Here is a 55859-nt window from a genome sequence, read left to right as displayed (position 1 = left end):
AGACGCGCGCGATCTGCTGTGCCCACTTCCGGTGCTGCGCCTGCGCCGAGTCCTGAACGGCGCCCCGGAAGCGGCGGAGGTCGTGTTGCTGGCGACCGATGCCGCAGCCATCCTCGACGTGCCGCATTTCTGCGCTGAGGCCGGCCACAAGTTCCTGGGCAGCCGCGATCTGGGCGATGGCGCCCGCGAATACCGGGTGCGCCGCGGCCCTGGCGCCGGACGCACCGCGCAGGCGTGACCCCGGCCTATTCGACCAGCTTGGCCGTCACCTTCATCGGCTTACCGCCGACGCTGTAATCGGCCTCTAGCGTCGCGCCCGCCTTGGCCGGCGTCAGCGCCGAAAGCGAGCCGAGCGAGATCATCATCCCCGGCTTCAGGTCGAAGCGTCCGTCCTTGACTAGCCACAGGACCACGTCCAGCGGATGGCCCAGCAGCATCTCGCCCTTGCCCTGCGCAACGCTGGCGCCATCGGCCTTCAGATCCACCGTCAGGGCCGCCAGATCGGCCACAGGATCGGCCAGATCGGCCATCGGAACGCCCGGGCCGACCACGCCACGCCATGGCATCACCCCATAGGCCGTCATCAGCGCGCCGGTCGGTTTGACCCCTTCGGGCAAGGCCATGTCGGGGAGTTCGATGAATGGGCGCACGTCCTGCAGCGCCTTGGCAACGTCCTCGCGAGTCTTGGCCTGCATGATCGCGGGATCGGCCACCGTGACGATCAGATCGGCCTCGTAGAACGGCGCGCGGCTGCCCTTCATCGGCACCTCTGCACCGTCCTCGAGGATCATCGGCGCGTAAAGCGCGCCGGCCGCGGGCGCCGTCACGCCGAACTTTTCCTGCGCGGGTTTCGAAGTGAAGCCGACCTTCACCCCGACAGGCGCGCCCATCGCCGCGTCCAGTGCGGCGCGATAGGATTTGTAGGCGCAGTCGGCGTCCTCGATCGAGGTCAGTCCGGGGTCGGGAAGGCGCTGCCCCTCCATCCAGCCCTTGGCGGCGGCCTGCATCGCCTCGGGCGCCGGGCAGGTGGCAAAGGCGGGCGCGGCCAGCAGGGTTGCGGCAATCGTGATGCGGATCAGCATATCGGGTCCTCCCTGCAAGGCAGGCTGGGCGCGCTTGCAGATTCCCGCAACTGATTTTCTCGGCGACTCATCCTGCCGCGGTCAGGCCCTTCAGTTCATAAAGCAGGTCGAGCGCCTCGCGCGGGGTCAGGCCATCGGGCTGCACCCCCTCCAGCCGTGCCTCGACGGCCGAGGGGCGCGCGACGGGCGTCGGGGGCGCTGGCGGCGCGGCGCGGAACAGCGGCAGATCGTCGATCAGCGCAGCGGGCCGGGCACCGCCCTCGCGCCCCCCCTTTTCCAGTGCCGCCAGGATTTCGCGCGCGCGGTCCACCACGGCGGCAGGCAGGCCGGCCAGCCGCGCCACCTGCACGCCATAACTGCGGTCCGCCGCCCCTTTGCGGACCTCGTGCAGGAAGATCACGTCGCCCTTCCACTCGCGCACCGCCACAGTCGCGTTCTCGACCCCCGGCAGGCGGGCAGAGAGGCTGGTCATCTCGTGATAATGGGTTGCGAACAGCGCCCGGCAGCGGTTGCTGGCGTGCAGATGCTCCAGCACCGCCCAGGCAATTGACAGCCCGTCCCATGTCGCAGTGCCGCGGCCGATCTCGTCCAGGATGACCAGTGCCGCCGCATCGGCCTGATTGAGGATCGCCGCAGTCTCGACCATCTCGACCATGAAGGTCGAGCGGCCGCGCGCCAGATCGTCAGCCGCGCCGACGCGGCTGAAAAGCTGGCTGACCAGCCCCACATGCGCCCGCCGCGCCGGCACGTAGCCGCCCGCCTGCGCGAGAATGGCGATCAGCGCGTTCTGGCGCAGAAAGGTCGACTTGCCGGCCATGTTCGGGCCGGTCAGCAGCCAGATCGCCGGCGTCTCGCCCGTCGTCAGGGCGCAGTCATTGGCGACAAACGCCTCGGCCTTGCGCTTCAATGCGCGCTCGACAACCGGATGGCGGCCGCCCTCGATGACAAAGGCGCGGCTGTCGTCGACCTGCGGCCTGCTCCATCCCTCGCCCGAGGCGAGGTCGGCAAAGGCGGCGGCGACGTCGACCTCGGCCAGAGCACGCGCCGCCTGCCCGATCGGCCCTGAGGCGCCCAGAACGGCGGCGGTCAGACGGGCAAAGATGCCGCGCTCGATCTCCAGCGCGCGGTCGCGGGCGTTGAGGATGCGGGTCTCCAGCTCGGACAGCGCGACGGTGGTAAAGCGCACGGCATTGGCAGTGGTCTGGCGATGGATGAAGCGCGCCGACAGCGGCGGCGCCAGCATCCGCGCCGCATGGGTCGCGGTCGTCTCGATGAAATAGCCCAGCACGTTGTTGTGCTTGATCTTCAGAGCCGGGATGCCGGTCTCGTCCGCATATTCGGCCTGCATGCCGGCAATGACCCCCCGGCCCTCGTCGCGCAGCCGTCGGGTGTCGTCGAGGTCCGGATCATGACCCGACGCGACGAAGCCGCCATCGCGGGCGAGCAGGGGCGGCTCGGCCACCAGGGCGTCCAGCATGTCGATGAGCACCTCGTGCCCACTCAGCGCGGTGGCCGCATCGGCCAGCACGGTGACCGCGTCCTCGCCCAGCAGCGCGGCGACGGCAGTTGCCGCCTCCAGCCCCGCGCGGATGGCCCCCAAATCACGCGGCCCGCCCCGGTCCAACGCGAGTCGCGACAGCGCCCGGTCCATGTCCGGCGCACGCGCGAGGGCTGCGCGCAGGTCCGCCGCCAACCTCGGGTCAGCCAGCAGATGGGCCACTGCCTCCTGCCGGGCATGGATCACCGCCAGATCGCGCGAGGGCGCGCTGATGCGACGCTCGAGCAGGCGCGCGCCAGCGGCGGTCACGGTTCGGTCGATGGCGGCCAGCAGGCTGCCCTCGCGACCGCCAGACAGCGCCTGCGTCAACTCCAGATTGCGACGGGTTGCGGCATCGATCTGCATCGCGCCGCCCGCCGCCTCGCGCGCCGGCGGGGCGAGGCGCGGCATGCGGCCCTTCTGGGTCAGCAACAGGTAATCGGCGATCGCACCCATCGCCGCCAATTCCGGCCGCTCGAAGCTGCCAAAGCCGTCAAGCGTCTCGACCGCATAGATTGCCGCGAGCCGCCGCGCCCCGGCCGCCGAGTCAAAACTGCCGGGTGCGAGTTCGGTCAGCGCCGCGCCAGCTTCGGCCGCGACATCGTCAAGCCGCGCACCGGCGCACACCAGCAATTCGCGCGGGGCCAGCCGCGCAAGCTCGGGCGCGAGGCGCACGAGCGGACACGGCATCACGCGCAGCGCCCCGGTCGAGATATCGGCCCAAGCCAGCGCCCCCTCGCCCCGGACCTCGGCAAAGGCAGCGAGGAAATTGTGCCGCCGCGCCTCGAGCAGGCTTTCCTCGGTCAGGGTACCGGGCGTGACCAGCCGCACGACATCGCGCGCCACGACCGATCTGCTGCCGCGTTTTTTCGCCTCGGCCGGATCCTCGATCTGCTCGGCAATGGCGACGCGAAACCCCTTGCGGATCAAGGTCAGCAGATAACTTTCTGCGGCATGGACCGGCACGCCGCACATCGGGATCGGCGCGCCCGCATGGGTGCCGCGCTTGGTCAGGGCGATGTCCAGGGCGGCTGCGGCGGCGACCGCGTCCTCGAAGAACATCTCGTAGAAATCGCCCATGCGATAGAATAGCAGCGCGCCGGGATTGGCGGCGCGTATGCCCAGATACTGGACCATCATCGGGCTGGGGGTGTCGTCGGACATGCGGTCGGATGCTCACGCGCGGGGGCAGCGATTCTTGTAGGGCAGGCGCCGGCGCCGGTCCATCGCGTGTGCGCGGGCCAGATGCGGGCTGGCACTGCCCCGCGGCTTGCGCGCATAAGAAAGCGCGAAACCACGGGGCGGAACGCCATGAAGATCGCAGTCATCGGCCTCGGCTATGTCGGCCTTGCCAATGCGCTGATGCTGGCGCGCCATGCCAGCGTGACAGCACTGGACATCAACCCCGACCGGGTGGCGGTGCTGAACGCCGGGCGCGCGACGGTCGAGGACCCGGACGCCGGCCCCTGGCTGGCGCGCGGCGGCCTCGATCTGACGGCCACCACGGACCGCGACGCGGCCCTGCACGGGGCCGAGGTCGTGCTGATCGCGACCCCGACCGATTACGACCCGGCGTCGAACCGCTTTGACACCACTTCGGTCGAAAGCAGCATCGAGGCCGTGCGTGACGCGGCGCCGGGGGCCGCCATCGTCATCCGCTCGACCATCCCGGTCGGGTTCACCGAACGGATGCGGGCCCGCCATGGTACCGACCAGATCCTTTTCACCCCCGAGTTCCTGCGCGAGGGGCGCGCGCTGCACGACAGCCTGAACCCGTCGCGCATCATCGTCGGCGAGCGTGGGACGGCCGGCCAACGGATCGCCGACCTGCTGCTGCGGGGGGCGGATCGCACGGACGTGCCGGTGATGCTGACCGGGCCGACCGAGGCCGAGGCGATCAAGCTGTTCTCTAACACCTACCTCGCGATGCGGGTCGCGTTCTTCAACGAACTCGACAGCTATGCCGAGGCGCGGGGCATTGCCTCGGCCGAAGTGATCCGCGGCGTCGGCAGCGACCCGCGCATCGGCAATCACTACAACAATCCCAGCTTTGGCTATGGCGGTTACTGCCTGCCCAAAGATGCAAAGCAATTGCTGGCAAACTACGACCAGGTACCGCAAAACCTGATCGCCGCCATCGTCGAGAGCAACCGCACCCGCAAGGACTTCATCGCCGAGCAGATCATCGCCCGCAAACCGCGCGTGGTCGGCATCTACCGTCTGGTAATGAAGGCCGGCAGCGACAACTTCCGCCAGAGCTCCATCCAAGGGGTGATGAAACGGATCAAGGCCAAGGGCATTCAGTGCATCGTTTATGAGCCGGTGCTGGACACGCCCGATTTCTTTTACTCGCGCGTGGTCAACGATCTGGCGGCCTTCAAGGCCGAGGCGGATATTATCCTGGCCAACCGCATGACCCCCGATCTGTCGGACGTGGCAGGCAAGGTCTACACCCGTGATCTGTCGGGCGAGGACTGACGGCGCGTCCTAGTCGGCCTTCAGCTGGCGCGCCTCGGACACCAGCATGATCGGGATGCCGGCGCGGATCGGGAAGGCCAACCCGATGGCGTCGGACACCAACTCGGACTGGGCAACGTCATAGCGCAGCGTGGTGTGGCTGACCGGACAGACCAGCGCCTCGAGCATATGGCGGTCGAAGGTCGGCGCGCGCCGGGCTTCGGCGTCAGGGGTTTCGGGATGCGGAGCATCGGTCATTGCAGCGTCTCCTCGCGGGCGCCGCCGTGCAGCGCAAATTCGATCAGCCCGTCCAGCAATTCGCGCCGTTTGGCCAAGGTCGGCGCCTCCAGCAGGGCCTGCTTTTCCTCGACATCCAGCGGCAGCAGCATGGCGAGGGCGTTGACCAGCATCTCGTCGTTGGCCTCCTCGGTGACGTGCCAGTCGGTCGAAAGATCGCGAACCTTCATGTAGCGTTGCAGCCGCGACAGGAACGCCGCACGGTCGAAGCGGGCATCCTCCTCGCAGGTGCTGGACAGGTCCGGGGAAAAGCCGGTCCAGTCCACGCGCCCGCGCAGATAAGGAAGGAACCCCTCCTCAACCTCGCCCAGGCGAAAGCGCGACACCGCCTTGAGCGAGATCATCATCCGCCCGTCTTCCATCTCTGAAAAGGCGGCGACGCGGCCCGCGGTGCCGACGCGCGCCATGCCCTCGCCAATCGGCTGGATCATTCCGATCAGGCGGTTGCCGGACTTCAGCGTGTCCTCCAGCATCTGCAGATAGCGCGGCTCGAATATCTGCAGCGGCAGGCGGGCGCGCGGCATCAGCACCGCGCCCGGCAGCGGGAACAGCGGCAGCGTCGCCGGCAGATCCGCGAGCCGCGCCATCAGACGAAATAGAGCGAAGACAGCCGCCGGCGCCCCTTCAGGGCGATCGGGTCGCTGGGGCCAAGGGCGTCAAAGATGGTGACCAGTTGCGCCTTGGCGGCCCCGTCGTTCCACTCGCGATCCTGACGGAAGAGGTCTAGCAGCTGGTCGACCGCAGCCTCGGTCTGGCCCGCAGCATGTAGCGCCGTCGCATAGTCGAGGCGGGCCTGGTGGTCGGCCGGATCGGCCGCGACCCGCGCTTCGAGGTCGGACAACGGTCCAGCCTTCTGGGCCTGCTGCGCCAGGGCCAGCTGGGCGCGCGCGGCCTCGACCGGGGCCGCGGCAGTAATCTTTGCCGGCACCTTGGCCAGCGACAGCGCCGCCGCGTCGGGCTGGCCGGCGGCCAGTTGCGCGCGGACCAGACCACCCCAGGCGGGGGCATTTTCCGGCTCTTCGCCGATGACCGCCTGGAAAGTCTCGGCGGCATCGTCGAACGCGCCCTCGGCGAGCATCGCCTCGGCCGCCTCCAGCGCGGCGCCAAGGCCGCCATCGTCGCCGCCAAGCGCGATCAACTTGTCGACGAATGCCTTGATCTGGCTGGGCGGGATGGCGCCCTGAAAGGCGTCGACCGGCTGGCCTTGGAAGAAGGCGAACACAGCCGGGATGGACTGCACGCGCAACTGACCGGCGATCATCTGGTTTTCGTCGACATTGACCTTGGCCATACGCACGCGGCCCTTGTGGCGCGCGACCTCGGCCTCGAGTTGCGGGCCGAGAGTCTTGCACGGGCCGCACCAAGGTGCCCAGAAATCGACGATCACCGGAACCTGCATCGAGGCGTCGATCACCTCGGCCATGAAGGTCGCTTCGGACACGTCCTTGATGAAATCGGCGGCCTGCGGCCCTGCCGCCGCATCGGGTGCGTTTCCCGAACCTTGCAAAATCATCTTGCTGGTCTCGCTTCTGATGGTGTCTCGGCGCAAACGCCGGTCGGCTGGCAATATGGGACCTTGGGCGCGCGCATGAAAGGGGGCGCGATGCCGGGTTCGTGTTCGGTCGCGGCGCGATGCGTGTGCGGTTGCGGTTGCGGGACCGCAAGTCGGATCGTCCAGTTGCCCGCTCAGGGGGCGAGGTCGAATCGGGCGAAGACCGGAACATGATCGCTTGGCCCTTCCCAACCCCGCACATCGCGCAGGATACGGCTGGAGTGGCTGGCGCCGGAAATATCCTGCGTCGCCCAGATATGGTCCAGGCGCCGGCCCCGGTTGGCCGCGGCCCAATCGCGGGCACGATAGCTCCACCAGCTGAAGAGCGGACCAGTGGGAATGTCCTTGCGCGTGACATCGACCCAGCCGCCGGCGTCCTGCGCGGCGCCCAGATGCTCGACCTCTGTCGGCGTGTGGCTGACGATCTTCAGCATCTGGCGGTGATTCCAGACGTCATCCTCGCGCGGGGCAATGTTCAGATCGCCGACCAGGATCGAGCGTCCCGGCCGGTCGGCATGGAATGCGTCCCGCATGTCGGTCAGGAAATCCAGTTTTTGCCCGAACTTGACGTTGACCGTGCGGTCCGGCTCGTCCCCGCCGGCCGGGACATAGACGTTGTGTATCACGACCCCGCCGGGGAGCCGTGCTGCGACATGCCGGGCATGGCCAAGGCGCGCATAATCGCGGTCGCCCGCATCCTCGATGGGGATGCGCGAGATGATGGCAACGCCGTTATAGCCCTTTTGCCCGCGCGCCACGATCCAATGATAGCCGAGGGCGTGAAACACCTCGGCCGGGATTTTGTCGACCGGGGATTTGCATTCCTGCAGGCACAGGATGTCGGGCGCCTCGTCCGCCAGCAGGCGGCAGACCAGTTGCGCGCGCAACCGGACCGAATTGATATTCCAGGTGGCGAGGGTGAACATGGGTCAGGCTGGTATCCAGCGGGGCAGCACTTGTCCACCTCGGGTGTCCTACCTAGGCGAGGGCCGGGGCGCGAACCCCGGCCCGGCAAGCGTCAGGCGACCAAACGATAGCCGCCGCTTTCGGTAACCAGCAGCCGAGCATTGCTGGGGTCCGGCTCGATCTTCTGGCGCAGGCGATAGATATGCGTCTCCAGCGTGTGGGTCGTGACGCCGGCGTTGTAGCCCCAGACCTCGTGCAGCAGTACGTCCCGCTGCACGACACCATCCTGCGCGCGATAGAGGAACTTGAGGATGTTGGTTTCCTTCTCGGTCAGGCGGATCTTGCGCTCTTTCTGATCGATCAACATCTTCATCGCCGGCTTGAACGTATACGGGCCCAACTGGAAAACGGCGTCCTCGGACTGTTCATGCGTGCGCAGTTGCGCGCGCAACCGGGCCAGCAGAACCGGGAACTTGAACGGCTTGGTGATGTAGTCGTTGGCGCCGGAGTCGAGGCCGAGGATCGTATCGGCGTCGGTATCGTGCCCGGTCAGCATGACCACTGGGCATTTCACGCCCTGCTTGCGCAGGCGCTTGCACAGCTCCCGCCCGTCCGTGTCGGGCAGGCCGACATCGAGGACGACCAGATCGAACAGCGCGCCCTTGGATTTTTCGACCGCCTCGGCGCCGCTGCCGGCCTCGAAGACATCAAAGTCCTCGGTCGCGACCAGTTGCTCGGCCAGCGCCTCGCGCAGGTCTTCCTCGTCGTCCACCAGCAGGATCTTTTTCAGACCAGCCATCTTGCTTGCCTCCATCGCGTGATTGGGGGAAAGCTGCTTGCGCCCCGCGCGCGCCGCAAGCGACCTGCAATCAATCTCACGCCATGGTGTTGCCAGGGGGCGTTATGTTTCAGAATGTTACAGGAAAATCGCCCCCGATGACCGCCGCCCCCCTGCTGCCGACCTTGGCCGAGACGCTGGCCCGCGCCCGCGCCGACCTGCGGATCGGGCTGCCGGTGGCGGTCGATGGCACGCTCGGCGCGGCGGTCGAGACGCTGACCCCGGCCCGTCTCGCGGCGCTGCGCGCACTCGGCCCTCTTGTTCTGGCACTCACCGCGCGGCGGGCCGAGACGCTGAAGATCGGCCCTTATGACGGCGATCTGGTGCGGCTGGCGGTCCCGCCAGCGGCCGATCTGGATTGGTTGCGCGCCATGGCCGACCCGGCGCGCGACCTGGACCGGCCGATGAAAGGGCCCTTCAGCGCGGTCCGCTCCGGCGATGCGACGCCTGCGCGCGGCCTTTTGGGGCTGGCGAAGTCGGCGCAACTGCTGCCGGCGGTGCTGACGGTCGCGAGTCCCTCGCCCGCAGGCATCAACCAGCTGCCGGCCGGCCTGCTGATCGAGCAACTCTCGCGCGAGGCGCTGCTGGTTCCCGTCGCGGCCGCCGGCCTGCCCCTTGCCGCGGCGCCGGTCGCGCGCCTGCATGTGCTGCGTCCCGACGACGGTGGGGCCGAGCATTACGCGGTCGAGATCGGCACGCCCGACCGCGACGCGCCGGTGCTGGCCCGGCTGCACTCGGCCTGTTTCACCGGCGATGTTCTGGGCAGTCTGAAATGCGATTGCGGCCCGCAACTGTACGCCGCCCTCGCCGCCATGGGCGAGGCGGGCGCCGGGGTGCTGCTCTACCTCAATCAGGAGGGGCGGGGCATCGGGCTGGCCAACAAGATGCGCGCCTATGCCCTGCAAGCGCAGGGATTCGACACGGTCGAGGCCAACCATCGCCTCGGGTTCGAGGATGACGAGCGCGACTTTCGCCTCGGCGCCGCCATGCTGCGGCAACTGGGAATCGGGCAGGTCCGGCTGATGACCAACAACCCGGCCAAGGTCGAGATGCTGCAGCGCCACGGCATTGCCGTGACCGAGCGGGTGCCGCTGATCACGCCCCGGAACCGCCACAACACCGGCTATCTGGACGTCAAGGCGGCCAAGTCGGGACATCTGTTATGAGGCTGACCCCGGCCGGGCTGCTGGCCTTCGGGCGGCTGATTCCCGTCAGCCTCGGCCGCGGCGGGATTGCCCGCGCGAAGTCCGAGGGCGACGGGGCAACACCCGCCGCCCTGCTGCATGTCACGGCCACGCTGTTCCGTCCTGACCGGCTGGCGGCCCCTGCCCCATGGGCGCGGCCCATCCTGCCCGGCGATCTGTGGTGCGACGATCCCGCGCATCCCGCTTACAACCGTCCGGCGCGCGCGCCGATGGCCGCCTCGCACGAGGTCATGCGCCGCAGCGACTCGCTATATGACGTGGTACTGGTGACCGACTGGAACGCCGCCGGCCACCCAGGCGCAGGCTCAGCGATCTTTTTGCACCAGTGGCGGCGGCCGGGCTGGCCCACCGCCGGATGCATCGCCATGGCGCGGTCCGACCTGTTGTGGCTGGCGGCGCGGGCGGCGCCCGGCACACCGCTAGCGGTGCCGAATCTTGCCTCGGCCCGGGCGCGGCGGATGGCGCCCTCTCAGGTATAGGCGCGGGCGCCGAAGAGGGCGCTGCCGACCCGGACATGGGTCGCGCCCTCGGCAATCGCCGCCTCGAAATCGCTGCTCATGCCCATCGAGAGGCCCTCAAGGCTCAGATCCGCGGCCAGCTGGCGCAGTTCGCGGAAATGCGGGATCGGGTCCGCGCCCTCGGGCGGGATGCACATCAGGCCCTCGGGGGCAGGTCGAGCGAGCGCATCTGCCGAACGAAACTTGCGGTGTCCTGCGGTGCGACGCCGGCTTTTTGCGGCTCGGCCCCGGTGTTCACCTGAACGAACAGCGATGGCGCGCGGCCGGCGGCCTGGACGGCGCGGGAAAGCTTTTCCGCCAGCGAGGTGCGATCGACCGTGTGAATGGCGTCGAACAGATCGACCGCGACGCGTGCCTTGTTGCTTTGCAACGGGCCAATCATGTGCAGTTGCACGTCCGGATAGGCGGCGCGCCATGCCGGCCATTTTCCCTGCGCCTCCTGGACGTAATTCTCCCCAAAGATGCGCTGGCCATCGCGCAGCACCGCCTCGACCCGTTCGGGGGGCTGGACCTTGCTGACGGCGATCAGGGTAACGCTGCCGGGCGCGCGGCCGGCGGCAGCCTCGGCCTTGGCGATGCGGGCGCGGATTTCTGTGAGGGCGGACATAAGCCTAATGTCCAAAAGAAAAGAGCGGGCGCAAGGCCCGCTCTTTCCCAATCGACTGATCCGGGAGGATCAGAACTTCAGCTGCAGACCGAAGTCGGCGATGGTGCGGTCGATGTCGCGGCCGCCGCCCAGGAAGGCGCTGGTGCCTTCGATGTGGGCGATACCGCCTTTGACAACCGCGCCGCCGCCCAGGTCGTAGCCAGCGCCGATGCCGTAGATGTTGGCATCGTTGTCGCTACGCAGGCCGTTGGCCAGCAGGACCGAGTCGCCGTCCAGCTTGCGCCAGTAGCCAGCCAGCTGCACGCCGTTGGCCATCTTGTACTCGGCGCCGATGCCGTACTGACGGAAGTCGTAGTCGTCGCTCGAGATCGAACCGATCGAGTTCGAGCCGTCAACTTTGGTCGACAGGTAGATCGCCTTGAAGGTGATGCCGGCGACCGAGGTGCCGCCCGAGATACCCCAGGTGCGGTTGTCGTTGTCGAACACGTTGACACCGACGGTGGCGTCATCGCTCAGGCTTTCGTTCAGGTAGGTGTAGCTGACCGGGTCAACGAAGATGCCGGCTTTCTCGTAGCCGATACCGAAGGTGTAGTTGCCCAGGTTGTAGCCAGCGCCCAGCGACCAGCTGTTGCCGGTCAGACGCTTTTCGCCCGAGTAGCCAACGTACTGGTCCATGAACGACGCGTAGATCGAGGCGTCGCCGAACTTGTACTCGTACAGCAGGCCGGCTTCGTCATAGACTTCGGTGTCGAGGTCCGAACCGGTGTACTGCATCTCGTTGTAGTAGTTCAGGCTGGACACGCCGATTTCCGGCAGGTCGCCAACGGCGCTTTCCAGACCGGAGTCGATGTCACCGGCCGACAGCTTGCCGTAGGTGCCCGAAATCCAGACGGTGCCGCGGGTACCCGACGACGAGCCGCCGTTGCCGCCGACAGCGCGGCTGGCCTGGTCGGCGCGGAAGTTGGCGCCGAACGACAGACCCGAGTCGGTTTCGCCGGTCATGGTGAAGATGGCGCGAGCGCGGCTCACGGTGTTCCAGCCCGAACGGGTGCCGTCGGCGCAGGTGGAGCAGGCCAGGCCGTCGTCGTAGCGCAGACCAATGCGGGCGTCGCCCGTGACGGTGACTTCAGCGGCGGCAGCGCCGGCGAAGGCGACCAGCGCGCTGGTGGCGAGCAGAAGCTGTTTCATGTCGATCCCTCTTGTCTCTTGCGTGCCCCAACCGGGGATGCCGGCTTGGGTATGACCGATATCTCGACCCTTCACCCTTTCATTGCAACACAAGCGGGCCTTCATCGGGGCCGAAAGCCACGGCATGATGCAGATGGGTCACACAACCGGCATCGACCCAAACCACGCCGCCCGGTCAAAGCGGCGCACCCTCGTCCGGCGCCGCTTTGCCCGCCACCCGCGAAGCTGTGTCGCGACGCTTGTCGCGCGTGCGTGATCCGGGCTAAGGCTTGCGCGCGACACGAACCGAAGGCGCAGCGGGAGACCGGGAGACGATGATCAAAGCTTGGACCCTTGCCGCCCGACCAGTTGCCCACCGCCGCGCGGGAACGATTGCAGTTGCCGCCGTGCTGGTGGCCGGTCTCGCCGCGTGCGGCGGTGGCGGCGGCGGCGGCGGCTTGAATATCTTTGGTCCGTCGAAATCGCAGCAGGCCCGACAGCGCGCCGACCAGCCGCAGGAATCGACCGTCTGGGACCTGTTCGGCAACCGCCAGGACCCCAACAGCACCGTCGCGGTGAACAAGTACCTGTGGAACGCCTCGCTCGAAGTGCTCAATTTTCTGCCGATCCAGTCGATCGACCCGTTCACCGGCGTGATCGTGACCGGCTATGGCACCCCGCCCGGCGGTGGGCGCAGCTACCGCGCGACGATCAAGATCGCCGATCCGGCTCTGGACGCGCGCTCGCTGAAGCTGGCGCTCGAAGGTGCGGGCGGCGGATCGGTCGCACCGGACACCGTGCGCGCGGTCGAGGACGCCATCCTGACTCGCGCCCGGCAGCTGCGCATCAGCGACGGGCAATATTAACCCTAGCCGAACGCTGGCACCCGCCGGGTTATCACGCCAAGACGCGCGCGCGTGCGGCGGCCCGCCCTCGCATGACCCAAGGCTGGATTCGCCCCGCCGCGGCCTGTAAGTCGGCGGGGTTGTCCCGCCTCGCGCCCAAGGAACCCCCATATGCCGTATGATCCCGCCACAAGCGAAGCCCGCTGGCAGGCCGCCTGGGATCAGGCCGGCACGTTCCGCGCCACCCGCGACGCGCGTCCGAAATACTACGTCCTCGAGATGTTCCCCTACCCCTCCGGGCGAATCCACATGGGCCACGTGCGCAACTACGCCATGGGCGATGTTGTTGCGCGGTTCAAACGCGCGCAGGGATTTTCGGTGCTGCACCCGATGGGCTGGGACGCCTTCGGCATGCCTGCCGAAAACGCGGCGATGGAATCGGGCGGGCATCCGCGGGATTGGACCTATGCCAATATCGCGACGATGCGGGACCAGTTGAAGCCGCTGGGCCTGTCGATCGACTGGTCGCGCGAATTCGCCACCTGCGACGACGATTACGTCGCCCAGCAGCAGGCGCTGTTCCTCGACATGCTCGCGGCAGGCCTTGTTACGCGCAAATCGGCGATGGTGAACTGGGACCCGGTCGACATGACCGTGCTCGCCAACGAGCAGGTCATCGATGGCAAGGGCTGGCGCTCGAACGCGCCGGTCGAGCGGCGCGAGCTGACGCAATGGTTCTTTCGCATCAGCGATTTCGCGGATGACTTGCTTGAGGCGCTGGACGGGCTGAAGGGCTGGCCGGATAAGGTGCGCCTCATGCAGCAGAACTGGATCGGGCGCTCGCGCGGGCTTCAACTCCGGTTCGAGACGGTCGGCGCCCCCGAGGGGTTCGAGGGCATTGACGTCTATACCACGCGGCCCGACACGCTGATGGAGGCGCCGTTCGTCGCCCTCGCGCCCGATCACCCGCTGGCCGCTCGGTTGGCCAAGGACGATCCCAAGCTCGCGGCATTTGCCAATGAGGCGCGGCGGCTCGGCACCAGCGAGGAGGCGATCGAGACTGCCGAAAAGCTCGGCTACGATACTGGCCTGACCGTGCGCCACCCGCTGGACCGGGAACGGCTGATCCCGGTCTGGGTCGCGAACTTTGTGCTGATGGACTACGGGACCGGCGCGATCTTTGGCTCGCCGGGGCACGATCAGCGCGACCATGACTTCGCGCGCAAATACGACCTTCCCATCGGCGCCGCCTTCGGCCCCTTGGGTGCGACCGTGGCCGAGGCAGACGCCTTGGTCGCCGATGCCGCCTTCGTGCCGCCCAAGACCGATCGGGTGACCTATGTCCGCGGTTTCGCCGGCCCTGCTGACCAGACCGGCGCCGATGCGGTCGATCATGCGATCGCTCTCGCCGAAAAGCAGGGCTGGGGCGAGGGCGTGACGAAATACCGGCTGCGCGACTGGGGCATCTCGCGCCAGCGCTACTGGGGGTGTCCGATCCCCGTGCTCCATTGCGCCGCCTGCGGCACTGTTCCCGAGGCCAAGAAAAACCTGCCCGTCCTGCTGCCGCGCGATGTCAGCTTTGACCAGCCCGGCAACCCGCTGGACCGCCACCCTACCTGGCGCGAGGCCACCTGCCCGCGCTGCGGCGGCCCGGCCCGGCGCGAGACCGACACGATGGACACCTTCGTCGATTCGTCCTGGTATTACGCCCGCTTCACCGCCCCACACGCGGCGACGCCCACCGACCTGGCGGACGCGGACTACTGGATGAATGTCGACCAGTATATCGGCGGGGTCGAGCACGCGATCCTGCACCTGCTCTACTCGCGCTTCTTCGCGCGGGCGATGGTCCAGACCGGCCATCTGCCTGAAAAGGCGATCGAACCTTTCGATGCGCTATTCACGCAAGGCATGGTCACGCACGAGATCTACGTGACCCATGACGAGCGGGGCCGTCCCATCTATCACCTGCCGGAGGCGGTGACCGAGGGGCGGCTGGCCGATGGCACGGCGGTCGACATCATCCCATCGGCCAAGATGTCGAAATCCAAGAAGAACGTGGTCGATCCGGTCGACATCGTCACCCGCTTCGGGGCCGACACAGCGCGCTGGTTCATGCTGTCGGACAGCCCGCCGGAGCGTGACGTGGAATGGACCGCCGCCGGGGCCGAGGCGGCGCACCGTTTCCTCGCCCGCGTCTGGCGGCTGGCGGACGAGGCGCCGGCCGAGGGTGGCGACGATCCCGCCCTGACCCGCGCCGCGCACAAGGCGACGTCCGAAATCACCGCCGCGATCGAGGGCTTTGCCTTCAACAAGGCGGTCGCGAAAATCTATGAGCTGGCGAATGCCATCGCCAAATCCCGCGCTGGAGGCGAGGCGAGGCACGAAGCGCTGCGGATCATGGCGCGGCTGATGGCACCGATGGTCCCCCACCTGGCAGAGGAAGTCTGGGCCAAGGCGGGCGGCGAGGGCCTCGTCGTCGACGCGCCCTGGCCGGTCGCGGACCCGGCGATGCTGGTCGCGGACAGCGTCACCCTGCCGATCCAGATCAACGGCAAGCGCCGCGGCGAGGTGACCGTTGCCCGAAGCATGCCGCCGTCCGAGATCGAGGCGATGGTGCTGGCCGACGATCAGGTCCTGCGCTTTCTGGAGGGCGCAAAACCAAAGAAAATCATCGTCGTGCCCGGGCGGATCGTCAATGTCGTCGCCTGAGCGCGCGCCCGGGCGCGGACATCCAGGCCCCTTCACAAAGGGAATCTCGCGGCGCGCGGTCATTGCCGGCTTTGGCGCCGTCCTGGCACTGGCCGCCTGCGGCTTTACCCCCGCCTACGGGCCGGCTGGCAGCGGCGGCAAGCTACGCGGCCGGGTGCGGCTGCAGGACCCAAAGACGCCCGATGATTTCGCCTTCAATGCCCGGATGGCCGAGCGGTTGGGCGGCGAAGGTTCCGGCTATACCCTCAGCTACGGCCTGACCCTGGCCGCCACTCCACAGATTCGCAGCCTCGACGACATGACCAGCCGGTTCGCGCTGAACGGACAGGCCAGCTTCCGCCTGACCGACGCCGCCGGCAAGATCGTGACCGAGGGCGAGGTCAGCAGCTTCTCCAGTTATGCGGCGAGCGGCACCACCGTCGCCACCGTCGCGGCAGAGGCCGATGCGCGGGCGCGACTGGCCACCATGCTGGCCGATCAGGTGATGACCCGCCTGCTGGCAGCGCCGATCCTGTGAACCTCAGGGGCGCCGAGATCGCGCGCTATCTGGCACGGCCCGATCCCACCCGGCCCGCGCTGCTGATCTGGGGCCAGGACGCGATGCGCGTCGCACTGAAGCGGCAACAGGCGGTGGCGGCGCTGACCGGCCCCGATGCCGAGACCGAGATGCGCCTGACGCGCATCCCCGGCGCCGACCTGCGGCGCGACCCGGCGGCACTGATGGATGCGGTCAAGGCGGTCGGCTTTTTCCCCGGCCAGCGGGTCGTGCTGGTGGACGAGGCGACGGACGCCCTCGCCGGCGCGGTTTCTGCCGCGCTGGATGATTGGGCCAGCGGCGACGCAGTCATCGTGCTCGCCGCCGGCGCCCTGACCAAGGCCAGCGCCCTGCGCAAGCTGTTCGAGGGCCACCGCAGCGCGGTCTGCGCCCCGATCTATGACGATCCACCCGGCGAGGACGAGATCGAGGGCTGGCTGCGCGATGCCGGCCTGCACGAAGTGCCGCGCGATGCCATGCGCGATCTGACCGCCCTCGCGCGGGCGCTCGATCCCGGGGATTTCCGCCAGACAGTGGAAAAGATCGGCCTCTACAAACATGGCGATCCCACACCGCTGACCCCGGAGGAAATCGCCGCCCTCGCGCCCGCGACAATCGAGGCCGAGGTGGACGCCCTGATCGACCTGGTGGCCGAGGGGCGCGCGGCCGAGTTCGGCGTCCTGATGCGCCGGATCGAGGCGCAGGGCACGACGCCGGTGACGCTCGCCATCGCCGCGCTGCGCCATTTCCGGGGCCTGCACGCCGCCGCCAGCGATCCCGGTGGGGCGCAGGCCGGCCTGTCGCGGATGCGTCCGCCGGTGTTCGGCCCGCGCCGCGACCGCATGGCCCGGCAGGCGCAGGACTGGGGCATGACCCGGCTTGAGGAGGCCCTGCATCTGCTGATCGACACCGACCTGCAACTGCGCTCGTCCTCGCGCGCGCCGGCCATGGCGCTGGTCGAGCGGGCCCTGATTCGCCTGTCCATGCTGCCGCGCGGCAACCGCCGATGAGCGCTCCCCGGTGAGCGCGCCCGATGCGGTCCCGGCCCTGGTGATTGGCGCGGGGCCCGCAGGGCTGATGGCCGCCGAGACGCTGGCTGGCGCAGGCCATCCGGTGGTGATCGCCGACGCCATGCCGTCGCCGGCACGCAAGTTCCTGATGGCGGGCAAGTCCGGTCTGAACCTGACCAAGGCCGAGGACCCGGCCGCCTTTGCCGCCCGCATCACCGGCAGCGCCGCCCCGCACGTGCAGGCCGCCCTGATGGATTTCGGTCCCGATCAAGTCGCCGAGTGGGCGGAAGGGTTGGGGATAACGCTGTTCCGCGGCTCGACCGGGCGGGTATTTCCGGTCGGCATGAAGGCCTCGCCGCTGCTGCGGGCATGGTTGGCGCGGCTGGAATCGCGAGGCGCGGTGCTGCGTCGGCGTTGGCGCTGGACAGGCTGGCTGGACGGAGGTGCGCGATTCGAGACGCCGGAGGGTCCGCGTGTCATTTCGGCCGGCGTCACCGTTCTGGCGCTGGGCGGCGCCAGCTGGCCGCGCCTCGGCTCGGACGGCGCCTGGATCAATGTCTTGGCCGGGGCGGCCGTGCCGATCACGCCGCTGGCCCCTGCCAACATGGGGTTTCGCGTGGACTGGCACCCGGCGATGGCGCGCCAGTTCGGCCAACCGGTCAAGGGCACCGCGCTGCGCGCCGGCACCCTGGCCAGCCGCGGCGAGTGGGTCATTACCCCCGCCGGGATCGAGGGCGGGGCGATCTACGAAATTGCGGCCGCCTTGCGCGCCGGGGCTGGCGGGACGGTGGATCTGGCGCCCGACGTCGACACAGGCGCGCTGGCAGCGCGATTCGGCAAGTCGCGCGGCAGCCTGAGCCTTGGCAACTGGCTGCGGCGCTGCCTCGGCGACCCGGTAAAGGTGGCGCTGCTGCTCGAGTGGGGCGGGCCAGCGCCAACCGCGAGTCCCGCGGATTGGGCGGCGCGGGCAAAAGCCCTGCCGCTGCGCCATGCCGGACCCTTGGGGTTGGCGCGTGCGATTTCCTCCGCCGGCGGAATTGCCGGGCACGGGCTGGGCCCGGGCTTTGCCCTGACCGCCCTGCGGGGCACCTATGCCGCCGGCGAGATGCTCGACTGGGAAGCGCCGACCGGTGGCTATCTGCTCAGCGCCTGCCTCGCCACTGGCCGCGCCGCCGGGCTGGCCGCTGCGGCCGAATTGGCCCGCGCCTAGCCCTTCCCCGTACGACATATGCACGCCGCGCATATGCCCACAGCGCCGCGGGCAATTGACGCGTTGCAGGCCATCGTCACAGTGACCGGCGGGACATGGGGGAAATCACGATGAACAACACGCGGCCGCTGTTCACCCCGATCCTGATCGGCGGATGCGCGATTCTGCTGGTCAGCTTTGCCATTCGGGCCAGCTACGGCGTATTCCAGATCCCCATCGCGACCGAGTTTTCCTGGCCGCGCAACGAGTTCAGCTTGGCGATCGCCATCCAGAACCTCGCCTGGGGAATTGGTCAGCCGCTGTTTGGGGCCATGGCCGAGCGTTGGGGCGACCGCTGGGCCATCATCCTCGGCGCATTCCTCTATGCGCTGGGCCTCGTCATGACGGCAGTCTCGACGACCCCCGGCGCGATGCAGTTCTGGGAGATCGCGGTCGGCTTTGGCATCGCCGGGACCGGCTTTGGCGTCATCCTCGCCATCGTCGGGCGCGCTGCCAGCGACAAGAACCGCAGCCTTGCACTGGGGATCGCGACCGCGGCGGGCAGCGCCGGCCAGGTCTTTGGCGCGCCGCTGGCTGAGGCGCTTCTGGCACGGATGCCGTGGCAGGGCGTTTTCGTGGTCTTTGCCGTGATCGTGCTGGCCAGCCTGATCTTCCTGCCGCTGCTGCGCGGCACCCGCCCAGCGACGCGCACCGAGTTGGAGGAGAGCCTCGGCGAAGTCCTGGGCCGGGCCTTTCGCGACCCGTCCTACCTGATGATCTTCGCCGGCTTTTTCAGCTGCGGCTATCAGTTGGCCTTCATCACCGCCCATTTTCCCGCGATGATTACCGAGATGTGCGGCCCTATCGCGTCGGGCGGCTTGCTTGCCGGCATGGGCATCACCACGACCTCGGCCCTCGGGGCGCTCGCGATTGCGCTGATCGGGGTGGCCAATATAGGCGGGACCGTCCTGGCTGGCTGGCTGGGCAACCGCTTTCCGCGCAAATACCTGCTGGCGCTGATCTATACGGCGCGGACAATTGCCGCGGCGGCATTCATCCTGACGCCGATCACGCCCACCACGGTCATCGTGTTCTCGCTGGTGATGGGATCGCTCTGGCTCGCGACGGTCCCGCTGACCTCGGGGCTAGTCGCCCATCTATGGGGGCTGCGCTACATGGGCACCCTCTACGGGTTCGTCTTTCTCAGCCACCAGTTGGGATCGTTCCTGGGGGTGTGGCTGGGCGGCTGGCTCTATGACCTTTATGGCGATTACACCATCGTATGGTGGGTCGGCGTGGGCGTCGGCGCGTTCTCGGCCCTGATCCACCTGCCGATTCGCGAGGATCGGGAGCTCCCCGGCCGCTTGGTCCCGGCGTAACGCGCTAGCGGCGGCAGTTCGCAAGCTGGGCGGAATAAACCTGCGCCCGCGATCCGACCCGGCCGGCGACCGCGATCAGCCACGGCTTGCTCTGGTACGAGGCGTTGGCAAAGCCGCTGCGCCCCTCGTGATAGGCCAGGTACTGCGCGGCGGCGTCGGACTTGGAGACGCCCAGCCGCTGGTTGGTGCCATGCATGTACCAGCCCATGAAATCGGTCGCGTCGCGAATGTCGTCGCGGCGGGCACGGCGGTTGCCGGACTCCTTGACGTATTCCTCCCACGTGCCATCGAGGGCCTGGGAATAGCCGAAGGCACTCGATTGGCGGCCTATGGGAATGATTCCCAAGGCAAATTGGTGCGGCGTGCGGGCGTTGCCAATGAACTTCGATTCCTGATGGATGGTCGCCATCATCACCGGCACGGGCACGCCCCAGCGCCGTTCGGCCTGCTGCATTGCGCGCAGATAGGCGGGGCGCTCGGCCACGATCGCGCAGGCGTTTTCAAGATCGCGCGGCGCGCTGTAATCGCGACTGCCACCACAAGACGCGACCAGCAAGATCACCGCCAGCTTCAGATACCTGTTCATCCTGCCCCCACGCCGTTCGGCGTCTTTTGCGGGGCAGTCTAGGGAATCGGTCCGGCGGGGGAAATCACAAAGCCGCGGGACCGGCGGGGTCCCGCACGCTGGGGCGCGTGCAAGGCGCTTTCCTGTCCCGAATGTCGGGTCTAATGTCCAAGCGAAGGTTTATTGGGGAGTCCTTGGCGATGGCTGATACGGGAATCGTGATTCTGGGCGGCGCGCGCACCGCCATTGGCGGCTTTGGCGGCAGCCTTTCGACCGTGCCGCCGATCGACCTGGCGTCGACCGTGACGCGCGCCGCGCTGGAACGCTCGGGCGTCAGCGCCGATCAGATCGGCACCGTGGTGTTCGGCCATGTCATCAACACCGAGCCGCGCGACCAGTATCTGGCGCGCGTTGCGATGCTGGATGCCGGTATTCCCGACACGACCCCCGCCATGAACGTCAACCGGCTGTGCGGCTCGGGCGCGCAGGCGATCGTGTCGGCGGCCCAGGCCCTGATGCTGGGCGATGCCGATTTCGCCGTCGCCGGCGGCTCCGAAAGCATGAGCCGTGGCGGCTATATCGTGCCCTCGCTGCGCGCGGGCGCGAAGATGGGCGATCAGACCATGCTCGACATGATGGTGGGCGCGCTGACCTGCCCGATGGGCACCGGCCACATGGGCATCACCGCCGAGAACGTGGCGGCCGAGAACGACGTGACCCGCGAGGACCAGGACGCCTTTGCGCTGGAAAGCCAGCGACGTGCCGCCAACGCCATCGAGCAGGGGTATTTCAAGGACCAGATCGTCCCGGTCGAGATCAAGACGCGCAAGGGCACGGTCACCTTTGACAAGGACGAGCATCCCAAGGCGACCTCGGCCGAGGCTCTGGCCGGACTGCGCACCGCCTTCAAGAAAGACGGCACGGTGACCGCGGGCAACGCCTCGGGGATCAACGATGGCGCCGCGGCACTGGTGCTGGCGCGCGAGGACGCGGCGACCGCCGCCGGCCTCAAACCCGAGTTCCGCATCCTCGGCTACGCCCAGGCCGGCGTGCGCCCCGAGGTAATGGGCATCGGCCCGATTCCCGCAGTGCAGAAGCTGATGGAAAACACCGGGCTGACGGTCGACGATTTCGACGTGATCGAAAGCAACGAGGCCTTTGCCGCCCAAGCCATCGCGGTCAACAAGGGCCTCGGGCTGGACCCCGCCAAGGTCAATCCGAACGGCGGCGCCATCGCGCTGGGCCACCCGGTGGGGGCGACGGGCGCGATCCTGACGCTGAAAGCGATGCACGAGCTCAAGCGCACCCAGGGTGACAAGGCGCTGATCACCATGTGCATCGGCGGCGGCCAGGGCATTGCGCTGGCAATCGAGCGCATCTGACGATCCGACGCTTTGATAGGGGTCCCGGCGGTGACGCCGGGGCCTTTGTCGTGTTTCCATCCGGCCAGGCCGGATTATTCACGGCCAGTCACTGATAGCTGCGCACCAGAGCGCCAGCGACCATGCCCCAGCCATCGACGACGACAAAAAACGCGAGCTTGAACGGCAGGGCCACGACTGCGGGCGGGACCATCATCATGCCCATCGACATCAGGACAGCGGACACGACCAGGTCGATCACCAGAAACGGCAGGGCGATCAGGAAGCCGACCTCGAAAGCGCGCTGGACCTCGCTGAGCATAAAGGACGGCACCAGCACCGACAGCGCCGCTGCGGCGGGATCACCCAAGGCCGCCTCGCGCGCCACGTCGGCCTCGGCGGCCGAACTGCCGGGTGTTGCCGCTGCCGCGTCCATGCGGCCCGGCGCGACTTCGGCCAGGGCGGCCAGCGTGTCGGGGTCGGTGCGCGCCTCCATGAAGGCGCGGAACGGCACAATACCGCGGTCGAACGCCTCGCTGAGGTTGATCTGGCCGGCCTGCAGCGGTTGGCCCGCGACCCGCCATGCCTCGCGCAGGACCGGGTCCATGACAAACCACGTCAGGAATATCGACAGCACCACGATCAGCATGTTGGGCGGCGACTGCGGCAGCCCGATGGACTGTCGCAGGATCGACAGGACGGTGACGATGAACGGAAAGCAGGTGACGGCGATGGCGAGGCCGGGCGCCAGCGAAAGCGCCGTCATCGCAAGGACCAGAAACGCGGCGTTGCGGCCGACCCCGCCGGCCAATCCGCCGAGGCCGTCGGCAAGATCGCCAGCACCTGCGGGCGGGACAGGCAGGTTGGGCCCGATCGCCTGCGCCAGCGCCGGGATCGGCAGCGCCAAGGCTGCCGCCAGCATCACCGCACCGGCGGCCAGAAGCAGACGGTGCCTCATGCCGCCTCGGCCGGCCCAGAGATACGCACCGACAGCCGGTCGCCCGGACCCTCGCTGACCAGTAAGCCATGGGCGATCACCTTGTCGCCGACGCAAACCTCGACCCCGTCGCTGATGTCGCGGTCGAGCGTCAGCACGTCATCCGGCCCCAATGCTGACAGCTGTGCGACGGTCATAACTGCCCCGCCCAGGCGGATGGTCAGTTCGACCTTGATGTGATCGGTGGCAAACAGGGCGTCGATACGCTCACTCATCGGAATTCTCCTCGGGGGGGCTGGTGTCGGCGGGGCGGCCAGGATCGGGCGCGTCCATCTCGGCGACGATGGCCAGCAGCGCCGCCTGCAAGCGATCCGGGTCGAGGCGCACCAGACCGTCCGGCACGCCGAACTCCGCCCCAGAGCCGCCGGTGTCGATCTGGATCTGATGAAGCCCTCCGGAATCCAGCGCCGCGCGCAGGGCGGGAGCGGACGCGGCCTCGCAACGCAGGCGCGGCGGGGCCGGGATACCCGCCTCGATCTCGGCCGCCAGCGCCGCGCAGACCTGCGCCGACAGCGTCTCAGCGCGGAGCGGGGCGGCGAGGGCGGCGATAATGGCGCGCGCCACGTCGCTAATCTGTACCTCAAGGTGTCGGGAGGAATCGGCCAAGCGCCGGTCTTGGGCGGCAAGCTGCGCAGCTAGTTCGTCCACGGCGGCGGCCAGTATCGAGGCAGCGGCATCCCGTCCCTCGGCGAGGCCTTCGACCCGCCCGGCCGCACGCGCCATGGCTAGGTCGGCCTCATCAAACACTGCGGCCGGTGGTGGCGCGGGGGCGACCCGCAAGAATGATTCCAGCTGCAGGGTCTGGATCACGAGGCTGCCTCACCCTCGCCGATCCAGGCAGACAGCAGCTTGACGCTTTCATCCTGGCGGGTGCGCATAAGCTCGCGCAGGCGCTCGACCGGGCCCGAGCCGCCAGCCATCGGCTCGAACGAGAACTCCGGCATCGAGAAGTTCATCGGCAAGGCGCCGCTTTCGATTCCGACAGGGGCGCCCGGGTCCATGGGCAGGGCAAAGGCCGGCGCGGGCAGTAATTCGAACCCCGGTGCCTCCGTCCCCGCGCCGGCCGGTTGAGGCGTGCCTGACAGCATCGTCAGTCCCGCCGGGCCCGTCAGCGCGGCCGCCATCCGCGCCTTCAGCGCCGGGCGCAGCAGGACCAGCGCGATGCCCAGCGCGAAAAGGCCGATCAGCCCGAGGCGAGCCAGATCGTTCAGCGCAAGCCGGTCCAGCCAGCCTGGCCGCTCGGCCAGGGTGCCGCCGTCGGACACCGCCGCGAAGGGCAGCGACTTGACCGTCAGCTGGTCGCCGCGGGCCTCGTCAAAGCCGACCGCCGAGGCAACCAGCTCGCGGATCGCGCCGAGCTCGGCCTCGCTGCGGGGGACCAGCTGCTGCTTGCCATCCGCCCCCTCGGTCAACACGCCGTTCACCAGCACCGCGACCGTCAGGCGCTTGACCGCGCCGGGCTGGCGCAGCACCTCGCGGGTGACCTGGCTGACCTCGTAATTGCTGCGCTGCCGGTTCTCTGCCCGGTTGGCACGGCTCTGCTCGCCCGATTTCGAGGCCTCGCTGTCAGGCAGGTTGGACGAGGCCGTGACCGCGCCCGAGGCGCCGTTACTGCTCTGGTCCTTGGTTTCCTCCACTTCCTCTGAAACGAGCGCGCGCTCCTTGGGATCAAAGCGTTGCTCAGTCAGTTGCTCGCGCTCGCCGTCCAGATCGAGGTGCAGCTCGACGATGGCGTTGCCGCCGCCGACATGCGCCTCGAGGATACGCTCGACATTGCGCCGGATGTCGGCCTCGCGGTCGGCGCCGGACTGATCGTCGGCCGGGTTGATGACCCCCTTGGCGCTATCGATCACGCTGACTGCCTCTGGCGCCATACCCGGCACGCCCGACGAGATCAGAAATTGCAGCGAGCGGGCCTGCTCGCGCGAGAGGGGGGTGTTGGTCGTCGTGATCGTCACCGAGGCGGTGCCGGCCGATTCGCGGCGATAGCCGCGGGTGGTCGGAACGGCCAGATGCACGCGCGCCGATTTGACATTGGGCAGGGCGAGGATCGTGCGCGCCAGCTCGCCCTCCTTCGCGCGCCAATAGGCTGCATCGAACATCTGCGAGGTGGTGCCAAAGCCCGACATACCGTCGAGCAGTTCGTACCCCGAGCCGCCCGCGGCCGGCAGCCCCTGCGCCGCAAGATCCATGCGCAACCGGTCCCGATCGGCGCTGGCGACCCAGATCGTCTCGCCGCGCACCTCATAGGGAATGCCGCGCCGATCAACTTCGGCCACGACCTCGCCGGCCTGGGCGGGATCGAGGCTCGAGTAAAGCAGCGCCAGCGGGGTTCGCCCGGCCGCCCACGCAAATGCAGCAATCGCCAACAGCGAGCCGACAAAGACGCCTGCCAGCGTCAGCCGTTGCTTCCGGCTGCGCTCGGCCCAGTAGTCCCGCAGTTTCTGCAAGGCACACCCCTCGAATCGGTCAAGTTCTTCGACCAGCCGGTGTTAGCCCGAGGGGCGTTAAATATTGGTTAGTGCCCGGCTGCTAAGCCGATCCCGACGGACGGAGAATCAGCCATGACCGACCTTGCCCTGACGACCAATGACGTCGCCGAGCCGACCGCAGGCCGGCGGCGGCGCATGGTGCTGCTACTGGTCCTGCCCGTGCTTGCCGCGCTGGCTGGGGGCGCCAGCACATATTTTGGGCTCTGGTCGCCGCTGTCGCTGATCGGCGGCGCGCACCACGGGGCGGCTGACGAACCGGAGGTCGTGTTCGTGCCGGTGCCGCCGATCAACGTGACCTTGCCCGACCTGCGCCCTCGCCTGCTGCACCTGATCGTCACTATCGAGACGACCGAGGCAGGAAAGGCAAAGGTCGAGCATCTGCAGCCACGCGTCACCGACGCGTTCAACACCTTCCTGACCGGCATCGCGCCGGCCGCCTTTGACCGCCGCGGCATCCTGGAAATCATACGCGAAGAGCTGACGACCCGCGCCCGCCTCGCCATCGGCGCGGACGTTCCGGTCGAGGTTCTCGTCACGGAGTTCGCCCTGAAATGAACGGTTTGACCTTGCAGCACGTGGCCCAGATCGGCCTCGCCATAGCTTGCGTCGCGCTGGCGATCTATTGCGCCGTTCTGGCGCGTCGCCTTCGCCGGCTGAACGATCTGGAGAGCGGGCTTGGGGGCGCCATTGCGGTGATGACCTCCGAGGTCTCGCGCCTCGAGGCGGCGCTGGCGCAGACCCGGCGCGAGGCCGCTGGTGCCGGGGCGCAACTGGCCGCCGCTGTTGAAAATGCGCGCAACGAGCGCGCCCTGTGGGCGATCCAGACGCGGATGGCCCCGGTTTCTGCGCCGGGCGCAGGAGTGCGGATGCGCCGCCGCCGCAGGTCCGACAGCGATGATGCGCCCTCCGGCGCCGAGGTAAGCGATGTGGCGTAGGCGTCTTTTGCCGATCCTCGGGACCGCCTTCGTGCTCATGGGCGGGGTTCAGGTCGCCGCAATGGTCGACCTCAGTGCCGCGCAGGCCGCCGCCCCGGCGACCGCCGGGTTGCTGGCCGGCTGCACCGACATTCCCGAGGCGGTGGCGCTGTCCGACCTGCTGGCCTCGCGCAGTGCGGCGATCACCCGCTATCAGCAGGAACTGGACAAGAAAAAGGCCGAGATCGCCCTGGCCGAGGGCACGCTGACCAGCAAGCTGCGCCAGCTGAAGGCCGTGCGCGACGCAGGGACCGGACATAACAGCGAGATCAAGCGCGAGGTCAGTGACGACATCGACAGACTCGTCGGCGTCTATGACGCGATGAAGCCGCGCGATGCCGCTGCGGTGCTGGCAAACCTGCCCCCGGACTTCGCGGCCGAGATCCTAATGCGCGTCGATCCGGGCACCGGCGCGCAGATCCTGGCCTCTGTTGAGCCGGCCCAGGCGGCCATCCTGACTACGCATATGGGCGCCCGCCGCGTCCGCTCGAACTGAAAAGGGGACGCGATGTTCGGCCTGATCGGCATGGCACTGACCTTTGCAATGGTGTTCGGCGGCTTCATCCTCGCCGGCGGTCACCTCGAGGTGATCCTGCACTCGCTGCCGCACGAGATGATGATCATCGGCGGCGCCGCCGTCGGTGCCTTTGCGCTGTCGAACGAGACCTCGGTCCTGAAACACACCTGGCCGGGCATCATGCGTGCCTTCAAGGGCGCGCGCTGGACCCAGGCCGACCATCAGGACGTGCTGTGCCTGATGTACCAGCTGCTGCGTCTGGCGCGCTCCAGCCCGGTCGAGTTGGAGGAACATATCGAGCGGCCCGAGGATTCGACGATCTTTCGCGAATATCCCCGTATCCTGAAGGACCATGAGGCGGTGACGCTGATCACCGACACGCTGCGCTCGGCCAGCCTCAATTACGACGATCCTTATCAGGTCGAGGAGATGCTCTCCCGCCGGATCGCGTTGATGCGGACCGAGGGCATGCATGTGCCGCACGCGCTGCAAAGCACAGCCGACGCGCTGCCGGCGCTCGGCATCGTCGCGGCGGTTCTGGGGGTTATCAAGACCATGGGCTCGATCGACCAGCCGCCCGAGATCCTGGGCAAGATGATCGGCGGGGCCCTCGTCGGTACGTTCCTGGGCGTGTTTCTGGCCTACGGCTTCGTGGCCCCGCTCGCCCAGCGCCTCACCGGCGTGCGCCGCCAGGACGAGAGCTTTTACGAGGTCATCAAGTCGGTCCTCGTCGCCGGCCTGCACCAGCACGCCACCAACCTCTGCGTCGAGGTCGGCCGACAGGCCGCGCCCGACAACCTGCGCCCCAGCTTCGTCAGCGTCGAAACCGCGCTGCGCGAAATCAAGCGTGCATCATGAGGGTAGGTGAGTTCGCCCTGCGCGTTGGCTCGGCTGCTCTGCTTGCTGCAATGGTCCTCACCGGCGACGCTTTGGCCCAGCCGACCGGAGCGGCGCCGGACCAAATGTCTGCCGCGACAGGACCAGCGGAATCCACGGGGCAGATCGCCCCCGCCGTGACCGCCAATGCAGCCTTGTCACAGCTGCCCCGCCTCATGACGTCGGCCACCGATCAAGTCGCGGCTTCGGCCAAGCGGCTGACCATCTTTCTGGCCGACGCAGAGAAGTGGCTTCTGGCGGGGGAGTCCGTGCCCCCAGAATTACCCAAGCTGCTCGAGCCGATGTTGCCTCACGACCGACTGACGGCCGTTGCCTATCTGCGGCGGCTCGGTCTGCTGGACGGCCCACCCGTCGATCTACAGCGGTTGCTCGCCCCGATTCCGCCCGAGACGCCCGGGCCGGAGGGCAGCCTGTGAGCGCCGTTGCGCCCGTCGTGGCCGCCCCGGCAGGTGCCTCGACGCGCCAGTCGCTGCTGGTTACCGGCATTCTGGTACTGGTCGTCATGTCGATGGTCCTGCCGATCCCGCCCATGCTGCTGGACATCGGCATCGCGGTGTCGATCGCGAGTTCGATCCTGATCCTGGTCATGGCGACGCTGGTCACGCGGCCCACGGATTTTCAGGCGTTCCCGGTGCTGTTGCTGGTCACGCTGGTGCTGCGGCTGTCGCTGAACGTGTCCTCGACCCGGCTGATCCTCACTCGCGGGCACAACGGTCCGGACGCCGCCGGTCATATCATCAGCGGCTTTTCCAGCTTCGTGGCCGGCAATTCGCTGCTGATCGGCCTGACGGTGTTCGCCGTCATCTCGGCCGTGAACTTCATGGTCATCACCAAGGGCTCGGGCCGCATGGCCGAGGTCGCGGCCCGGTTCGCCCTCGATTCGCTGCCCGGCAAGCAACTGGCCATCGACGGCGATCTGAACGCCGGCGCCATCGACCACGAGGAAGCCAAGCGGCGGCGCGAGCGCGAGCAGCGCGAGATCAGCTTTTTCGGCTCGCTCGACGGCGCCTCGAAATTCGTCAAGGGTGACGCCGTCGCCGGTCTTGTCATCATCATCATCAATCTGGTCGTAGGCCTGAGCATCGGCACTCTCAGCCGCGGCATGGGCGTCGGCGAGGCACTGCAGACCTATGCCCATCTGACGATCGGCGACGGGCTGGTCACGCAAGTACCCGCGCTGGTCACCTCGATGGCGGCCGCGTTGCTGCTCTCGCGCGGCGGCGCGACCGAGACCACGGTCGAACTGCTGTCGAGCGAGCTGGTCCACAACTGGCGCGCCCCGGCGATCGTCGCCGGCGGCATGGCCGTCCTCGCCTTCGTGCCCGGCATGCCCACGCTGGTGTTCCTGACCATCGCCGCGATCATGGCAGCAATGGCTTGGCGCACCGCCCAGAACACTCGCGCCCCGGCCCCCGCGGAGGCTGAAACCGCCGCCCTTCCCGTCCCCGAATCGCGCATCGGCGATGTCCTCGACCTCGACGAGATCTCGGTCGAGATCGGCTGCGACCTCGTCGCCTCGGCCCTTGACGAGGGGCGCGGCCTCGGCACCCGGATTGGCAACCTGCGTGTGCACATCGCCCGGAGCTACGGCGTCATCCTGCCCGAAATCCGCATCACGGACGCGCCCGACCTGCCGCCCGGGGCCTATATCGTCCGGGTGCAGAACGTCATTCGCGGTCGCGGCACGCTGCGTCCGCATGACGTGCTGGTCCTCGGCGATCCGGACATGCTCGAAGCAATCGGCGGCGAGGAAGTGCGCGAGCCGGTCTACGACGCCCCCGCCCGCTGGCTGCCTGCGACCCGCCAGCACGATGCCACCCTGCAAGGCGGAACCGTGGTGAACCCGATGGAGGTCCTGTCCACCCACCTGATGGAGATCGCGCGCGCCGCGCTGCCCTCGCTGATGACGCTGGGCGCGCTGCAACGCATGATCGCTGAGCTGCGCGGCCTGAGCGATACCCGCCGGGCCGAGGCGAACCAGAAGTTCTTCGACAGCCTGATCCCTGACAAGGTCTCGCCTGAATTGCTGCTCGCCGTCCTGCGCCTGCTGCTGGAGGAACGGGTGTCGATTCGCAACCTGCCACAGATCGTCGACGCGGTGGCCGAGTTCCGCGGCCTCGAGCGCCCCGAATTCGTGACTGATCAGGTCCGCCGCCGCCTGCGCGGCGAGATCGTGCAGGCCATCCTAGACGATGCCCCCGCGCTCGAGATCGCGCAGCTGCATCCGCTATGGGAGGCCGAGTTCGTGCGAACCGAGGGCGGCGCGCCGCGCGGCGGCATGCCGGTGCCCATCGCTGCCACCCTGCCTCGCCTAGCTAGCAAGCTGGTCGACGCGGTCCGCGCCAGCCAGGAAGCATTGGGGCGGCGACCGATCCTGCTGGCGGTGCCGGACCACCGCCGGCGGCAGATCCGCATTATCCTGACGAGTTCGGGCATCGACGCCACCGTCCTCGGGCTCGAAGAAATCGAACCCGGCGTGCCGGTCCGCCTGATCGCCACGGTCGAGGCGCCGGCGCTGTGACGGCTGTTTTTGCCGAAGCCAGCCAGATGTTTGGTGGCGCGCTGCCGATGCTCGTTCTGGTGCATCTGCGGCTTTTGGGCTGCGTGATGACGCTGCCCGGCCTCGGCGAGCGGGCCATACCGGTGCGCCTGCGCGTCGCGCTGGCACTTGCGCTGACGCCGATCTTCGTCGCCCTGCCAGCGCCAGTCTCGGGCGACCTGGCGCAACTGGCCTTTGCTGGCGGCGCGGAGCTGGCCGTCGGCCTGGTCCTTGGCCTGACGGTCCGGCTGGCGGCGATGGCGCTATCCATTGCGGCCACGGCTATCGCCTCGACCAGTTCGCTTGCGCAACTGATCGGCGGCGAGAACGAGATGGCCCCCCATCCGGTCGGAAACCTCTTCCATCTCGCCGGGCTGGCGGTGCTGATGGCACTGGGCTTTCCGGCGATGGTCGCGGACTACCTCGCTGCCGGCTTCGACGCGTGGCCGCTCGCCAGCCTGCCCGAGCCCGGCGTGCTCGCCCTGTCGATGACGCGGGTCGTGGCGCATGCCTTTGGACTGGGGATGGTGCTGGCGTCGCCCTTTATCCTTGGCGGTTTTCTGTATCAGGCGATCAGCGGCGTGATCGGTAAGGTCATGCCGGCGTTGCCGGTGGTGTTTGTGGGCGCGCCGCTGGCGATCCTGCTGGCGCTGGTCGGGCTCGCGGTTTTCACCGCGCCGATCATCGGTGTCTGGGCCGACGCGGTTCTGGATACCCGCCTGCCCCAACTGGTCGAGCCGGGACGCGCGCGATGAGCGAGTCGGAAGACAAACCCTTCGAGGCCTCTGAACAGCGCCTCCGGCAGGCGCGCGAAAAGGGTGATATTCCCCGCTCGCTCGAGGTGAACGCGCTGCTGGCCTATGCCGGGCTTTTCCTCGCGCTGATCGTCGGCGGCCCGATCGCCATGCGGCGCTGGTTGGCACAGGTCAGCCATGCGGAAGGGATCGCGGGGCGCACGCCCGGCGCGTCCTTTGACGCCGCGCGCGATATTGCCGGCACCGCGGCAGTTGCGACCCTCGCGCTGCTGGCGCTGCCGGGTCTGTTTGTACTGGTTGGCCTTTTGGCCCAGCGCACGCTGCTTTTCACGTCATCTAACCTCGCGCTCAAGGGCTCGCGCATCAACCCGATCGGCAACTTTGGACAGAAGTTCGGGGTCAAGGGGCTGGTCACCTTTTCCCTTTCCCTCATCAAGGTCGCATTGGCGGCAACGGGGGGCTGGGTGCTCTTCGGCATGCTGCTGGAATTGCTGTCGCGCGCGGGCTTCATGCGCGATTCCCAATGGGTGCTTGGGCTCGGCTTGGTGCTGCAGTACGTCATGGCACTGGCGATCGGCATCACCGCAGCACTGGCCGGGGCGGACCTGCTGTGGAAACGGCTCGAGCATCGCCGCCGCTTGCGCATGACCCGCAAGGAGGCCGAGGACGAACACAAGGAAAGCGAGGGCGACCCGCATTTCAAGGCATTACGCCGGCAGCGGGCAGTCGACATCGCCATGAGCTCGATGCTGGCCGACGTCGAAAAGGCCGATGTCGTGATCGTCAACCCGACCCACTACGCCGTTGCCTTGGAATGGAAACGCGGCAGCGGGCGCGCACCTGTATGCCTTGCCAAGGGCACGGACGAGATCGCCGCCCGCATCCGAGAGCGCGCCGGCAAACACCGCGTGCCGATCTGGTCCGACCCCCCCTGCGCCCGCGCGCTTCATGCTGCCATGGAGGTAGGGGACGAGATCCCGGTTGCGCATTTTGCCGCCGTCGCTGCCGCGATCCGCTTTGCCGAAGCGATGCGCAAGAAGGCGAAAGCGGGATGGTGATGGCGCGCATCAGTGTCGTGCGGGGCGGAGGCCAAACGTGAGCCGCGATACCCAGTTGGAGGCCCTGGCCCGCATTGCGCGATTGAAGGCTGATATCGAGTTGAAGCATTTCTCGGCCCTGCGCCGCCACATCGCCACGCTGGATGCGCGGGTCGAGGATCTGCGGATGGAAATCATTCGTGTCGCCGACGGCGCGGTCCGGGCGTGGCCTGATGAGGGGGCCGGCGCCGCGGGCGGGGCCAGCACCGAGGCAAAATCCGGGGACAGAAGGGTGGCTGCGGGCGGGGACCGCGCGCAAGTTGACGACCGCGGCCCAGATGCCTTTTCACGAGAGCATGTTTCACCAGTCCGCTTGATGAGGGCCGCCGGGGTTCCTGCCGCCCAACGGGAAAGCGATCCCCAGCAGCCCCTTCGCGACCTGCGGCTCGCCAATGCCTTGACCCGCGCGGCGATGGTGGAGCGTCAGGCGGTCGAGGCGGAGCGTCTGCGCATGACCCCGCAATTCGAAGCTGCGCGGAACGAGGCGACGCGCGCGTTCGGCCGGGCCGAGGCGGTCGCCGCGCTCGGCCGCCAGATTTCTGCCGTGCGCAGGCGCTCTGCCGATCGGCGGTCCGGCGAGTGAGCCGGCGCTATATGCGGGGGAGTTGGTGCCAACCCGGCTCGATGGAGGCCATCATCCGAAGCTCGGCAAACGACGGGCAGCTTTAAGGAACTGGTGGGTCGCTAGATCTGTGCGGCCGCCGGAGGCCGCCGAATGGCCTCAACCTATGCTCATCGCGGAATCGCACCGCCCACCCATCTCAACACCGCGCCAAGACGGGTACTGTTAACAAGGAACTGAACGAACCGGCGGGCAGCCAAAAAATGATCATGCGCAGTGGGCGCGCAGGCCACTTGATGCCCGCGCCCACTTCGTCGCTCACGCGCGTCGGCCGTTAGCTCGCGCAGGCCGCCGATGCACGCGCGCCAGCGATCTGGCGCGCCGGTCTCACGACTGAGCCGCCTCCCGTTCCGCCAATGGCACGAAGGTCCGGTCTTCCGGACCTGTGTAGTTGGCCGAGGGGCGGATGATCTTGCCGTCCTCGCGCTGCTCGATGACATGCGCGCCCCAGCCCGAGGTGCGGGCAATGGCAAAGATCGGCGTGAACATCGCCGTCGGCACGCCCAGTTGGTGGTAGGACACGGCTGAAAACCAGTCGAGGTTCGGGAACATCTTCTTTTCCCGCGCCATCACCGTCTCGATCCGCTCGGCCACCTCGAAGAGGCGGGTATCACCGGCGGCCTGCGACAGCTCCTGCGCAAGCTCCTTGATGACGGCGTTGCGGGGATCTGAGACAGTATAGACGGGATGCCCAAAGCCGATCACGACTTCCTTGCGGGCGATCCGTTCCAGGATGTCTGCCTCGGCCGCCTCGGGGTTGTCGTAACGGGTCTGGATTTCCAGCGCGACCTCGTTGGCGCCGCCGTGCTTGGGGCCGCGCAACGCGCCGATGGCGCCGGTGATGCAGCTGAACATATCGCTTCCCGTTCCGGCGATGATGCGGGCGGTAAAGGTCGAGGCGTTGAACTCGTGCTCTGCGTAAAGGATCAGGGTTTTGTCCAGCGCGGCCACGTCCTCCGGCGAGGGTGGCACCCCATGGAGCAGATGCAGGAAATGGCCGGCCGTGGTTTCGTCGTCAGTCTCGACCTCGATCATCCGGCCGTTAAAGGCGTAGTGATACCAGTAGAGCAGCATCGAGCCTTGGGAGGCGATCAGCCGGTCGATCACGTCCCTCGCGCCCGGGGCGTTGTGGTCAGGCACCTCGGGCAGGGTGCAGCCCATGGCGGACACTCCGGTGCGCAGCACATCCATCGGATGGGTCGCGGCGGGCAGCGCCTCCAGCGTCTCGCGCACCACCACCGGCAACCCGCGCAGCCCGCGCAGCTTGCGACAGTAGGCGCGCAGCGCCGCCGAGGTCGGCAGGGTGCCATGGACGAGCAGGTAGGCGACCTCCTCGAAGCTGGCGCCGCGCGCCAGGTCGACGATGTCATAACCACGATAATGCAGGTCATTGCCGGTCTGGCCGACGGTGCAGATCGCGGTGTTGCCCGCCGGCACGCCCGATAGCGCGACCGATTTCTTGGGCTTGGTCTTAAGCTCGCTGTCGCTCATGGCTCATGCCTTCCGATAGTCGAACAGGCCGGTCTTGCCGACTGGGCCCAACTGGTCGGCGGCGACGGTAAAGTTCAGCGCGGCGAGGTCGGTCAGCCCGGCCAGCCCCTCGGCCGCAGTCAAGAACCGCCGCTGCTCGGCGGCGGTCAGGACCCCTTCGGAAAGGATCATGAACTTTTCCTTGTATTGCGCGCGGCCGAACGGGCGGGCGCCCTGCGGGTGGGCATCCGCCAAGGCCAACTGATCCTCGATCACCCGGCCGTCCTTCATGGTGACCACCACGCGGCCGCCGAACGCCTTGTTTGCCGCATCGTGATAGCGCTGCGTCCACTCTGGCTCCTCGACGGTGCTGATCTTGTGCCACAGGGCCACGGTTTCCGGCCGCCGCGCCCGCTCGGGGGCATAGCTCTTGGCATGGTGCCAGCCGCCATCCTCGAGCGCGACGGCGAAGATATACATGATCGAGTGGTCCAGCGTCTCGCGGCTGGCGTTCGGGTCCATCTTCTGCGGATCGTTGGCGCCGGTGCCGATCACGTAGTGGGTGTGATGGCTGGTGTGGATGACGATGCTGTCGATCTGCGAAAGATCGCCGATCTGCGGGCCCATCCGCCGGGCGAGGTCGATCAACGCCTGGCTCTGGTATTCAGCGGAATATTCCTTGGTGTAGGTGTCGAGGATCGCGCGCTTGGCCTCGCCCGGCGCGGGGACCGGCACCTCGTAGCTGGCCGCGGGACCCGACAGCATCCAAGCGATGAAGCCATCCTCGCCCTCCCACGCCGGCGAGGGCGCGCCTTCGCCGCGCATCACGCGGTCGACGGCCTCGATCGCCATCTTGCCGGCAAAGGCCGGGGCGTACGCTTTCCAGGATGAGATCGCGCCCTTGCGCGACTGGCGCGTGGTCGTGGTGACATGCAGCGCCTGTTGGATGGCCTGATAGATGACCTCGACCGGCAGACGCAGGGCAGTTCCGATGCCGGCGGCGGCCGACACGCCAAGGTGGGCGATGTGGTCTATCTTATGCTCGTGAAGGCAGATGCCTTTGACCAGATTGACCTGGATCTCGTACCCGGTGGCGATGCCGCGGATCAGGTCGCGACCGTTCAGCCCGGTGTGCTGGGCGACCGCCAGGATCGGCGGGATGTTGTCGCCGGGATGGCTGTAGTCAGCCGCCAGGAACGTGTCGTGAAAGTCGAGTTCGCGCACCGCGGTGCCGTTCGCCCAGGCCGCCCACTCGGGCGAGACGCGGTCGGACACGCCAAAGACCGTCGCGCCGGGCGAAAACGGGTGGGCAAGGGCCTGCGCACGGGCGCTCGCGACCGGGCGGCGCGCGACCGAGGCCGCGGCAACGGCGGCGTTGTCGATCACGCGGTTGATGATCATCTCTTCGACGTCGGCGTCGATCGCTACGTCATCGGCGGCCATGGCGGCGAATTTCCACGCCAGCTCATCCTCGCGGTTCAGCTTTTCGGCGGATTTGTAGGTGCGCAGTTTATGCATCAGCATCGGGTGTCCTCACATCAGATCGGTGTCGGACGGCCGCTGCCGTCCACGGCAACCATTTCAAAGTCGGCTTGCATGACGGGCTGGCGGGCGCCGGTCTGCGGCGTCTCCGCCGTGCCTTCGACGCGCACGGTAAGCGAACTGCGTCCTTGCCGCGTGACAGTGCCGGTCATTTCCAGCAGGGCGCCAGGCGGGACCGGTGCGATAAAGCGCACACCCTCGGCGCCCGCCATGACGACATCGGCGCGGGCGTAGCGGCTGGCCGTCACGAATGCGGTCTTGGCCAGTAGCGACAGGCCCTCGCCCCCGAACAGCGTGCCGTAGTGGTTGGTCTGCTCGGGCAGGATCATCTCGACCAGCGTCGCCGAGACGGGTCGCTGGACGAGGAGGGAGTCAGGCACTCTCGGCCTTGGCGCGGATCGTCGGCACGACCTGGTCACCCCAGTTGCCGGCGCCGTCGTGGAAGCGCGACACGCGAATCACCTCGACCGAGATCCCGGCCGAGACGGCGCGCTGGACTGCCTCGTTCAGACGGTGGGTGGCCTCGGCCACGCGCTGGATGGCACGGGCCTCGTCGGTCGGCGCGGGCAGATCGACCCGCTGGAAACTGGACTCGTCGCTCACAACATGCCTCCTTGATGCTGAAATGTGCGGCCCGGTCGGCCGCACATCATTGTCGCATGGTGTAGACGCGGCCTCACTCGGCCGCAAACTGGTTCATGGTGTTGGCGTGGCCGCCCGCCTTCAGCGCGCGCTCGCCCGAGACCATTTCCTTGAACGTATCGCCAAGGTCCGAGCCGACCTCGTGCTGGTGCTTCACCGCGCTGATGCCGCGGCGGATTTCCTCGCGCTGGACGGTGGCCACGTAAGCCAGCATCTTGTCCTCGCCAAAGTAGCCGCGCGACAACTCGTCCACCGATTTGGCGGTCAGATGGAAGGTCGGCAGCGTGATCAGGTTGTGGAACACGCCGGCACGGGCCGAGATGTCGGTCTGGAAGCGGCGCAGCCGGTCGTCGGCCTCGCGGCCCAGATCGGTGTTGTCGTAATCGGCCTTCATCAGTTCGTTGCCGTCCGGATAATCGCCGGCCTGGATCTTGCCCTCGGCCAGCCACTGCTCGCGCACCTGCTTGCGCAGGTTCAGCGTCCAGTTGAACGACGGCGAGTTATTATAGGCCAGCTTCGCATAGGGCACCTCCTGGCGAATCTCGTTCACCATCGCGGCGATCTCGTCCACGTTCGGGGTATCGGTCTCGATCCATACCAGATCCGCACCACCCTCGCGCAGGCTGGAGATGCAGTCCTCGATCACACGCTGGCGGCCGGTGCCTTCCTGGAAGGCAAACAGGCCGTTCGGCATCCGGACCGGGCGCGCCAGGGCACCGTCCTTGACGATCGCCAGCTCGCCCTCGCGCAGCGGGGCTGCGTCGGTGATCGGCTCGGTCTTCAGCCACTTGATGTAGTCGGCGGCCAGATCGTCGCCATTGCTGACCGGGATCTTCTGGGTCAGGCCGGCGCCGAGGCTGTCGGTGCGCGCCACGATTACGCCGTCATCGACGCCAAGCTCTTCAAAGGCGAGGCGGCAGGCGCGCAGCTTTTCGATGAAATCCTCGCGCGGCACGGTGACCTTGCCATCCTGGTGGCCGCACTGCTTGGCGTCGCTGACCTGGTTCTCGATCTGCAGGCAGCAGGCGCCGGCCTTGATCAGTTCTTTGGCCAGCAGGTAGGTCGCATGCTCGTTGCCGAAGCCGGCGTCGATGTCCGCGATGATCGGCACGACATGCGATTCGAAATTGTCGAGCGCGGCGATGGCCTTTTGCTCGGCCGCCTTGTCGCCGGCATCGCGGGCAGTTTTCAGGGTCTTGAACAGGTCGTTCAGCGCGACCTCGTCCGCCTGACGCAGCGAGGTGTAGATTTCCTGGATCAGATCGGCGACGGCAGTTTTTTCATGCATCGACTGGTCCGGCAGGTGGCCCCAACGGTTGCGCAGGCCGGCGACCATCCAGCCCGACAGATAGACATAGGTGCCCTTGGCGGTGCCGCGCATGCGCTTGACCGACTTGATCATCTGCTGGGCGTGAAAGCCCGACCAGCAGCCTAGAGACTGGGTGAACTTCGAGGTGTCGGCGTCATAGGCGGCCATATCGGCGCGCATCACCTTGGCCATCGCCCGGGCGATGTCGAGGTGGGTGTCATAGGTATTCTGGACCTTCAGCTGGGCAATCGCGTCGAGGTCGATTCCGCCGGGGGCGGTGCCGCCGGGGTAGCGTTGGTCCAGCTTGGCGCGCAGCTCGGAATAGGACATGCGAATGCTCCTTGTGAAGGCTGTCGAAGGTTGACGCCAAGCTAGGGCCTCGACTTCGACCTGCAAATCCCAGAAAAGGCGAGGGCCTGCAAAGCCTGCAAGGCCGATTTGCAAAGGTTGCGAAGATGGGTGCGACAAAGGCTTTCCTTGGCGGCCGCCTGCGCCAGCTGCGCGAGGGCCAAGGGCTGACGCAGGCCGCGCTGGCCCAGCGCCTGGGAATTTCGCCAAGCTATCTCAACCAGCTGGAGCGCAACCAGCGGCCGCTAACCGCGCAGGTCCTGGCACGGCTGAACGCGACGCTGGGGACGGACTTGCAGCCCTTTTCGGCCGAAGGCGACACGCGCCTTTTGGCCGAATTGCGCGAGGCGTTCGTCGGCGATCCCTCGGTAGGTGCCGCCAGCCTCGCCGATCTGGTGACGACCAGCCCCGCCATCGCCCAGCGCATCGTGGCCCTGCATCGCGCCGCGCGCGAGGCCGAGGACCGCGCCACCGCCATCGCCATCGGCCACGGCGCCGATCTGCCCCCGCCCACCGCCTATGAGGAGGTGCGCGATTTCATCTATGACCACCGCAACTATTTCCCGACGCTGGATGCCCAGGCCGAGCGGATGTCAGCGGACAGCCCGCTGCCCGAGCCGCTGTCAGTGCCCGGCCTCGCCGCGCGGCTGCAATCTCGCCACGGCATCACCCTGCGCCGGCAAAAGAATGCCCCTGCCTTGCGCCAGTTCGACCGCGACCGGCGCGAGCTGACCCTGCTGGCGAACCTGACCGAGGGCCAGATCGCCTTTCAACTGGCGGTCCAGATCGCCCTGATCGAGGGTGCCGAGGCGATCGACGAGGTCTTGGCCAGCGCGCGCTTTTCTGGCGAGACGGCGGCCAAGCTGGCGCGGATCGGGCTGGCGCATTACTATGCCGGCGCTGTGCTGATGCCCTATGGCGCTTTTCGGCGCATGGCCGAGGAGGTTGGCTATGACATCGACCGCCTCGGCCGCGCTTTCGGCTGCGGGTTCGAGGCGACCTGCCATCGCCTCTCGACCCTGCAGCGGCCCGACGCGCGGGGCGTTCCGTTCTTTTTCCTGCGTGTCGACCGGGCAGGAAATATCAGCAAGCGCCAGTCGGCGACCGATTTCCATTTCAGCAAGATCGGCGGCAGCTGCCCGCTATGGCGGGTCCACGCCGCGTTCGACCACCCCGGCGAGATCCTGACCCAGATCGCCGAGATGCCGGACGGGCGGCGCTATTTCTGGGTCACGCGCAGCATCATCAGCCCGTCGCGGCACTATGGCGCGATCCGAAAGACCTTTGCGCTGGCGATCGGCTGCGACGTCGCCCATGCGGGGCGGTTGGTCTATGCCCGCGGCCTCGACCTGAACAGCCATGATCCGGCTGTCGTCACCCCCATCGGCCCGGCCTGCAAGACCTGCGTGCGCGAGAACTGCCCGCAACGCGCATTTCCGATGGTCGCCCGGCCCCTGGCGGTGGACCCGGATTCGACCCGGTTTGCGCCCTATTCGGCGACGCCTGCCTGAGGCTCGGGGCAGGCATCATCCGTTTGACGGCAGGCTGAAGCCTCACCCGTGCCAGGCCGCCACGGTCTTGAGGGTCGAAAATCCGTAGAGCGCCTCGAATCCCTTCTCGCGGCCGTGGCCGGAATGGCCGCTGCCGCCGAACGGCAGTTCGACCCCGCCCCCGGCGCCGTAGTTGTTCACGAACACCTGCCCGGCGCGGACCGCACGCGTCAGGCGCAGGCCGCGTCCCAGATCGGACGTCCACACCCCGGCGACCAGCCCGTATTGGGTGCCGTTGGCGATAGCGATGGCCTCGGCCTCGTCGTCGAAGGGAATGATGACCTGCGCCGGGCCAAAGATCTCCTGCTGCGCGAGGACGTGGTCCGGGCCGACCCCGGTGAACAGCGTCGGGGCGACATAGAACCCCCCCTCCGGCGCGCCATCGACGATCTGGCCGCAGGCCGCAGTGGTCAGGTCGGTGCCCTGCGCCAGAAAGCCCTCGACCGTCGCCTTTTGCCGGGCCGAGATGATGGGGCCGACGTCCAGATCATCCAGCGCCGGGCCGACCCGCAGGGCCTCGTAGGCGGCGGCCATGCGGGCCGTCACCTCGTCCATGCGGCTGCGCTCGACCAGCACGCGCGCGCCACAAGAACAGGTCTGGCCGGCGTTCTGGATGCCGGCGTTGACCAGAAACGGCAGCGCCCGGTCAAGATCCGCGTCGGCGAACACCAGTTGCGGGGATTTCCCGCCAAGCTCCAGCGTCACCGGGACGAGGTTCGCGGCGGCCGCCGTCTGGATGGCCCGCCCGACCCCGACCGAGCCGGTGAAGCTGACGTGATCGACCCCGGGATGGCCAGCCAGCGCCGCGCCCGCCTCGGCCCCGAGGCCGGTGACGATGTTGATCGCGCCCGGGGGAAAGCCGACCTCATCCGCGAGCCTGCCCAGCGCGAGGGCCGTCAGGCAGGCATCCTCGGCCGGCTTGACGACGCAGGCGTTGCCCATCGCCAAGGCCGCGCCGACCGAGCGCCCAAGGATCTGCATCGGGTAGTTCCACGGCACGATATGGGCGGTGACGCCATGCGGCTCGCGCAGGGTCCAGACCGTGTAGCCGTTCAGATATGGAATCGTCTCGCCCATCAGCTTGTCGCAGGCGCCGGCGTAGAACTCGAAATACCGCGCGAGGGCGAGGGCATCGGCGCGGGCCTGCCGCAGCGGCTTGCCGACATCCAGCGCCTCGAGCCGGGCGAGATCGTCCGCGCGTTCGATCACGCGGGCGGACAGCGCCATCATCAGCCGCCCCCGCTCGGCCGCGGTCAACCCGCCCCAGGGCCCGTGCAAGGCCGCACGGGCAGCGGCGACGGCGGCATCGATTTCTGCCGGCCCGCCGCGCGAGATGGTGGCAATCTGCGCCCCGGTAGAGGGATCGAGGACCGCCAGTCCTTCCCCCGCCGGACGATGCCAGACGCCGCCGACCAGAATCTCATCCGCCGCGAACCAGAGGGGATTGTCGGTGTCAGCCATGGCGCCTTCCTGTCTGTGGGCGGTCGGTTTGGTTCGATCGGAAGGGCCGCGCACAAGGCCTGCGGCCCGCCGTATCAGGCGATGGTTACGTCGAGTGGAGCCAGACCCTCGATGCTGCCAGTCAGCCGCGCACCGGGTTCGACCGCGCCGACACCCTCCGGGGTGCCGGTAAGGATCACGTCGCCGGGCTGAAGGTGGTAAAAGCCCGACAGGTCTGCAATCAGCGCCGCGACCGACCAGACCATCAGGTCCAGCTGGGACTCCTGCCGCACTGTCCCGTCCACCGACAGTTTGATCGCCTGCCTGCCAGGCGCACCCCAGTCCGCTGCCGGGGTGACATCGCCGATGATCGCGGAATCCTCGAAATCCTTGCCCAGCGACCACGGCCGGCGCTTGTCCTTGGCCTTGGCCTGCAGATCGCGGCGCGTCATGTCGAGCGCGCAGGCATAACCCGCGACGATCGACATCGCCTCGGCCTCGGGGACGCGAAAGGCCGGCGCGCCGAGGATCACGGCCAGTTCGACCTCGTGGTGCAGGTCGGACGTTCCCGGCGGATAGGCCATGGTGACGCCCTCGGGGCCGCAGGGCAGCACGGCAAGCGCAGATTTGGTGAAATAGAACGGCGCCTCGCGGTCGACTTCGTTCCCCATCTCGGCCGCATGGGCGGCATAGTTGCGGCCGACGCAGAACACCCGCCGCACCGGGATGCGCCGCTCGCTACCCCTCATCGTCAGCAGCGGCCAGTCGGGTGCGGAAAAGAGGAGGTCTGACATCATCGCGTCCTGTCCGGAAAATGGGGGCGCGCGGAAACCTGCGGCAAAGACGTCAAAGCTGCAAGGTCAGGTTGCGACCGGGGGGAAAGCACTGGCGTACATGGGTGATCGGCGCGTCTTCCAGCCAGGTGGCGCGGGTCAGCACCATGATGCTGTCGCCCGGTGCGCAATCCAGGGCCTGCGCCCGCGCCCCAGCTGCCTGAGCCGAAAAGGCCATGGTTCCATGGGTATAGGGAAGGTTATGGACCAGCCATTCGTTGGGATTGACCGCAGTCAGATCGATCTCGGCAAGGCCCGGCGCAGTGACGAGGTCGACCCAACGGTCTTCCAGCACGGCGGGCTGCGCGCCGCCGCGATGCAGGGTCACCAGATGCAGCAGCGCGCGGGGGCCGGTGCCGAGCGCCTCGGCAACGTCGGGGGGTGGCACGGCGGTCTCGCGCAGCAGCAGTTCAAAGCTGTAGACGGCGCCCGTCGCCTCGACCTCGGCCCGGGTCAACGGGATCGGCAGGACGGCCTTGCGGACAGGGGCGGAGGCGACCCGGGTGCCGGCCTTGCGCCGCCGTTCCAGGAAGCCCTCGTCCGCGAGGGCGCGCAGGGCGCGATTGACGGTGGCGCGGGCAACGCCGAATTCGACGGCGAGGTCGGCCTCGTTGGGGATTAGCGCGCCGGGCGCGTAGGTGCGTGCACGGATGCGGGCCATGACCGCGTCGCGCACCGACTGCCAGCCGGCGGGGCTTTCCGGGACCGGGTCAGAGGACATCGCGCAGGCGCGTCATGACCGCGGCATAGCGCGCGATGATCGCCTCCCGGGCGCCGTGGCGGCCGCCGCTGACCAAATGCCGGCCGGCGGACCACAGGTCGGTCACCTCTCGGTCGTCGCGCGCGAAGATCAGCGTGTCGAGGAGCAGGTCGCCGCTGCGGCCGATGCCGTCCGGCCCCAGATCGCCGATCGCCACCAGATCGGCCCATTTGCCGCTCGCGATCGCGCCGCTGTCGCGGCCACCCGCTTGCGCGCCGCCCGCCGCGGCACCGTCCCACAGCGCGCGTCCGGTCGAGCGCTCCGCATCCGCCAGTGCCGCCCGCGAGTGGTCGCGCAGACGCTGCGAGTAATCGAGGGTTCGCAACTCCTCGGTCAGCGAGATGCGGATATTGCTGTCGCTGCCGATCCCCCAGGCGCCGCCCGCCCCCGTCCAGCGCACGCCATCGAAGATGCCGTCGCCAAGGCTGCTTTCGGTGATCGGACATAACCCGGCGACAGCGCCGCTGGCGGCAAGGCGCAGGGTTTCGTCCGGGGTCATCTGGGTAGCGTGGATCATGCACCAGCGCGGCCCGACCGGGACGTGGTCCAGCAGCCATTCGACCGGGCGCTGTCCGGTCGCGGCCAGGACCTCGTCCACCTCGGCGATCTGCTCGGCCAGGTGGATATGAATCGGGCCATCGGTCAGGGTCACGGCATGGGCGATGCCCGCAGCATCGACCGCGCGCAGGCTGTGCGGCGCGACACCGGTGCGACTGTCGGCGGACAGCGCAGCGACCGCGTCCGCGGCGCCCTGCACCAGCCGGGCATAGCAGTCGAGATCGTTGCCGAACCGATCCTGGCCCGCGATCAGCGCCCGCCCGTCCATCCCGCCGCGCTGATACAGCACCGGCAGCAGCGTCAGGCCGAGGCCGCTGGTCTGCGCCGCGGCGGCGATCCGGGCCGACATCTCGGCCAGATCGGTATAGGGGCGGCCGCCCTGATCGTGATGCAGGTAGTGAAACTCGACCGAGGCACCGTAACCTGCCTCGGCCATTTCCATCTGCACGAAGGCGGCGATGGCCTCGACGTCGTCGGGCGTCAACTGGTCCAGAAAGCGGTACATCAACTGGCGCCAGGTCCAGAAGCTGTCGCGCGGATCTCTGCCGCGCCGCTCGGTCAGGCCGGCCATGGCGCGCTGGAATGCGTGGCTGTGCAGGTTGGTCGGCGCGGGCAGCAAGGTCTCGACCTGCTGCGCCCCCGCGCTGGCCATGGTCCCGGTCGCGATCTGGCCGATGCGTCCATCCGGCTCAACACGCAGGCTGACACCATCGGCCCAGCCGCCGGGCAGCAAAGCCCGTGCCGCCCAGATTTCGCGCGCCAGTTGATCCGACCCGAGCTGACCTGACATCGCCGACTCCCGCTGTTGACAGGTCCTATTATGTGCAGACATAATCCTCCCTGCAAGCACCGAATCACGGAAACGCCCCATGTCCGGCCTGACCCTCACCGATGCCCGCTTGGCGACCCTCGACGGTCCCGGCTATGGCATTGTCGATGGCTGGCTGCGGATCGAGGATGGCCGCATCTCTGCCCTCGGCGCGGGCGCGGGACCGGGCGATGGCGCCAGCGAGAGCCTCGGCGGCCGCCTTGTCACCCCCGGCATGATCGACTGCCACACCCATCTGGTCCATGGCGGCGAGCGCGCGCGCGAATTCGAGATGCGGCTCGAGGGCGCATCCTACGAGGATATCGCCCGCGCCGGCGGCGGCATCCTGTCGACCGTCACCGCGACCCGCAGCGCGTCCGAGGATGAACTGGTGGCGCAGGCCTTGCCGCGCCTCGACGCGCTGCTGGCCGAGGGCGCCTGCACCGTCGAGGTGAAATCCGGCTATGGCCTGACCATCGACCATGAACTGAAGATGCTGCGCGCGGCGCGCCGGCTGGCAGCCGAGCGCCCGGTCCGCATCGTCACCACTTGGCTCGCCGCCCATGCGACGCCCCCGGAATACAAGGGGCGCGACGACGCCTATCTGGACGAGGTCGCGATCCCCGGCCTGCGCGCCGCCCATGCCGAGGGGCTGGTCGATGCGGTCGACGGGTTCTGCGAGGGCATCGCCTTTTCAACCGCGCAGATGGCCCGGCTGTTCGATGTCGCCGCCGAACTTGGCCTTCCGGTCAAGCTGCACGCCGAGCAGTTATCTCACATGGGCGGCAGCGAACTGATCGCAGCGCGCGGCGGCCTTTCGGCCGATCACGTCGAATATGCGACGGCAGCCGACGCTCGACTGCTGGCCGCCGCCGGCAGCGTCGCGACCCTGCTGCCGGGCGCCTTCTATACCCTGCGCGAGACGCAGATGCCGCCCGTCGCCGCCTTCCGCGAGGCCGGGACGGTGATGGCGCTCGCGACCGACGCCAATCCCGGCACCTCACCGCTGACCTCGCTGCTGCTGACGATGAACATGGGCGCGACCCTGTTCCGCCTGACGCCCGAGGAATGCCTGCGCGGCGTCACCCTCAACGCCGCCCGCGCGCTGGGCCTGGCCGATTGCGGCCGCCTGGCGCCCGGATTGCGCGCCGACCTAGCCGTCTGGGACGCGCGCGCCCCGGCCGAGCTGACCTACCGCATTGGATTCAATCCGCTTTACCGCCGCTATTTCGAGGGCCGCCCGTGCTGACACTCATCCCCGGCGAGGCCAGCCTCGCGCAGTTGGAAACCATCTGGCGCGAGGGCCTGCCCGCCCGCCTCGACCCAGGCGCCATGCCGGCGATCGAGGCATCGGCGGCGCGGATCGCCGCCGCCTCGGCGGGCGATGCCGCAGTCTACGGGGTCAACACCGGCTTTGGCAAACTGGCTAGCGTGCGCATCGCGCCGGGCGATACGGCGACGCTGCAACGCAACCTGATCCTGTCGCATTGCTGCGGCGTGGGGCCGGCAACCGATATCGACGCCGTGCGCCTGATGATGACGCTAAAGCTGCTGTCGCTCGGCCGCGGCGCTTCGGGCGTGCGCCCCGACATCGTCACCCTGATCGAGGGGATGCTGGCCAAGGGCGTGACCCCGGTGGTGCCCGAACAGGGCAGCGTCGGCGCCTCGGGCGACCTGGCGCCGCTGGCGCATATGGCGGCGGTCATGATCGGCGCCGGCGAAGCGTTCCTGGACGGCGAGCGCCTGCCCGGCGGCGATGCGTTGGCCCGTGCTGGCCTGACCCCGGTCGTGCTGGGTGCGAAAGAGGGGCTGGCGCTGATCAACGGCACCCAGTTCTCGACCGCGCTTGCGCTGATCGGGCTGTTTCGCGCCATGGCCTGCGCCCGCGCGGCGATCGTCACCGGCGCGCTGTCGACCGACGCGATCATGGGCAGCACCGCGCCCACCGCGGCCGAGATCCACAGCCTGCGCGGCCATCGCGGCCAGATCGAGGTCGCGGCCGAGATGCGGCGCCTGCTGGACGGCAGCGCGATCCGCGAATCGCATCGCGAGGGCGACAGCCGCGTGCAGGACCCCTATTGCATCCGCTGCCAGCCGCAGGTGACCGGCGCCGCGCTGGACCTGCTGCGCTTTGCCGCCCACACCCTGTTGGTCGAGGCGAATGCCGTCACCGACAACCCGCTGGTCCTGTCGGACGGGACCATCGTCTCGGGCGGGAACTTTCACGCCGAACCCGTCGCCTTTGCCGCCGACCAGATCGCCCTCGCCGTGGCCGAGATTGGCGCCATCGCCCAGCGGCGGGTGGCGCTGATGGTCGATCCGGCCCTGTCCTTCGGGCTGCCGCCGTTCCTGACCCCAGCCCCCGGGCTGAACAGCGGCCTGATGATCGCCGAGGTCACCACCGCCGCGCTGATGAGCGAGAACAAGCACCTCGCCAATCCGTGCAGCACCGATTCCACCCCGACCAGCGCCAACCAGGAGGATCACGTCAGCATGGCCGCGCATGGCGCGCGCCGCCTCGGCCTGATGACCCGCAACCTGTCGGTGATCGTCGGCGTCGAGGCGATCTGCGGCGCGCAGGGCGTCGCCTTCCGCGCGCCGCTGGAGACATCTGCCGTGCTGCAGCGCGTCATTGCCGCACTGCGCTCGGATGTGCCGGCGATGGGTGACGACCGTTACCTCGCCCCCGACCTCACAGCCGCTGCACAGATGGTGCTGGACGGCACGCTGGCCCGCGCCGGCGGGGTCGAATTGCCCCTCTGATCCGAATTGAAGGCAGCCCGATGAACAACCCGCGCCACAACACCCGCGACGTCTTTCCCGCCACCGGCACCGAGCTGACGGCCAAAAGCTGGCTGACCGAGGCGCCGCTGCGGATGCTGATGAACAACCTGCATCCTGACGTCGCCGAGAACCCGCACGAGTTGGTGGTTTATGGCGGTATCGGCCGCGCCGCGCGAACCTGGGACGATTTCGACAAGATCGTCGCCAGCCTTCGCGATCTGGAAGAGGACCAGACCCTGCTGGTGCAGTCGGGCAAGCCGGTCGGCGTGTTCCAGACCCACAAGGACGCCCCGCGCGTGCTGATCGCCAACAGCAACCTGGTGCCGCACTGGGCGACCTGGGACCATTTCAACGAGCTCGATAAGAAGGGACTGGCCATGTATGGCCAGATGACAGCGGGCTCGTGGATCTATATCGGCACCCAAGGCATCGTGCAGGGCACTTACGAGACCTTTGCCGAGGCCGGGCGCCAGCACTACGGTGGCGACCTGAAGGGGCGCTGGGTCCTGACGGGCGGCCTTGGCGGCATGGGCGGCGCGCAGCCCTTGGCGGCGGTCATGGCCGGGGCCTGCTGCCTCGCCGTCGAATGCGACGAGACGCGCGCCGATTTCCGCCTGCGTACCCGCTATGTCGATGAAAAGACGCACGACCTGGACGAGGCCCTGGCGCTGATCGACCGCTGGACCAAGGCCGGCGAGGCGAAATCCGTGGCCCTGATCGGCAACGCCGCCGACGTCTTTCCCGAAATCTTCCGCCGCATGCAGGCTGGCGGGATGCGCCCCGACATCGTCACCGACCAGACCAGCGCGCATGACCCGATCCATGGCTACCTGCCGCAGGGCTGGACTGTCGCCGAATGGCGCGCGCGGCAGGAGTCCGAGCCGAAGGTCGTCGAGGCCGCGGCCCGCGCCAGCATGAAAACCCATGTCGCGGCGATGGTCGATTTCTGGAACGCCGGCGTTCCGACCCTCGATTACGGCAACAACATCCGCCAGGTCGCGCAAGAAGAGGGGCTGGAGAACGCCTTTGCCTTCCCGGGTTTCGTCCCCGCCTATATCCGTCCGCTGTTCTGCCGCGGCGTCGGACCGTTCCGCTGGGCCGCGTTGTCGGGCGATCCCGAGGACATCTACAAGACCGACGCCAGGATGAAGGAGCTGTTTCCCGACAACCAGCACCTGCACAACTGGCTGGACATGGCGCGCGAGCGGATCGCCTTTCAGGGCCTGCCGGCGCGGATCATGTGGATCGGCCTTGGGGATCGCCACAAGGCGGGCCTTGCGATCAACGAGATGGTCCGCAAGGGCGAGCTGAAGGCGCCGGTCGTCATCGGACGCGATCACCTCGACAGCGGCAGCGTCGCCAGCCCCAACCGAGAGACCGAGGCCATGGCGGACGGCAGCGACGCGGTCAGCGACTGGCCGCTGCTTAATGCCCTGCTGAACACCGCGTCGGGCGCGACCTGGGTCTCCTTGCACCACGGCGGCGGCGTCGGCATGGGCTTCAGCCAGCATTCCGGCATGGTCATCTGCTGCGACGGCTCCGAGGACGCCGACCGGCGCATCGCCCGCGTCTTGTGGAACGACCCGGCGACCGGCGTCATGCGCCACGCCGATGCGGGCTATGACATCGCGCTGGACTGCGCGCGCGAGCATCAACTTAACCTGCCGGGAATCCTCGGGTGAGGATCGTCCGCAAGGGCGCGATGCGGTCCATGCCCTGGCGCAATGGCGGCGGCATCACGCATGAGATCGCGGCGGGCCCCGAGGGCGCCAGCCTCGACGGCTTTGACTGGCGGCTGAGCATGGCCGAGGTCGCCTCAGACGGGCCGTTCTCGGTCTTTGCGGGGGTGGACCGGACGTTGACCCTGCTGGCAGGGGACGGGATCAGCCTCGATTTCGGCGGCGGCGATGTGTCCTTGCGGCCGGGGTCGGACCCGCTGGCCTTTCCGGGCGAGGCGCCGGTGACGGGCCGACTGCACGCCGGGCCGATCCTGGATCTGAACGTCATGACCCGGCGCGGGGCGGCCCGCCACGCGGTGGCGGTGCTGCCGGTCGGCGCGCCGCTGCCGCCAGACTGCATCGCCATCGTCTGCCGCAGTGGACAGGTGCGGATTGGCGCCGAGACCTTGGCGCCCGGCGATTGCGCATTGCTGTACGCCGATCCGGACACCACTAACGCGCCGAGCACCATCCTGACGGCTGGCAGCGGCGAGATCGTCGCAGTCTCGCTGTGGGGCATGGACGATTCGCGCAACAGCCGGGAAAATCGATCGATTTGAATCGCGAAATCCATGCGCACCGGGCGGGGCGCATGGAAAACATCCACACCGCCCGCCAACGGGAGAGACCCATGAGCGTTCATACGACCCTGAAATCCGCGCTGATCGGCCTGGCCGCGCTGGGCCTGACCGTCACCGGCGCGCTGGCCGACCAACTCGACGACATCAAGGCCGCCGGCAAGATCACCGTCGCCACCGAGATGCACTATGCCCCCTTCGATATCCTCGAGAACGGGCAGTATGTCGGCTTCAACCGCGACCTGTTCGACGAGATCGCCAAGGAACTTGGCGTCACGCCCGAATACCAGGACCTGCCCTGGACCGCGATCCTGCCGGGCCTCGAAGTCAAGAAGTTCGACTTTGTCACCGCCCCCGTGACCTACACCCCCGAGCGGGCCGAGCGTTACGCCTTTACCGCGCCGATCAGCGACGCGACCGTGATGATGGTGCAAAAGGCCGGCGGCGCGCTGACCAAACCCGAGGACGCCAAGGGCAAGACCGTCGGCGCCCAGCAGGGCACCGCGCAGTTGGCCCAGCTTGAGGCCTTTGGCAAGAAGATCGGCGGCATCACGATCAAGGAATATGCCTCGACCGACGAGGCCTATGCCGATGTCGCGGCCGGCCGCCTCGACGCCGCGGTCGCCTCGGCGCCGCTGATCAACTACATGGTCAAGCAGCGTCCCGAGGTGTTCGCCGCCGTCAACCCGCCGTTCGGCGATCCGACCTATTTCGGCTTTGTCGCGCGCAAGGAAGGCACCGAGACGCTGATCAAGGCGATCAACGACGCCATGGCCAAGATGCAGGCCGACGGCCGGTTCGCCAAGATTCAGGAAAAGTGGATCGGCGCCAAGACCGAATTGCCGACCGAAATGCCCAAGCTGTAAGGCTGCTTTCCGGGGGCCGCATGCCGGCCCCCGCCCTACCGATCCCCGCGGCTGACGGACGGCGCATGTTCTCGTTCAAGACGATCCTCGACAACCTGCCGACGCTGGCCTGGGCCGGCCGGTTCACGCTGCTGATCTCGGTCCTCGGCTGTGCGCTGGGGCTTGTGATCGGCGCGGTGATCTGCGCCTTGGCCGTCTCGCGCTCGCGCGTCGCGCAGACGGTGGCCGCGATCTATGTCAGCTTTTTCCGCGGCGTGCCGTTGCTGGTGCAGCTGCTGCTGTTTTTCTACATGTTGCCGCTGATCGGGCTGAACATCCCGGCCACGGTCGCCGCCGTCGTCACGGTCGGTCTGTGCGCCGCCGCCTATATCAGCGAGATCCTGCGCGGCGCGCTGAACGCCATCCCGCGCGGCCAGCGCGAGGCTGCCATAGCCATCGGCCTGTCGCCGCGCGACATATGGGCCCGCATCCTGATGCCGCAGGCGCTGAAGATTGCCATGCCGGCCATGGTCAACGAGCTGATCCTGCTGGTGAAGGCCAGCTCGCTGGTCTCGGTCGTCGGCATCGTCGAGATCACGCGCATGAGCCAGTCGATCGCCGCCGCGACCTACCGGCCGTTGGAAATCTACCTGACCGCCGCTTTCCTTTACCTGATCATCAACCTTGCCCTCGCCTTCGGTGGCCGTCGGCTGGAGCGGAGGCTCGCCTACTGATGGACTGGGGGCTCTTCGTCCGCTTCGGCCCGGCCCTGGCGCAGGGCATCGCGATGACCATCGCCTGCTGGATCGCCGGCACGGTCCTGGGCATGGCGCTGGGCTTTGTCATCGCCCTTGTGCGTCGCCGCGCGCCGCGTGCGCTTGGTTGGGTCCTGACCGCCTATATCGAGTTCATCCGCGGCACGCCGTTTCTGGTGCAGCTGTTCGTCCTTTACTACGGCGGCCCGATGGTCGGGCTGCGCCTCGATGCGCTGCCGGCCGGCATCCTTGGCCTGACCCTCTATGGCAGCGCCTATTTCGCCGAGATCTTTCGCGCCGGCTTCCAGGCCGTGCCGTCCGGCCAGATCGAGGCGGCGCGCGCCATGGGCTTTGCCCCCGGCGTCATCCTGCGCCGCGTCGAGGTGCCGGCGATGCTGGTCAGCGCCCTGCCCGCCCTGGTCAACTTTTCGATCATCCTGACGAAGGAGACCGTGATCCTGTCGATGATCACCGTTCCGGAAATCATGTTCGCCACCGGCAAGATGATGGCCGAGACCTTTGCCTTCGTCGAGACGACGCTGGTCCTGGCCCTGTTCTTCTGGGTGTTTGTCGAGGTCATCTCGCGCCTTGGCCGCTGGCTGGAACGTCGCGCCACCCACTACCTGCTGGAGCGTTAAGCCGTGTCCGTGACCCTTTCTCCCGTCGCCGCCGCCTCGGCAGACCTGATCCGCGTGTCCAAGTTCTATGGCCCGTTCCAGGCGCTGAAGGACGTCTCGCTGCAGATTCCGCCGGGCAAGGTCAGCTGCCTGATCGGGCCCTCCGGCAGCGGCAAGTCGACCCTGCTGCGCTGCATGAACTTCCTCGAGGAATATGACAGCGGCGAGGTCCGCATCGACGGCCGGCTGATCGGCTATGACAGCCCCGGCGGGCGGCGCATGCGGGCGGGCGATCTGCGCGCCATGCGCCGCGACATCGGCATGGTGTTTCAGCAGTTCAACCTGTGGCCGCACATGACCGCGCTGCAGAACGTCGCCGAGGGCCTGGAGCGCGTAAAGCGCCTGCCCCGCCGCGAGGCAGAGGCCCGCGCGCAGGAGGCGCTGGTCAAGGTCGGACTTGGTGACAAGACCGCCAACCACCCCGGCCGGTTGTCGGGGGGCAGCAGCAGCGCGTCGCCATCGCCCGCGCCATTGCCATGCAGCCCCGCATCATGCTGTTCGACGAGCCGACCAGCGCGCTCGACCCGGAGCTCGTGGGCGAGGTGCTGACGGTCATGAAAAGCCTCGCCGCCGAGGGCATGACCATGGTCGTCGTCACGCACGAGATGGGCTTTGCCGCCCATGTCGCCGACCAGGTGGCGTTCATGGAAAAGGGCGAACTGGTCGCGTCGGGCACGCCCACCGACATCTTCCAGCGCACCACCGACCGCCGCATCGGCAGCTTCCTGTCCAGCTATCGCGAGCGCAACGCGTTCTAGGCGCGTTCGGAAGCTAAGGTTCGAGCGTTCGTTTCATCCTCGGCGCGGCGCGCCCTTCTCGGGGGCATTTGCCCTTGGACGGCAGGCGCGCCACGCAAACGGCGGCGCGAACGCCGCCGTCTGGCTTCGTCGGCCGGATCAGAAGTCGTAATTCACCCCGAGCGTGATTGTCCGGCCCGGCGCGTAGAGCGGCTCGACCGCACGGGTGCCGCGGATGCGCTGCTGATAGCTGCTGCGCTCGTAATAGGCCCTGTCGGTCAGATTATCGATGCGCAGGCTGACGACCGTGTTCCTCATCGCCTCGGGGCGCCAGTCGGCATAGACGTTCAGCACGGTATAGCCGGGATCGTCCTTGAAAAGCTCCTTGCGCAGGTACTCGCCCGACAGCTCGCCAGCCCATTCCAGCGACGCGCCCAGCTTGACGTTATGCGCCGGCAACTCCTGGTCCACGAACAGCGTCGCCAGCGAGCCGATCGGTACGGCGGTCCCGCCTTGCGGCAGCGCACGCTCGCCATCCTCGGTCAGCTTCGCCTTGGTGAAGCTGCCGCCGACCCGGCCGGTGCCCCAGTCGTAATTGCCCTGCAACGTCACCCCGCGCGAGCGGACCTCGGGTCCGTTCTCCAGCCGATAGACCGCGCGGTCGGCGTTATAGACGGCCGGGTTTTTCAGGCGCGTGTCGAACAGGGTCAGGTTGCCGGTCCAGTTGCCGCGGCTGGCGTTAAGGCCAAGTTTTGCGTTGGTCGCGGTCGAGGCCTCGAAATCCGGGGCGGTCGCAAAGCTGGCGTCGCGCGCGTGCAGCAGGCCAAACTCGCCGACCTCGTGTCCCAGCCAGGTGCGCGAGGCGCCGGCAAAGACCTCGTAGCCCTCGCTGAACTCGTACGAAATCGTGCCGTTCACGCTGGCGCCACTGCCTGACAGGCGGCGGCCGTCCCAGTCGGTAAAGCTCTGGTGATCCAGCCGCGCCCCGGCCGAGACGTCCACGCCGTTATCGAATTCGAACCGGCCCTGCGCAAAGGCGCCGACCTGCATCGTCTCCAGCGTCCAGTAGCGCCGGTCGGTATCGCCGTAGTTGTCGAGCCAGTAGTCGTTATAGCGGAAGTCGACGCCAGCCGTGATGCTGCCGGGGCCAATCTCGTACCGGTTCTTCAGGACGCCCCCGACGGTCTTGACCTCGGCATTCATGTCGCCGTTGTAGCCGCCGACCAGATAATTAGGGCGCTCGTAACGGTTGCGGCTGACATAGAATTCCGCAGTGGGATCCCAGGCTGCCGTGGGGGCGGTGGTCGTGTATTTCAGGCGCAGCCTGTCATTGGTGATCTTCAGCGGATAGACGCTATCGTCATAGATCGGCAGCCCGTCCGTCCCGATCCCGGCCAGGTCCATGTTCATCTTGATCGAACGATCGCCTTCGTCCTCGGTGTGCTGGTAGTCCAGCTCGACCCGATGCGCCTCGAACTCGTAGCCCAGCTTGAAGATGCCGCCCAGGTTGCCGGGGGCGGAGCCGGGGATGGTGCGGCCATTGCCGGATTCGTAGTCGTCGCCATGCGCGCCGTTCACCATCGCCAGCCAGTCAAAGCCGCCGCGCTTGCCAAAGCTGGCAAGGCTGGCGCGCAGGCCGCGACCGTTGCTGCCGTAGCTGAGGCCTGCGCGCCCGCCGATGTCTCGGCCATCCTGCAGCAGGTCGTCGGCGCTGACGGTCTCGTAACGGACCGCGCCGGCGGCCGCGCCGAAGCCGCTGTCGGCGGCGGCGGCGCCGGCCTCGACCTCAACCGATTTCAGGAAGGCCGGGTCGATGGTGGTCGAGCCGGTATGGTGCCAGCCAGTGACTGGCTGGGGCACGCCGTCGACGGTGACGTTCAGGTTCGACTGCTCGAGGCCAAGAACATGGATGCGCTTGGCCGGTCCGACGCCGCCCGAGACGCTGACCGCCGAATTGCGAGCGAACAGCTCGGAGACATCGGCCGGCTGCAGGATGGCCAGATCCTCCTCGGACAGGGCGACGCCGCCGGTGGCTACGACCTTTTCGTCGCCGCCGGCGATCAGGGTTATGGGGTCGAGAACCAGGGTGCTTGAGGCGCCCGCGAGCGGGGCAGGGGCGAGGTCCTGAGCAAGCGCCGTGCCGGCGGTCAGCACCGCCGTCAGCGCGAGGCCAGAGGCGCCTGCGAGCAGGACGCGGGGATGGATAGTGGGTCGGGTCATGGGGCCTCCGGGCAAGGGTTTCAAAAGGTTGAAGACCCAATGCGGCGGAGCGGGGGAAAAGGAAAGCATTTTTGTCAGGTATTATAATTATTTTTGTCAGGTATTAGCATGCCGTGTCGCTCGCGGCACGTTCTGTCTCCAAATCAGAGGCTTGCGGCCGCAGTCCACCCGGCGCGATTCCCGGCAGTTCCGGCTCGACGCCGAGCGCATGATGCAGGTGGTGGTGCAGCACCAGGGGCCGGCCGTCGTGGCGGCTGACCTCGATCGGCGTGTCGTAGAGCTGGGATAGCAGCGTCTCGGTCAGGACTGTTTCCGGAGGCCCCTGTGCGATCAGGCGCCCGCCCTTCATCGCGATGACATGATCGGCCCATGCGGCAGCGTAGTTCACCTCGTGGACCACCATCACGACGCTGCGCCCCTCGGTCCGCACGATCTGCGCGAGTCGCGCCATCAGGGCACGGGCATGGCCCATGTCGAGGTTGTTCAGGGGCTCGTCCAGCAGCATCCACGGACTGCCCTGGGCAAAGGTCATCGCCAGATAGCCGCGCTGCCCCTGTCCGCCCGACAACTCGTCCAGAAAGCGGTCGGCCAGCGGCAGCAGGTCGAAGGCTGCCAGTGCCGCCTCGACCGCGGCGTGATCGGCGGGGCGGGGGCGGCCGTGGTGATGCGGCCAACGGCCAAAGGCGACCAACTCGCGCAGGCGCAGGCGGCTGGCGATCACCGTCTGCTGGCCGAGGATCGCCATGGTCAGCGCCAGCACCTCGCCGGGGGTGCGGGCGACGTCCCGTCCCTCGACCGTGATGCGCCCGGCCTGCAGCGGCAGCAGCCGCCCGATCAGCCGCAACAGGGTGGATTTGCCCGCCCCGTTCGGGCCGATCAGTGCGGTCAGCTTGCCGCGGGGAAGATCGGCGGTGATGTCCGTCAGGATCGGCGCGGTGCCGATCCTGTGGCTGAGGCCCTCGATCTGGATCATCGGATCCGCCCTTTCAGCAGCAGGAACAGGAAGAAGAGGCCGCCGGCGAACTCGACCACCACTGACAGGGTCGTGGCCTGACCCAGCACGCGCTCGAACAGCATCTGGCCGGTGACGAGGATGATGGCCGCAATCAGCCCCGCCGCCGGCAGCAGCCGCGCGTGGCGGGCGCTGCCGGTCAGCGCATGGGCGAGGCCGGCAACGATGAGGCCAAAGAACGGTACCGGCCCGACCAGCGCGGTCGAGACCGCGACCAGAACCGCGACCAGTGCCAGCGTCCCCATCACCATCCGGTTGAACGGCAGGCCGAGCGAGACCGCGGACTCGCGCCCGAGGGCCATCACGTCAAGCCGCGGGGCGAGCCACATGGCGCCCGCCACCGCCAGCGCTGCAAGGCCGGTGGCATAGGGCAGCAGCCCGGCCTGCACCCGACCGAAGCTGGCATAGCTTATGGACTGGACCACGGCGAACTCGTTCGGGTCCATGACCCGGGCGGCGAACTGGGACAGGGTGCGAAACAGGACGCCGAGGATGACGCCGGTCAGGATTGTGCGGGGGATGTCTTGCGCGCCGCGTCCCAAGAGGGTGCTGAACAGCAATGTGGCAAGACCGGCCATGGCCAAAATCTCGGCCGCGAACTTGGCCGCGGGCGGCAGGTTG

General features: G+C 68.0%; 53 protein-coding genes and 2 pseudogenes (2 of these 55 cut by a window edge). 29 read left to right on the top strand and 26 right to left on the bottom strand.

The window, feature by feature from the left end; all coding sequences use genetic code 11:
* A protein-coding gene (locus tag DRW48_RS04550; protein WP_114075372.1) for a sulfurtransferase TusA family protein crosses the window boundary here: on the top strand, positions 1-238 show its 3' portion. The gene continues 23 nt to the left of window position 1, outside the view; only the last 238 of its 261 coding nucleotides appear in the window; its start codon lies beyond the left edge, outside the window; the stop codon is at positions 236-238.
* Between the two features lie 7 nt (positions 239-245).
* Here DRW48_RS04550 and DRW48_RS04545 read toward each other — a convergent pair whose 3' ends face one another.
* Together DRW48_RS04545 and mutS are read right to left on the bottom strand one after the other, a co-directional pair.
* Positions 246-1082 (bottom strand): 2-keto-4-pentenoate hydratase, encoded by an 837-nt coding sequence (locus DRW48_RS04545; RefSeq protein ID WP_241963375.1) that lies wholly within the window; start codon positions 1080-1082, stop codon positions 246-248.
* A 67-nt stretch (positions 1083-1149) separates the two neighbouring features.
* Positions 1150-3783, bottom strand: a complete 2634-nt coding sequence (gene mutS / locus DRW48_RS04540) for a DNA mismatch repair protein MutS (protein WP_114075371.1) — start codon at positions 3781-3783, stop codon at positions 1150-1152.
* A gap of 147 nt (positions 3784-3930) precedes the next feature.
* On the opposite strand from mutS, the gene DRW48_RS04535 reads away from it, so the two are divergent.
* Positions 3931-5097, top strand: coding sequence for a nucleotide sugar dehydrogenase (locus DRW48_RS04535; RefSeq protein ID WP_114075370.1), 1167 nt, complete (start codon positions 3931-3933; stop codon positions 5095-5097).
* A 9-nt stretch (positions 5098-5106) separates the two neighbouring features.
* Here the strand turns inward: DRW48_RS04535 and DRW48_RS04530 are convergent, their stop codons facing one another.
* The 5 genes from DRW48_RS04530 to DRW48_RS04510 all read right to left on the bottom strand — a co-directional run bounded on the left by DRW48_RS04530 (position 5107) and on the right by DRW48_RS04510 (position 8630).
* Positions 5107-5334: a Trm112 family protein gene (locus DRW48_RS04530; protein ID WP_114075369.1), complete on the bottom strand. Its 228-nt coding sequence runs from the start codon at positions 5332-5334 to the stop codon at positions 5107-5109.
* Positions 5331-5960: an LON peptidase substrate-binding domain-containing protein gene (locus DRW48_RS04525; protein WP_114075368.1), complete on the bottom strand. Its 630-nt coding sequence runs from the start codon at positions 5958-5960 to the stop codon at positions 5331-5333. Before DRW48_RS04525 ends, DRW48_RS04530 begins: the two co-directional genes overlap by 4 nt.
* Entirely contained in the window at positions 5960-6886 is a 927-nt protein-coding gene (locus DRW48_RS04520; protein ID WP_199286157.1) for a tetratricopeptide repeat protein, read from the bottom strand. The genes DRW48_RS04525 and DRW48_RS04520 overlap by 1 nt, the downstream gene beginning before the upstream one ends.
* 173 nt (positions 6887-7059) lie before the next feature.
* Positions 7060-7851 carry an exodeoxyribonuclease III gene (locus DRW48_RS04515; RefSeq protein ID WP_114075367.1) on the bottom strand — a complete coding sequence of 264 codons (792 nt, stop codon included), beginning with the start codon at positions 7849-7851 and terminating at the stop codon, positions 7060-7062.
* A gap of 92 nt (positions 7852-7943) precedes the next feature.
* A complete protein-coding gene (locus DRW48_RS04510) occupies positions 7944-8630 on the bottom strand; it encodes a response regulator transcription factor (protein ID WP_114077360.1) in 687 nt (228 codons plus the stop codon).
* A gap of 137 nt (positions 8631-8767) precedes the next feature.
* Here DRW48_RS04510 and ribA point away from each other — a divergent pair, with 137 nt between their 5' ends.
* Positions 8768-9835: a GTP cyclohydrolase II gene (gene ribA, locus DRW48_RS04505; protein ID WP_114077359.1), complete on the top strand. Its 1068-nt coding sequence runs from the start codon at positions 8768-8770 to the stop codon at positions 9833-9835.
* Complete coding sequence (locus DRW48_RS04500) at positions 9832-10353, top strand: L,D-transpeptidase family protein (RefSeq protein ID WP_114075366.1); 522 nt, start codon at positions 9832-9834, stop codon at positions 10351-10353. The genes ribA and DRW48_RS04500 overlap by 4 nt, the downstream gene beginning before the upstream one ends.
* Here DRW48_RS04500 and DRW48_RS04495 read toward each other — a convergent pair.
* Positions 10344-10999 (bottom strand): annotated as a pseudogene (locus tag DRW48_RS04495) (YggS family pyridoxal phosphate-dependent enzyme). The gene DRW48_RS04500 and the pseudogene DRW48_RS04495 sit on opposite strands and share 10 nt — an antisense overlap.
* A gap of 69 nt (positions 11000-11068) precedes the next feature.
* Entirely contained in the window at positions 11069-12187 is a 1119-nt protein-coding gene (locus DRW48_RS04490; protein WP_162784671.1) for a porin, read from the bottom strand.
* Between the two features lie 314 nt (positions 12188-12501).
* On the opposite strand from DRW48_RS04490, the gene DRW48_RS04485 reads away from it, so the two are divergent.
* The 6 genes from DRW48_RS04485 to DRW48_RS04460 all read left to right on the top strand — a co-directional run bounded on the left by DRW48_RS04485 (position 12502) and on the right by DRW48_RS04460 (position 19836).
* The gene (locus tag DRW48_RS04485; protein ID WP_114075364.1) at positions 12502-13032 is read left to right on the top strand and encodes a DUF3576 domain-containing protein; all 531 of its coding nucleotides are present in this window, start codon (positions 12502-12504) and stop codon (positions 13030-13032) included.
* A gap of 150 nt (positions 13033-13182) precedes the next feature.
* Entirely contained in the window at positions 13183-15723 is a 2541-nt protein-coding gene (leuS, locus tag DRW48_RS04480) for a leucine--tRNA ligase (protein ID WP_114075363.1), read from the top strand.
* Positions 15710-16240, top strand: a complete 531-nt coding sequence (lptE, locus tag DRW48_RS04475; RefSeq protein ID WP_114075362.1) for an LPS assembly lipoprotein LptE — start codon at positions 15710-15712, stop codon at positions 16238-16240. The genes leuS and lptE overlap by 14 nt, the downstream gene beginning before the upstream one ends.
* Entirely contained in the window at positions 16237-17268 is a 1032-nt protein-coding gene (gene holA / locus DRW48_RS04470) for a DNA polymerase III subunit delta (protein ID WP_114075361.1), read from the top strand. Before lptE ends, holA begins: the two co-directional genes overlap by 4 nt.
* 10 nt (positions 17269-17278) lie before the next feature.
* Positions 17279-18478, top strand: coding sequence for a BaiN/RdsA family NAD(P)/FAD-dependent oxidoreductase (locus DRW48_RS04465; protein ID WP_338418430.1), 1200 nt, complete (start codon positions 17279-17281; stop codon positions 18476-18478).
* A 110-nt stretch (positions 18479-18588) separates the two neighbouring features.
* Positions 18589-19836, top strand: a complete 1248-nt coding sequence (locus DRW48_RS04460) for an MFS transporter (RefSeq protein ID WP_114077357.1) — start codon at positions 18589-18591, stop codon at positions 19834-19836.
* A 4-nt stretch (positions 19837-19840) separates the two neighbouring features.
* Here the strand turns inward: DRW48_RS04460 and DRW48_RS04455 are convergent, their stop codons facing one another.
* A complete protein-coding gene (locus tag DRW48_RS04455; RefSeq protein WP_114075360.1) occupies positions 19841-20422 on the bottom strand; it encodes a transglycosylase SLT domain-containing protein in 582 nt (193 codons plus the stop codon).
* 179 nt (positions 20423-20601) lie between these two features.
* Between DRW48_RS04455 and DRW48_RS04450 the strand changes: the two genes are divergently transcribed.
* Positions 20602-21783: an acetyl-CoA C-acyltransferase family protein gene (locus DRW48_RS04450; protein WP_114075359.1), complete on the top strand. Its 1182-nt coding sequence runs from the start codon at positions 20602-20604 to the stop codon at positions 21781-21783.
* A gap of 88 nt (positions 21784-21871) precedes the next feature.
* Here DRW48_RS04450 and DRW48_RS04445 read toward each other — a convergent pair whose 3' ends face one another.
* From DRW48_RS04445 to fliF, 4 genes are read right to left on the bottom strand one after another with little or no spacing between them, the layout of a single operon-like run.
* Entirely contained in the window at positions 21872-22720 is an 849-nt protein-coding gene (locus DRW48_RS04445) for a flagellar type III secretion system pore protein FliP (RefSeq protein ID WP_114075358.1), read from the bottom strand.
* A complete protein-coding gene (locus tag DRW48_RS04440; RefSeq protein WP_114075357.1) occupies positions 22717-22974 on the bottom strand; it encodes a FliM/FliN family flagellar motor C-terminal domain-containing protein in 258 nt (85 codons plus the stop codon). The genes DRW48_RS04445 and DRW48_RS04440 overlap by 4 nt, the downstream gene beginning before the upstream one ends.
* Positions 22967-23569, bottom strand: coding sequence for a hypothetical protein (locus DRW48_RS04435; protein WP_114075356.1), 603 nt, complete (start codon positions 23567-23569; stop codon positions 22967-22969). The genes DRW48_RS04440 and DRW48_RS04435 overlap by 8 nt, the downstream gene beginning before the upstream one ends.
* Positions 23566-25209 carry a flagellar basal-body MS-ring/collar protein FliF gene (fliF, locus tag DRW48_RS04430; RefSeq protein ID WP_114075355.1) on the bottom strand — a complete coding sequence of 548 codons (1644 nt, stop codon included), beginning with the start codon at positions 25207-25209 and terminating at the stop codon, positions 23566-23568. The genes DRW48_RS04435 and fliF overlap by 4 nt, the downstream gene beginning before the upstream one ends.
* Before the next feature lie 114 nt (positions 25210-25323).
* On the opposite strand from fliF, the gene DRW48_RS04425 reads away from it, so the two are divergent.
* From DRW48_RS04425 to DRW48_RS04385, 9 genes are all read left to right on the top strand, one after another.
* Positions 25324-25806, top strand: a complete 483-nt coding sequence (locus tag DRW48_RS04425; protein WP_114075354.1) for a flagellar basal body-associated FliL family protein — start codon at positions 25324-25326, stop codon at positions 25804-25806.
* Complete coding sequence (locus tag DRW48_RS04420) at positions 25803-26186, top strand: hypothetical protein (RefSeq protein ID WP_114075353.1); 384 nt, start codon at positions 25803-25805, stop codon at positions 26184-26186. The genes DRW48_RS04425 and DRW48_RS04420 overlap by 4 nt, the downstream gene beginning before the upstream one ends.
* Positions 26176-26721 (top strand): MotE family protein, encoded by a 546-nt coding sequence (locus DRW48_RS04415; protein WP_114075352.1) that lies wholly within the window; start codon positions 26176-26178, stop codon positions 26719-26721. Before DRW48_RS04420 ends, DRW48_RS04415 begins: the two co-directional genes overlap by 11 nt.
* A gap of 12 nt (positions 26722-26733) precedes the next feature.
* Positions 26734-27600 (top strand): flagellar motor stator protein MotA, encoded by an 867-nt coding sequence (motA, locus tag DRW48_RS04410; protein WP_114075351.1) that lies wholly within the window; start codon positions 26734-26736, stop codon positions 27598-27600.
* 194 nt (positions 27601-27794) lie between these two features.
* Positions 27795-28055, top strand: coding sequence for a hypothetical protein (locus DRW48_RS15850; RefSeq protein ID WP_162784670.1), 261 nt, complete (start codon positions 27795-27797; stop codon positions 28053-28055).
* The gene (locus DRW48_RS04400) at positions 28052-30160 is read left to right on the top strand and encodes an FHIPEP family type III secretion protein (protein WP_338418429.1); all 2109 of its coding nucleotides are present in this window, start codon (positions 28052-28054) and stop codon (positions 30158-30160) included. Before DRW48_RS15850 ends, DRW48_RS04400 begins: the two co-directional genes overlap by 4 nt.
* Positions 30157-30933, top strand: coding sequence for a flagellar biosynthetic protein FliR (locus DRW48_RS04395; protein ID WP_241963374.1), 777 nt, complete (start codon positions 30157-30159; stop codon positions 30931-30933). Before DRW48_RS04400 ends, DRW48_RS04395 begins: the two co-directional genes overlap by 4 nt.
* Positions 30930-31991: a flagellar type III secretion system protein FlhB gene (gene flhB, locus DRW48_RS04390; RefSeq protein ID WP_114075349.1), complete on the top strand. Its 1062-nt coding sequence runs from the start codon at positions 30930-30932 to the stop codon at positions 31989-31991. The genes DRW48_RS04395 and flhB overlap by 4 nt, the downstream gene beginning before the upstream one ends.
* Before the next feature lie 37 nt (positions 31992-32028).
* Positions 32029-32613, top strand: a complete 585-nt coding sequence (locus DRW48_RS04385; protein WP_114075348.1) for a hypothetical protein — start codon at positions 32029-32031, stop codon at positions 32611-32613.
* 366 nt (positions 32614-32979) lie between these two features.
* Here the strand turns inward: DRW48_RS04385 and prpC are convergent, their stop codons facing one another.
* The 5 genes from prpC to DRW48_RS04360 all read right to left on the bottom strand — a co-directional run bounded on the left by prpC (position 32980) and on the right by DRW48_RS04360 (position 37945).
* Positions 32980-34143, bottom strand: a complete 1164-nt coding sequence (prpC, locus tag DRW48_RS04380; RefSeq protein ID WP_114075347.1) for a bifunctional 2-methylcitrate synthase/citrate synthase — start codon at positions 34141-34143, stop codon at positions 32980-32982.
* Between the two features lie 3 nt (positions 34144-34146).
* Complete coding sequence (locus DRW48_RS04375) at positions 34147-35646, bottom strand: MmgE/PrpD family protein (RefSeq protein ID WP_114075346.1); 1500 nt, start codon at positions 35644-35646, stop codon at positions 34147-34149.
* A 14-nt stretch (positions 35647-35660) separates the two neighbouring features.
* On the bottom strand, positions 35661-36044 hold the full coding sequence (locus tag DRW48_RS04370; RefSeq protein ID WP_241963373.1) for an acyl-CoA thioesterase: 384 nt from the start codon (positions 36042-36044) through the stop codon (positions 35661-35663).
* The gene (locus DRW48_RS04365; RefSeq protein ID WP_199286155.1) at positions 36037-36267 is read right to left on the bottom strand and encodes a hypothetical protein; all 231 of its coding nucleotides are present in this window, start codon (positions 36265-36267) and stop codon (positions 36037-36039) included. The genes DRW48_RS04370 and DRW48_RS04365 overlap by 8 nt, the downstream gene beginning before the upstream one ends.
* 73 nt (positions 36268-36340) lie before the next feature.
* Entirely contained in the window at positions 36341-37945 is a 1605-nt protein-coding gene (locus tag DRW48_RS04360; protein ID WP_114075345.1) for an isocitrate lyase, read from the bottom strand.
* Positions 37946-38070: 125 nt separating this feature from the next.
* Between DRW48_RS04360 and DRW48_RS04355 the strand changes: the two genes are divergently transcribed.
* Positions 38071-39474 (top strand): short-chain fatty acyl-CoA regulator family protein, encoded by a 1404-nt coding sequence (locus DRW48_RS04355; RefSeq protein ID WP_114075344.1) that lies wholly within the window; start codon positions 38071-38073, stop codon positions 39472-39474.
* A 42-nt stretch (positions 39475-39516) separates the two neighbouring features.
* Here DRW48_RS04355 and DRW48_RS04350 read toward each other — a convergent pair whose 3' ends face one another.
* From DRW48_RS04350 to DRW48_RS04335, 4 genes are all read right to left on the bottom strand, one after another.
* A complete protein-coding gene (locus DRW48_RS04350; protein ID WP_114075343.1) occupies positions 39517-40974 on the bottom strand; it encodes an aldehyde dehydrogenase family protein in 1458 nt (485 codons plus the stop codon).
* A gap of 74 nt (positions 40975-41048) precedes the next feature.
* A complete protein-coding gene (locus tag DRW48_RS04345; protein WP_422385749.1) occupies positions 41049-41750 on the bottom strand; it encodes a fumarylacetoacetate hydrolase family protein in 702 nt (233 codons plus the stop codon).
* A gap of 49 nt (positions 41751-41799) precedes the next feature.
* On the bottom strand, positions 41800-42507 hold the full coding sequence (locus DRW48_RS04340) for a GntR family transcriptional regulator (protein WP_114075342.1): 708 nt from the start codon (positions 42505-42507) through the stop codon (positions 41800-41802).
* Positions 42497-43894, bottom strand: coding sequence for a formimidoylglutamate deiminase (locus DRW48_RS04335; protein ID WP_114075341.1), 1398 nt, complete (start codon positions 43892-43894; stop codon positions 42497-42499). The genes DRW48_RS04340 and DRW48_RS04335 overlap by 11 nt, the downstream gene beginning before the upstream one ends.
* Positions 43895-43973: 79 nt before the next feature.
* On the opposite strand from DRW48_RS04335, the gene hutI reads away from it, so the two are divergent.
* The 8 genes and pseudogenes from hutI (at position 43974) to DRW48_RS04295 (ending at position 52027) form a co-directional block, all read left to right on the top strand.
* Positions 43974-45161 carry an imidazolonepropionase gene (hutI, locus tag DRW48_RS04330; protein WP_114075340.1) on the top strand — a complete coding sequence of 396 codons (1188 nt, stop codon included), beginning with the start codon at positions 43974-43976 and terminating at the stop codon, positions 45159-45161.
* Positions 45155-46675, top strand: coding sequence for a histidine ammonia-lyase (hutH, locus tag DRW48_RS04325; RefSeq protein WP_114075339.1), 1521 nt, complete (start codon positions 45155-45157; stop codon positions 46673-46675). Before hutI ends, hutH begins: the two co-directional genes overlap by 7 nt.
* Positions 46676-46695: 20 nt before the next feature.
* Positions 46696-48378 carry a urocanate hydratase gene (gene hutU / locus DRW48_RS04320; protein ID WP_114075338.1) on the top strand — a complete coding sequence of 561 codons (1683 nt, stop codon included), beginning with the start codon at positions 46696-46698 and terminating at the stop codon, positions 48376-48378.
* A 20-nt stretch (positions 48379-48398) separates the two neighbouring features.
* Positions 48399-48974 carry a HutD/Ves family protein gene (locus DRW48_RS04315; protein ID WP_114077351.1) on the top strand — a complete coding sequence of 192 codons (576 nt, stop codon included), beginning with the start codon at positions 48399-48401 and terminating at the stop codon, positions 48972-48974.
* A 71-nt stretch (positions 48975-49045) separates the two neighbouring features.
* Entirely contained in the window at positions 49046-49858 is an 813-nt protein-coding gene (locus DRW48_RS04310) for a transporter substrate-binding domain-containing protein (RefSeq protein ID WP_114075337.1), read from the top strand.
* Between the two features lie 65 nt (positions 49859-49923).
* Complete coding sequence (locus tag DRW48_RS04305; protein ID WP_114075336.1) at positions 49924-50571, top strand: amino acid ABC transporter permease; 648 nt, start codon at positions 49924-49926, stop codon at positions 50569-50571.
* The gene (locus DRW48_RS04300; protein ID WP_114075335.1) at positions 50571-51230 is read left to right on the top strand and encodes an amino acid ABC transporter permease; all 660 of its coding nucleotides are present in this window, start codon (positions 50571-50573) and stop codon (positions 51228-51230) included. Before DRW48_RS04305 ends, DRW48_RS04300 begins: the two co-directional genes overlap by 1 nt.
* A gap of 45 nt (positions 51231-51275) precedes the next feature.
* Positions 51276-52027: pseudogene (locus DRW48_RS04295) on the top strand (amino acid ABC transporter ATP-binding protein).
* A gap of 138 nt (positions 52028-52165) precedes the next feature.
* On the opposite strand, the gene DRW48_RS04290 reads toward DRW48_RS04295, so the two are convergent.
* The 3 genes from DRW48_RS04290 to DRW48_RS04280 all read right to left on the bottom strand — a co-directional run.
* Entirely contained in the window at positions 52166-54226 is a 2061-nt protein-coding gene (locus tag DRW48_RS04290) for a TonB-dependent receptor domain-containing protein (protein ID WP_114075334.1), read from the bottom strand.
* Positions 54227-54329: 103 nt separating this feature from the next.
* Positions 54330-55199, bottom strand: coding sequence for an iron ABC transporter ATP-binding protein (locus DRW48_RS04285; RefSeq protein ID WP_114075333.1), 870 nt, complete (start codon positions 55197-55199; stop codon positions 54330-54332).
* Positions 55196-55859: the 3' portion of an iron chelate uptake ABC transporter family permease subunit gene (locus DRW48_RS04280; RefSeq protein WP_114077350.1), read on the bottom strand. Its footprint extends 293 nt past the window's final position; only the last 664 of its 957 coding nucleotides appear in the window; its start codon lies beyond the right edge, outside the window; the stop codon is at positions 55196-55198. Before DRW48_RS04280 ends, DRW48_RS04285 begins: the two co-directional genes overlap by 4 nt.

This window comes from Paracoccus suum, assembly GCF_003324675.1.
GTDB lineage: Bacteria > Pseudomonadota > Alphaproteobacteria > Rhodobacterales > Rhodobacteraceae > Paracoccus > Paracoccus suum.
This window is presented reverse-complemented; position numbering and strand designations above follow the sequence as displayed.

Bases quoted from the DNA above. Each gene is read 5' to 3' on its own strand.
- DRW48_RS04545 (WP_241963375.1), bottom strand. From the start codon at position 1,082: ATGCTGATCCGCATCACGATTGCCGCAACCCTGCTGGCCGCGCCCGCC.
- mutS (WP_114075371.1), bottom strand. From the start codon at position 3,783: ATGTCCGACGACACCCCCAGCCCGATGATGGTCCAGTATCTGGGCATA.
- DRW48_RS04535 (WP_114075370.1), top strand. From the start codon at position 3,931: ATGAAGATCGCAGTCATCGGCCTCGGCTATGTCGGCCTTGCCAATGCG.
- DRW48_RS04530 (WP_114075369.1), bottom strand. From the start codon at position 5,334: ATGACCGATGCTCCGCATCCCGAAACCCCTGACGCCGAAGCCCGGCGC.
- DRW48_RS04525 (WP_114075368.1), bottom strand. From the start codon at position 5,960: ATGGCGCGGCTCGCGGATCTGCCGGCGACGCTGCCGCTGTTCCCGCTG.
- DRW48_RS04520 (WP_199286157.1), bottom strand. From the start codon at position 6,886: ATGATTTTGCAAGGTTCGGGAAACGCACCCGATGCGGCGGCAGGGCCG.
- DRW48_RS04515 (WP_114075367.1), bottom strand. From the start codon at position 7,851: ATGTTCACCCTCGCCACCTGGAATATCAATTCGGTCCGGTTGCGCGCG.
- DRW48_RS04510 (WP_114077360.1), bottom strand. From the start codon at position 8,630: ATGGCTGGTCTGAAAAAGATCCTGCTGGTGGACGACGAGGAAGACCTG.
- ribA (WP_114077359.1), top strand. From the start codon at position 8,768: ATGACCGCCGCCCCCCTGCTGCCGACCTTGGCCGAGACGCTGGCCCGC.
- DRW48_RS04500 (WP_114075366.1), top strand. From the start codon at position 9,832: ATGAGGCTGACCCCGGCCGGGCTGCTGGCCTTCGGGCGGCTGATTCCC.
- DRW48_RS04490 (WP_162784671.1), bottom strand. From the start codon at position 12,187: ATGAAACAGCTTCTGCTCGCCACCAGCGCGCTGGTCGCCTTCGCCGGC.
- DRW48_RS04485 (WP_114075364.1), top strand. From the start codon at position 12,502: ATGATCAAAGCTTGGACCCTTGCCGCCCGACCAGTTGCCCACCGCCGC.
- leuS (WP_114075363.1), top strand. From the start codon at position 13,183: ATGCCGTATGATCCCGCCACAAGCGAAGCCCGCTGGCAGGCCGCCTGG.
- lptE (WP_114075362.1), top strand. From the start codon at position 15,710: ATGTCGTCGCCTGAGCGCGCGCCCGGGCGCGGACATCCAGGCCCCTTC.
- DRW48_RS04460 (WP_114077357.1), top strand. From the start codon at position 18,589: ATGAACAACACGCGGCCGCTGTTCACCCCGATCCTGATCGGCGGATGC.
- DRW48_RS04455 (WP_114075360.1), bottom strand. From the start codon at position 20,422: ATGAACAGGTATCTGAAGCTGGCGGTGATCTTGCTGGTCGCGTCTTGT.
- DRW48_RS04450 (WP_114075359.1), top strand. From the start codon at position 20,602: ATGGCTGATACGGGAATCGTGATTCTGGGCGGCGCGCGCACCGCCATT.
- DRW48_RS04445 (WP_114075358.1), bottom strand. From the start codon at position 22,720: ATGAGGCACCGTCTGCTTCTGGCCGCCGGTGCGGTGATGCTGGCGGCA.
- DRW48_RS04440 (WP_114075357.1), bottom strand. From the start codon at position 22,974: ATGAGTGAGCGTATCGACGCCCTGTTTGCCACCGATCACATCAAGGTC.
- DRW48_RS04425 (WP_114075354.1), top strand. From the start codon at position 25,324: ATGACCGACCTTGCCCTGACGACCAATGACGTCGCCGAGCCGACCGCA.
- DRW48_RS04420 (WP_114075353.1), top strand. From the start codon at position 25,803: ATGAACGGTTTGACCTTGCAGCACGTGGCCCAGATCGGCCTCGCCATA.
- DRW48_RS04415 (WP_114075352.1), top strand. From the start codon at position 26,176: ATGTGGCGTAGGCGTCTTTTGCCGATCCTCGGGACCGCCTTCGTGCTC.
- motA (WP_114075351.1), top strand. From the start codon at position 26,734: ATGTTCGGCCTGATCGGCATGGCACTGACCTTTGCAATGGTGTTCGGC.
- DRW48_RS15850 (WP_162784670.1), top strand. From the start codon at position 27,795: ATGACGTCGGCCACCGATCAAGTCGCGGCTTCGGCCAAGCGGCTGACC.
- flhB (WP_114075349.1), top strand. From the start codon at position 30,930: ATGAGCGAGTCGGAAGACAAACCCTTCGAGGCCTCTGAACAGCGCCTC.
- prpC (WP_114075347.1), bottom strand. From the start codon at position 34,143: ATGAGCGACAGCGAGCTTAAGACCAAGCCCAAGAAATCGGTCGCGCTA.
- DRW48_RS04375 (WP_114075346.1), bottom strand. From the start codon at position 35,646: ATGCTGATGCATAAACTGCGCACCTACAAATCCGCCGAAAAGCTGAAC.
- DRW48_RS04360 (WP_114075345.1), bottom strand. From the start codon at position 37,945: ATGTCCTATTCCGAGCTGCGCGCCAAGCTGGACCAACGCTACCCCGGC.
- DRW48_RS04355 (WP_114075344.1), top strand. From the start codon at position 38,071: ATGGGTGCGACAAAGGCTTTCCTTGGCGGCCGCCTGCGCCAGCTGCGC.
- DRW48_RS04350 (WP_114075343.1), bottom strand. From the start codon at position 40,974: ATGGCTGACACCGACAATCCCCTCTGGTTCGCGGCGGATGAGATTCTG.
- DRW48_RS04345 (WP_422385749.1), bottom strand. From the start codon at position 41,750: ATGATGTCAGACCTCCTCTTTTCCGCACCCGACTGGCCGCTGCTGACG.
- DRW48_RS04340 (WP_114075342.1), bottom strand. From the start codon at position 42,507: ATGTCCTCTGACCCGGTCCCGGAAAGCCCCGCCGGCTGGCAGTCGGTG.
- DRW48_RS04335 (WP_114075341.1), bottom strand. From the start codon at position 43,894: ATGTCAGGTCAGCTCGGGTCGGATCAACTGGCGCGCGAAATCTGGGCG.
- hutI (WP_114075340.1), top strand. From the start codon at position 43,974: ATGTCCGGCCTGACCCTCACCGATGCCCGCTTGGCGACCCTCGACGGT.
- hutU (WP_114075338.1), top strand. From the start codon at position 46,696: ATGAACAACCCGCGCCACAACACCCGCGACGTCTTTCCCGCCACCGGC.
- DRW48_RS04315 (WP_114077351.1), top strand. From the start codon at position 48,399: ATGCGGTCCATGCCCTGGCGCAATGGCGGCGGCATCACGCATGAGATC.
- DRW48_RS04310 (WP_114075337.1), top strand. From the start codon at position 49,046: ATGAGCGTTCATACGACCCTGAAATCCGCGCTGATCGGCCTGGCCGCG.
- DRW48_RS04305 (WP_114075336.1), top strand. From the start codon at position 49,924: ATGTTCTCGTTCAAGACGATCCTCGACAACCTGCCGACGCTGGCCTGG.
- DRW48_RS04300 (WP_114075335.1), top strand. From the start codon at position 50,571: ATGGACTGGGGGCTCTTCGTCCGCTTCGGCCCGGCCCTGGCGCAGGGC.
- DRW48_RS04290 (WP_114075334.1), bottom strand. From the start codon at position 54,226: ATGACCCGACCCACTATCCATCCCCGCGTCCTGCTCGCAGGCGCCTCT.
- DRW48_RS04285 (WP_114075333.1), bottom strand. From the start codon at position 55,199: ATGATCCAGATCGAGGGCCTCAGCCACAGGATCGGCACCGCGCCGATC.